The 41,267-nt window shown below is 71.1% G+C and carries 33 protein-coding genes, 1 tRNA gene, 1 pseudogene and 1 riboswitch; of the genes and pseudogenes, 16 read left to right on the forward strand and 19 right to left on the reverse strand.

The features are described from left to right. Positions 1-81 precede the first annotated feature (81 nt). The 3 genes from AB0K65_RS02120 (at position 82) to AB0K65_RS02130 (ending at position 1,921) form a co-directional block, all read left to right on the forward strand. Complete coding sequence (locus AB0K65_RS02120; RefSeq protein WP_365713348.1) at positions 82-300, forward strand: DUF5326 family protein; 219 nt, start codon at positions 82-84, stop codon at positions 298-300. A 277-nt stretch (positions 301-577) separates the two neighbouring features. Beyond that, positions 578-1,348, forward strand: a complete 771-nt coding sequence (locus AB0K65_RS02125; RefSeq protein WP_365713350.1) for a helix-turn-helix domain-containing protein — start codon at positions 578-580, stop codon at positions 1,346-1,348. A 138-nt stretch (positions 1,349-1,486) separates the two neighbouring features. Further along, a complete protein-coding gene (locus AB0K65_RS02130; RefSeq protein WP_365713648.1) occupies positions 1,487-1,921 on the forward strand; it encodes an SsgA family sporulation/cell division regulator in 435 nt (144 codons plus the stop codon). A gap of 111 nt (positions 1,922-2,032) precedes the next feature. Here AB0K65_RS02130 and AB0K65_RS02135 read toward each other — a convergent pair whose 3' ends face one another. Beyond that, a complete protein-coding gene (locus AB0K65_RS02135) occupies positions 2,033-3,376 on the reverse strand; it encodes a YibE/F family protein (protein WP_365713650.1) in 1,344 nt (447 codons plus the stop codon). A gap of 185 nt (positions 3,377-3,561) precedes the next feature. Continuing rightward, a riboswitch (TPP riboswitch) is annotated at positions 3,562-3,707 on the forward strand. Between AB0K65_RS02135 and thiC the strand changes: the two genes are divergently transcribed. Next, positions 3,701-5,476, forward strand: coding sequence for a phosphomethylpyrimidine synthase ThiC (thiC, locus tag AB0K65_RS02140; RefSeq protein ID WP_365713351.1), 1,776 nt, complete (start codon positions 3,701-3,703; stop codon positions 5,474-5,476). It overlaps the preceding riboswitch by 7 nt. Before the next feature lie 222 nt (positions 5,477-5,698). Here thiC and AB0K65_RS02145 read toward each other — a convergent pair whose 3' ends face one another. The 3 genes from AB0K65_RS02145 to AB0K65_RS02155 form a co-directional block, all read right to left on the reverse strand. Next, positions 5,699-6,520, reverse strand: a complete 822-nt coding sequence (locus AB0K65_RS02145; RefSeq protein WP_365713353.1) for a hypothetical protein — start codon at positions 6,518-6,520, stop codon at positions 5,699-5,701. A gap of 159 nt (positions 6,521-6,679) precedes the next feature. After that, positions 6,680-8,053 carry a metallophosphoesterase gene (locus AB0K65_RS02150; protein ID WP_365713652.1) on the reverse strand — a complete coding sequence of 458 codons (1,374 nt, stop codon included), beginning with the start codon at positions 8,051-8,053 and terminating at the stop codon, positions 6,680-6,682. A gap of 330 nt (positions 8,054-8,383) precedes the next feature. After that, the gene (locus AB0K65_RS02155; RefSeq protein WP_365713355.1) at positions 8,384-9,499 is read right to left on the reverse strand and encodes a LacI family DNA-binding transcriptional regulator; all 1,116 of its coding nucleotides are present in this window, start codon (positions 9,497-9,499) and stop codon (positions 8,384-8,386) included. 378 nt (positions 9,500-9,877) lie between these two features. Here AB0K65_RS02155 and hisC point away from each other — a divergent pair, with 378 nt between their 5' ends. Further along, positions 9,878-10,978: a histidinol-phosphate transaminase gene (hisC, locus tag AB0K65_RS02160; protein WP_365713657.1), complete on the forward strand. Its 1,101-nt coding sequence runs from the start codon at positions 9,878-9,880 to the stop codon at positions 10,976-10,978. Positions 10,979-10,982: 4 nt separating this feature from the next. Here hisC and AB0K65_RS02165 read toward each other — a convergent pair whose 3' ends face one another. Then, on the reverse strand, positions 10,983-11,372 hold the full coding sequence (locus tag AB0K65_RS02165) for a cyclophilin-like fold protein (RefSeq protein ID WP_365713357.1): 390 nt from the start codon (positions 11,370-11,372) through the stop codon (positions 10,983-10,985). A 203-nt stretch (positions 11,373-11,575) separates the two neighbouring features. Between AB0K65_RS02165 and AB0K65_RS02170 the strand changes: the two genes are divergently transcribed. From AB0K65_RS02170 to AB0K65_RS02185, 4 genes are all read left to right on the forward strand, one after another. Beyond that, a complete protein-coding gene (locus tag AB0K65_RS02170; RefSeq protein ID WP_365713359.1) occupies positions 11,576-13,084 on the forward strand; it encodes a cytochrome ubiquinol oxidase subunit I in 1,509 nt (502 codons plus the stop codon). A gap of 18 nt (positions 13,085-13,102) precedes the next feature. Further along, positions 13,103-14,107 (forward strand): cytochrome d ubiquinol oxidase subunit II, encoded by a 1,005-nt coding sequence (gene cydB, locus AB0K65_RS02175; protein ID WP_365713361.1) that lies wholly within the window; start codon positions 13,103-13,105, stop codon positions 14,105-14,107. A gap of 19 nt (positions 14,108-14,126) precedes the next feature. After that, a complete protein-coding gene (gene cydD / locus AB0K65_RS02180; RefSeq protein ID WP_365713363.1) occupies positions 14,127-17,750 on the forward strand; it encodes a thiol reductant ABC exporter subunit CydD in 3,624 nt (1,207 codons plus the stop codon). A gap of 155 nt (positions 17,751-17,905) precedes the next feature. After that, a complete protein-coding gene (locus AB0K65_RS02185) occupies positions 17,906-19,714 on the forward strand; it encodes a GAF domain-containing protein (protein WP_365713365.1) in 1,809 nt (602 codons plus the stop codon). A 237-nt stretch (positions 19,715-19,951) separates the two neighbouring features. Here AB0K65_RS02185 and AB0K65_RS02190 read toward each other — a convergent pair whose 3' ends face one another. From AB0K65_RS02190 to AB0K65_RS02220, 7 genes are all read right to left on the reverse strand, one after another. Continuing rightward, positions 19,952-20,809 (reverse strand): Cof-type HAD-IIB family hydrolase, encoded by an 858-nt coding sequence (locus AB0K65_RS02190; RefSeq protein WP_365713367.1) that lies wholly within the window; start codon positions 20,807-20,809, stop codon positions 19,952-19,954. Positions 20,810-20,935: 126 nt separating this feature from the next. After that, positions 20,936-21,838 carry an LLM class flavin-dependent oxidoreductase gene (locus tag AB0K65_RS02195; protein WP_365713369.1) on the reverse strand — a complete coding sequence of 301 codons (903 nt, stop codon included), beginning with the start codon at positions 21,836-21,838 and terminating at the stop codon, positions 20,936-20,938. A gap of 138 nt (positions 21,839-21,976) precedes the next feature. After that, positions 21,977-22,429, reverse strand: coding sequence for a hypothetical protein (locus AB0K65_RS02200; protein ID WP_365713371.1), 453 nt, complete (start codon positions 22,427-22,429; stop codon positions 21,977-21,979). A 113-nt stretch (positions 22,430-22,542) separates the two neighbouring features. Next, positions 22,543-23,097, reverse strand: coding sequence for an RNA 2'-phosphotransferase (locus AB0K65_RS02205; RefSeq protein WP_365713373.1), 555 nt, complete (start codon positions 23,095-23,097; stop codon positions 22,543-22,545). Positions 23,098-23,238: 141 nt separating this feature from the next. Continuing rightward, on the reverse strand, positions 23,239-24,195 hold the full coding sequence (locus AB0K65_RS02210; protein WP_365713374.1) for a MerR family transcriptional regulator: 957 nt from the start codon (positions 24,193-24,195) through the stop codon (positions 23,239-23,241). Between the two features lie 84 nt (positions 24,196-24,279). Further along, a complete protein-coding gene (locus AB0K65_RS02215) occupies positions 24,280-26,061 on the reverse strand; it encodes an SDR family oxidoreductase (RefSeq protein WP_365713376.1) in 1,782 nt (593 codons plus the stop codon). After that, positions 26,058-26,906, reverse strand: coding sequence for a M24 family metallopeptidase (locus AB0K65_RS02220; protein WP_365713378.1), 849 nt, complete (start codon positions 26,904-26,906; stop codon positions 26,058-26,060). The genes AB0K65_RS02215 and AB0K65_RS02220 overlap by 4 nt, the downstream gene beginning before the upstream one ends. Before the next feature lie 250 nt (positions 26,907-27,156). Between AB0K65_RS02220 and AB0K65_RS02225 the strand changes: the two genes are divergently transcribed. The 4 genes from AB0K65_RS02225 to AB0K65_RS02240 are packed head-to-tail and all read left to right on the forward strand — an operon-like array spanning position 27,157 to position 30,719. Further along, positions 27,157-28,125, forward strand: coding sequence for an ABC transporter ATP-binding protein (locus AB0K65_RS02225; RefSeq protein ID WP_365713659.1), 969 nt, complete (start codon positions 27,157-27,159; stop codon positions 28,123-28,125). After that, on the forward strand, positions 28,122-29,024 hold the full coding sequence (locus AB0K65_RS02230; RefSeq protein WP_365713380.1) for an ABC transporter permease: 903 nt from the start codon (positions 28,122-28,124) through the stop codon (positions 29,022-29,024). Before AB0K65_RS02225 ends, AB0K65_RS02230 begins: the two co-directional genes overlap by 4 nt. 49 nt (positions 29,025-29,073) lie before the next feature. Further along, on the forward strand, positions 29,074-29,985 hold the full coding sequence (locus AB0K65_RS02235) for an ABC transporter ATP-binding protein (RefSeq protein WP_365713382.1): 912 nt from the start codon (positions 29,074-29,076) through the stop codon (positions 29,983-29,985). Between the two features lie 14 nt (positions 29,986-29,999). Then, positions 30,000-30,719 (forward strand): ABC transporter permease, encoded by a 720-nt coding sequence (locus AB0K65_RS02240; protein ID WP_365713384.1) that lies wholly within the window; start codon positions 30,000-30,002, stop codon positions 30,717-30,719. A 76-nt stretch (positions 30,720-30,795) separates the two neighbouring features. Here AB0K65_RS02240 and AB0K65_RS02245 read toward each other — a convergent pair whose 3' ends face one another. Both AB0K65_RS02245 and AB0K65_RS02250 read right to left on the reverse strand, forming a co-directional pair. Beyond that, positions 30,796-32,127 (reverse strand): MFS transporter, encoded by a 1,332-nt coding sequence (locus AB0K65_RS02245; RefSeq protein ID WP_365713386.1) that lies wholly within the window; start codon positions 32,125-32,127, stop codon positions 30,796-30,798. Between the two features lie 132 nt (positions 32,128-32,259). Next, positions 32,260-32,937 (reverse strand): FCD domain-containing protein, encoded by a 678-nt coding sequence (locus AB0K65_RS02250; protein ID WP_365713388.1) that lies wholly within the window; start codon positions 32,935-32,937, stop codon positions 32,260-32,262. Positions 32,938-33,054: 117 nt separating this feature from the next. On the opposite strand from AB0K65_RS02250, the gene lpdA reads away from it, so the two are divergent. The 3 genes from lpdA (at position 33,055) to AB0K65_RS02265 (ending at position 35,346) form a co-directional block, all read left to right on the forward strand. Continuing rightward, the gene (gene lpdA, locus AB0K65_RS02255; RefSeq protein WP_365713390.1) at positions 33,055-34,458 is read left to right on the forward strand and encodes a dihydrolipoyl dehydrogenase; all 1,404 of its coding nucleotides are present in this window, start codon (positions 33,055-33,057) and stop codon (positions 34,456-34,458) included. Between the two features lie 128 nt (positions 34,459-34,586). Next, positions 34,587-35,192, forward strand: coding sequence for a rhomboid-like protein (locus AB0K65_RS02260; RefSeq protein WP_365713392.1), 606 nt, complete (start codon positions 34,587-34,589; stop codon positions 35,190-35,192). 69 nt (positions 35,193-35,261) lie between these two features. Further along, positions 35,262-35,346: transfer RNA gene (locus AB0K65_RS02265), tRNA-Ser, on the forward strand. A gap of 203 nt (positions 35,347-35,549) precedes the next feature. Here the strand turns inward: AB0K65_RS02265 and AB0K65_RS02270 are convergent. The 5 genes and pseudogenes from AB0K65_RS02270 to AB0K65_RS02290 all read right to left on the reverse strand — a co-directional run. Then, entirely contained in the window at positions 35,550-36,356 is an 807-nt protein-coding gene (locus tag AB0K65_RS02270) for an HAD family hydrolase (RefSeq protein ID WP_365713394.1), read from the reverse strand. Beyond that, the gene (serS, locus tag AB0K65_RS02275) at positions 36,353-37,642 is read right to left on the reverse strand and encodes a serine--tRNA ligase (protein ID WP_365713396.1); all 1,290 of its coding nucleotides are present in this window, start codon (positions 37,640-37,642) and stop codon (positions 36,353-36,355) included. The genes AB0K65_RS02270 and serS overlap by 4 nt, the downstream gene beginning before the upstream one ends. A 575-nt stretch (positions 37,643-38,217) precedes the next feature. Then, positions 38,218-39,153, reverse strand: coding sequence for a prephenate dehydratase (pheA, locus tag AB0K65_RS02280; protein ID WP_365713398.1), 936 nt, complete (start codon positions 39,151-39,153; stop codon positions 38,218-38,220). A gap of 55 nt (positions 39,154-39,208) precedes the next feature. Further along, on the reverse strand, positions 39,209-40,468 hold the full coding sequence (gene efeB / locus AB0K65_RS02285) for an iron uptake transporter deferrochelatase/peroxidase subunit (protein WP_365713661.1): 1,260 nt from the start codon (positions 40,466-40,468) through the stop codon (positions 39,209-39,211). Positions 40,469-40,511: 43 nt separating this feature from the next. Then, positions 40,512-41,267: pseudogene (locus AB0K65_RS02290) on the reverse strand (hypothetical protein); the annotation flags it as partial.

A 41,267-nucleotide genomic window follows, 5' to 3' on the forward strand; every position in this document is an offset into this window, starting at 1 on the left:
GAGCACCCCGGCCGCCCCTAGCATCGGAAGCGTCCGGTGCAGAGCGCGCGGAACGGACTCTTCGGAGATGAGGTAAGGACAATGGCCGTACGGGAGATTCTCGCGGGGATGCCCTGGTGGGTGAAGTGGGTGGCCATACCCGTCATCGCGCTGTTCGTCTTCGGCGGTCTGATCACCAGCGTCGCGGTGTTCGTCATCGGTCTGCTCTTCAAGGTGCTGGTCTTCGTCGCCCTGGTCGCCGGACTGGTGTACGTGGTGCGGAAGTTCATGTCCTCCTCGACCTCGCGCGAGGACTGGTAGCACCAGCTACCCACGGCTTCGAACCGGCCGTCGGGCATTAGCCCGGCCGAGGGAACCCCCTGGTTGAAACCGCGACGGTGCCCGAAGGCTGCTATTAGAGTGGAATTCCTCTGCCGCCCCGGGAAAACAGGCGTAGGCCTCCAGCTGTGACCAGCGAGTTCTCTGTCCCGGACGGGTCCGCCAGCGGGCCCTACCGGATCCCGGGCCGCGGCGGGCGCGCGGGGGCGGCCCCCGCGGGCGGGTGCAGCGTGCCCGTCGACTCGCCTGGGGGTGACCTTTGGCCACGGCTTCGCAGACCGCTGTTCCTACCCTGATCGGCTCGGTGCAGCGGGCGCTGAGACTTCTGGAGGCCGTCGGCTCCCACGAGGACGGGGCGCCCGCCAAACAGCTCGCGCGCGAGGCGGGGCTTCCCCTTCCCACCGCGTACCACCTGCTCCGCACCCTGACGCACGAGGGCTATCTGCGCCGCGAGAAGGGTGTGTTCGTCTTCGGTGACGCCGCCGGCCGCCTGGCCGGCGGCGGAGTTCTGCAGAATCGTCGCACCAAGATCGAAGACTCCCTCGCGCACTGGCGCGACGAGATCGGCGTCCCGGTCTACTTCGCCGTCTACCGCGAAGGGGAGATCGAACTGGTCGCCGTGGCCGACACTCCCACGGCCCCCGCCGTCGCTGAGTGGGCCGACTTCCGGGAGACCGGTCACGCCCATGCGATCGGTCAGTGTCTGCTCAGTCAACTCGATCTGAAAAGTCGTCAAGACCACCTTCTGCGCCACCCGGTGGAAACCATCACTCCGTATACGGTGCGTAACGACCGGGTGCTTTTGGAGCGTTTGGGCGGTATGGGGCGAATGGAGCCCCTGGTGGAGCGTCAGGAATATGCGCTCGGCACGGTCTGCGCCGCCATCCCCATCACGGCGGGCTCGACGGCGGCCGCCATGGCCATTTCTCTCCCCCTTCACCAGGAGGAACGGTTGCTGCCCGCAGTCGACCGACTACGCAACGAGATCGGAAGGCTCTTCAGTTCCTTTGCGTTCTCTATCAGTATCTGAAAAATCACTCCTTGTGATCTGCTAGCGCGTACAGCACGATGGCGTCAAGAGGGCCATGGGGGATCAATCCTGGCCGTTTTGCTCCCACCTTTCAGCAGCTGTCTCCACCCAACTGCTTCATCTACTGCGGGGTACATGATGCGAGAGTCGGTTCAGGCCGAAGTCCTGATGAGCTTCCTCGTCTCCGAGGAGCTCTCCTTCAGAATCCCGGTGGAACTGCGCTACGAGACCCGGGATCCCTATGCGGTGCGGATGACCTTCCACCTGCCCGGGGACGCCCCCGTGACCTGGGCATTCGGACGGGAGCTGCTGCTCGACGGCATCAACAGCCCCAGCGGGGACGGCGATGTCCGCATCGCGCCCACCGGTCCCGAGGCGCTGTCGGACGTCAGCATCCGGCTCCAGGTCGGGGGCGACCGCGCCCTGTTCCGCGCCAGCGCTCCGCCGCTGGTCGCCTTCCTCGACCGCACGGACAAGCTCGTCCCCCTCGGTCAGGAACGCTCCCTCGGCGACTTCGATGACAACCTCGAGGCGGCACTCGGCCGGATTCTCGCGGAGGAGAACGCCGGCTGAGACGGAACGGCGGCGTCCGGGACCCCGCCCCGCAAGGCGGCCGCCTCACGCTCGGTCGCACCGCGATCGGTCCGTCGTGTTCTCGGCCCCCCGGCCGGTCCGTTCTCGGGGTCACTTCGCCCGGCGGCGGCGACCCCCCTTGGCCGGTCGCCCCGCCGGCGCGCCAGCTGCGCCCGGTCCGCCCGGTGAACCGGGTGCGCCCGGGCGGTCGGCGGAGACCACCAGCGCCGCGAGGGCGGTGGTCAGCGGCACCGACGCGACCAGGCCGATCGACCCCACCAGCGTCCGGACGATCTCCACGGCGACCAACTCGCTGTTGGCCACGGTGCCCACGCTGCTCTGGGCGATGGAGAACAGCAGCAGCAGGGGCAGCGCCGCACCGGCGTACGCGAGCACCAGCGTGTTCACCACCGAGGCGATGTGGTCCCGGCCGATCCGGATACCGGCCCGGTACAGCGCGCGCGGACCCATGCGCGGGTCCGCCTGGTGGAGCTCCCACACCGCCGACGTCTGCGTCACCGTCACGTCGTCGAGCACGCCGAGCGATCCGATGATGACGCCGGCGAGCAGCAGACCCGACATGTCGATGTCCGGGTAGAGGCCGTGGATCAGACCGGTGTTGTCGTCCGTGTTGCCGGACAGCGAGGCCCAGCCGATGAAGAGCGAGCCCAGCAGCCCGATCAGCAGCAGGGAGATGAGGGTGCCGAGCACCGCGACCGAGGTGCGGGCCGAAAGGCCGTGGCACATGTAGAGCGCGATGAGCATGATCGCGCTCGCGCCGACCACGGCCACCACCAGCGGGTTCGAGCCCTGCAGGATCGCCGGCAGGATGAAGAGGGTGAGCACCAGGAAGCTCACGGCGAGCGCGATCAGGGCCATCAGCCCGCGCAGTCGGCCCACGAGCACGACCGCCAGCGCGAAGATGCCGGCGAGCAGCATCATCGGGAACTTGCGGTCCACGTCGGTCACCGAATACTGCAGGTCGCGTGGGGCGTCGGGGGCGTACGCCACGATCACGCCCTGTCCCTCGCTCAGTTGCCGGGGCGCGTCCGGCTGCACGATCTCGACGAAGGTGCGTCCCCGGTCGGCGCCGCTGGTGACCTCGATCGTGGCCTTCGCGCATTGCCCCTGCCGGGCGTTGACCGCCTCGCGCCCCTGCGGGGTGGAGGTGTCGCCGGTCGGCGGCACCTGGGCGGCGTTCACGTCCTTGCAGTCGACGCGCTCGACCGAGACGACCTTGCCCTGCTCGGTCTGCCGGTCGAAGCCGACGCCGGTGCGCTCGTGCGCCGGGGCCCCGCCCGGCCACAGGACCGCGAGTCCGACGACGACGGCGGTGGCGAACGGGATCAGGACGGCGGCGATGACCTTGCGCAGGTGCCGGGAGACGGGAGCGGCGGGTCCATGGGCGTGCGCATGCGCATGGGCGTGTCCGGCAGCGTCGTGCCCGGGCTCCACGAGCCCGCGCTCCGCGTGCCCGTGCCTGCCGCGGCCGTCGCTCCGCCCGTCGCCGGCACCGCCGTTTCCGTCGCCGTTGCCAGGGGGTCCGGGGGTCTGCTGCGAGGAAGTCACCGACCGATCATCGCAAGAACGGCGGGGGCCCACTGTTCAGCACGCCCGGGTTGACGCTAGCGTGGTGGCACCTTTGCACACGCGGGAGCTCGGAGCACCGGGCTGAGAGGGCGCTGATCACCGTACGCGCGCATGACGTACGTACGGGAAGAGGCTGCGCCGACCGCCGAACCTGTTACCGGGTAATGCCGGCGTAGGGAGATCGGTCTCATGACCATTCAGGATGCACGCACGCCTGCCACCAGCCAGGACGAGCGCAAGCCCGGCTGGCACAAGGGGTACGTGGAGGGATCGCGCCCCGACCTCCGCGTACCGGTCCGCCAGGTGCACCTCACCAACGGCACGGACGTCACGCTGTACGACACGTCCGGGCCGTACACCGACCCCGCCATCGACACCGACGTACGGCGGGGCCTTGCGCCGCTGCGCGAGAACTGGATCATCGGACGGGGCGACACCGAGGAGTACGCGGGCCGCCCGGCCCGCCCCGAGGACGACGGGATCAAGCACACCTCGCCGCGCGGGGGAGGACTCAAGAACCTCGACGCGGTCTTCCCCGGCCGCCCGCGCCTGCCCCGGCGGGGCCGCGACGGCCAGGCGGTGACGCAGCTCGCGTACGCCCGCCGGGGTGAGATCACCCCGGAGATGGAGTATGTCGCCATCCGCGAGAACGTCTCCCCCGAGGTCGTCCGCGAGGAGATCGCGGCAGGTCGGGCCGTACTCCCGGCGAACGTGAACCACCCGGAGATCGAGCCGATGATCATCGGCAAGCGGTTCCTGGTGAAGGTCAACGCCAACATCGGCAACTCCGCCGTCACCTCCTCGATCGAGGAGGAGGTGGAGAAGATGACGTGGGCCACCAGGTGGGGCGCGGACACGGTCATGGACCTGTCCACCGGCCGCAACATCCACACCACCCGCGAGTGGGTGCTGCGCAACTCCCCCGTGCCGATCGGCACCGTGCCGCTCTACCAGGCCCTGGAGAAGGTCGACGGCCGGGCCGAGGAGCTGACCTGGGAGATCTACAAGGACACGGTCATCGAGCAGGCCGAGCAGGGCGTCGACTACATGACGGTCCACGCCGGCGTGCTGCTGCCGTACGTGCCGCTCACCGCCCGCCGCAAGACCGGCATCGTCTCGCGCGGCGGGTCGATCATGGCCGCCTGGTGCCTGGCGCACCACAAGGAGAACTTCCTCTACACGAACTTCGAGGAACTCTGCGACATCCTGGCGACGTACGACGTCACCTACTCGCTGGGTGACGGGCTGCGCCCCGGCTCGATCGCGGACGCCAACGACGAGGCGCAGTTCGCCGAGCTGCGGACCCTCGGCGAGCTGAACACGATCGCCAAGCGGCACAACGTCCAGACGATGATCGAGGGCCCGGGCCACGTCCCGATGCACAAGATCAAGGAGAACATCGACCTCCAGCAGGAGATCTGCGAGGAGGCGCCGTTCTACACCCTCGGCCCTCTGACCACGGACGTCGCGCCCGCCTACGACCACATCACCTCCGGCATCGGCGCCGCCATGATCGCCTGGTGGGGTACGGCGATGCTCTGCTACGTCACCCCGAAGGAGCACCTGGGCCTGCCGAACCGCGACGACGTGAAGACCGGTGTCATCACGTACAAGATCGCGGCGCACGCGGCGGACCTGGCGAAGGGGCACCCGGGGGCGCAGGAGTGGGACGACGCGCTGTCGGACGCGCGGTTCGAGTTCCGCTGGGAGGACCAGTTCAACCTGGCGCTCGACCCGGACACGGCCCGCGAGTTCCACGACGAGACGCTGCCCGCGGAGCCGGCGAAGACCGCGCACTTCTGTTCCATGTGCGGTCCGAAGTTCTGCTCGATGAAGATCTCGCAGGACATCCGGCGCGAGCACGGGGGCGACCTGAAGTCGCAGGAGATCGAGGCCGGCATGGCGGAGAAGTCGGCGGAGTTCGCCGCGGCCGGCAACCGGGTGTACCTCCCGCTGGCGGATTAGCCACGGGACGCCGCCCCGTCGTCTCCGGGGCGGGTGGGGGCCCGGGTACGGACCGCATGGCCGCGGGGGGCCGTGCGGCCCGTACCCGATCGGGCCGCTTCTTCGGACGCCCCCGCTGGTCAGACCGGTAAGCGCGCGGGCAGGGGCCGGTGCGGCACATGCGCGGACAGCGTCGGTCCGGGATGTGCGCGGGTGGTCGGTCCGGCACGTTCTCGGGCGGTGTCAGTCCGGCACGCTCTCGGGCGGCCCGAAGTCCGGGCTGGAGAAGTCGGGACTGCTGTATGACGGGCGGTTGCCCGACGCGCCCTCGCCTGGGCTGGAGAAGTCCGGGCCGCTGTACCCGACCTTCGGGATCCGGGAGACCGGGCGGGGTCTGGGGGTGGGGGTGGGCCGCGCGGCGCCGGGGTCGGCCAGCGCCTCTCGCAGGAACGGCACGATCCCGCGTTCGAGCAGTGCGTGGCGCCAGGCGTCCCTCGCGAGGGACAGCTCGTCCCCCGCGGCGGCCCCGGAATCCGCCGCCACCTCGGTGGCTCTGTTGCGCAGCGCCGTGACGAGCAGTCCGGCGGCCGCGCAGAGCAGCCCGGCCGCGGCGACGGCGCCGAAGAACCAGCCGGCCGTCAGCAGCGTGTCGGCGAACTGCAGTGCCGGGGCCAGGACTTTCAGCACGGCCCCGACCAGCAGGAAGATCAGTGCCGCGGTGCCCGCGAGCACGGGTGCCAGGACCGTGACGATCGCGATGACGCCCGCGCCGGGACCGCCGCTCGCCCCGTCGCCGTCCGCCGCGAGGACGGCGCCCATGACACTCGTACCGCTTGAGCGTCCCTGTTCACGGATCTTCACGAAGTGGTCGTACTCGGGCGCGGCCGCGGCCGTGATCAGGGCCGTCGCGCTCAGCGCCATCGCGCGCAGTTGCGCGGCCGTGAGTCTGGTCCCGACCTCGGCGAGGTCCGGACGGTCGTGCGCGTGACGCAGTGCGTCGTCGAGGACGCGCTCGAACTCGGAGCGGTCCTCGGTCAGCAGGTGCGGAGCCACGTTCATGTGCATCCCCCGATGCTCCGTAGGGCCTGACAGCCCGCGGACGTGCGGGCGGTTGGCGGAAACGGAGGAGAGCCTGCTACGGATGTGCCGATGGTATTCCGGTTACGCCACAGGGTGACAGGGGGTTTCCCGAAATCGCCTAGGCCGGATGCGCAGGGTTATCCATCAGCCGTTCAGGGGGAGTTGGACGACCAGAAGCTTTCCGGCCATGGTCACACCGCCGTCCATGGCGATCGCCAGGCCGTCCGCGTACACATGCGGTCCGTCGACGACCGGGTCCGAGCCGCTCTCGCCGTCCTCCGTGCCGACCTGGCCCAGGAGGTACGGGATGGGGCTGTGGCCGTGGACGACGCGGCGGCCGCCGTAGGTGTCGAGCAGCTCCCGCACCGCTTCGGGGCCGCCGTCGTCACGGAAGGCGAAGCGCTTGGTGAACTTGCGGAACAGGTCCCAGACCTCGTCCGCGTCGTTGCGGTTGATGATCTCGTGGACCGTCTCGTTGACGTCTTCGATGGTGCTGCCGTAGTCGAGGTACGCGGTGGTGTCGGAGTGCAGGAGGAGGTGCCCGTCCTCCTCGACGACGGCGTCCAGCCGGGACATCCACTGCAGGTGGACGTCCTGGAGGCGGTCCATGTCGTACTTCTGTCCGCCGTTGAGCAGCCAGGCCGCCTGGAACGTGGCGGTGCCGGCACCGGAGTTCACCGGCGTGTCGGCGAAGCGCTTGGCGCCGATCAGGAGCAGTTCGTGATTGCCCATCAGGGCCTTGCAGTAGCCGCCCGCCGCGGCGGCCTCGGCCGACAGGCGCATGACGAGGTCGATGACGCCGATGCCGTCGGGCCCGCGGTCGGTGAAGTCGCCGAGGAACCAGAGGCGGGCGTTGCCCGCGGCCCAGCCGCCGTTCTCGTCGATGAGGCCCTGGGCACGCAGGGCCGCGATGAGTTCGTCGAGGTAGCCGTGGACGTCGCCGACGACGTAGAGCGGGCCGGGGCCGTCACCCGTCACCGGTGCCTGCGCCGGGGCGGGGCCCGGGTCGACCTGGACCTGGACCGTGTCGCCCCGGTTGATGACCGGCAGGTCGCGCTCGGTCGGGGTGTAGCCCTCGGGGATGTCGCCCTCCGGGAAGGCGTTGCCGGGGTGGCCCGCCGGATCGGCCGGGACGGAGGCGGTGGGGACGGAGGCGGCGGGGCTCTCGGTCCGGGTGGCCATGACATGGCCGAGGTGGAGCGTGCGGTCGGGCGCGGCGCCGGACGCGCCGACTCCCGGTGCTCCCATGCCCGGTGCTCCCGGTGCTCCCGGTGCTCCCGGTGCGGCTGAGGCGGCACGTGCCGCGTGCGCCACCGGCGCCGTGGGAACGCCCGTGGCGGGTTCGCCCGGGCGTCGGTCCGCCGGCGCTCCGGGGAGACCCGGAGCCTCGGCGGGCGGCTCGGTGGCATGGCCCTGCACGGGCACCCGGGCGTACGGCGGTACGCGGAAGTCACGCAATGTCGCCGTGCGCACCACGGGTTCCTGCCCGGCCCCCTGAGTCATCGACCCCTCCACCACCGTCGCGATGCCCTGCACATCGCGGACCCTGCCTGGTCGGGGTGGTCCGCGGTGTCGTGCGCCCATCATAGGAATGAGGGTCCTCCTGTGTGACGCACCAGGGGTGGTGAATCCGGGTCCACTCCGGGTTCACCGGTTGTTTCGCCCGAATTGAGAAGGTCTAGGCCAGGGTTCGAGCCGGGAGGGCCCTCGGTTTGGGCCGGACATCGGCGCGTACGAGACCCTCGGGTGCTTCGTTCGCGTGGTCCTTCCGGCCCCTTCCGGGCTCTTTCCGGGCCTTCCGGACCCTTCGGGTCCCTCCCGGTTCCTCCGGGTCCTTCCGAACCCTTCTCAGTCCTTCTCGTCCTTCGAGGGGGAGCGCGGCGGGCTGACGGTCGTCCGGGGTGAACGCCTCTGGGAGGAGGTCCGGACGATGAGTTCGGTCGGTATCACCCGCTCGACCGGTCCGTCGGCGTCGATCCCCTCGATGGCGTCGATGAGGAGCTGGACGACGGCCGTGCCGATCCGCCGCGGCTTGAGCGAAAGGGTCGTGATGGGCGGTTCGGTGGTGGCGTAGACGGTCGACTCGCTGCAGCAGACCAGCAGCAGGTCGTCCGGTACCCGCAGCCCGTAACGGCGTGCGGCCGCCAGGAGGTCGGTTCCGTTGGGATCGAAGAGCCCGTACACGGCGTCGGGGCGATCGGGGCGGGCGAGCAGCCGGTCGGCCGCGACGGCGCCCGCGCACGGATCGTGCGCCGGATAGGCCTCGTAGACGGGATCCTGTCCGACCCGCTCGCACCAGTTGAGGTACGCGGTGGTGGACAGGCGGGTGTAGGTGTCGGTGGTGGTGCCGGTGAGCAGCCCGATCCTGCGGGCGCCCGCGGCGGCGAGGTGGTCGAGGAGGTCGAGGACGGCGGCTTCGTGGTCGTTGTCGACCCAGGCGGTCACCGGAAGGGTGCCGGCGGGTCGGCCGTCGGAGACGACGGGCAGGCCCTGGCGGACCAGCTCGGTGACGACCGGGTCGTGGTCGGAGGGATCGATGACGACGGTCCCGTCGAGGGCGACGTTCGACCAGACGTCATGGCGGGAGGTGGCGGGGAGGATGACCAGGGCATAGCCGCGGGCGAGCGCGGCCGAGGTCGCGGCTCTGGCCATCTCCGCGAAGTACGCGAATTCGGTGAAGGTGAAAGGTTCATCCCCGTAGGTCGTCACGGTCAGGCCGATGAGGCCCGACTTGCCGGTACGGAGCGTGCGGGCCGCCGCGGATGGGCGGTAGCCCAGCCGGTCTGCGACTTCGCGAACGTGGCGGCGGGTGGCGTCCGGGAGCCGGCCCTTACCGTTGAGAGCGTCGGAGACAGTCGTGATGGAGACCCCGGCGGCGGCGGCTACGTCCCGGATGCCCGCTCTGCCCTGCCGGCTTCCCCGGGTCTGTGCCCGGCTCACCTGGTGCTTCCCTGCTGCTGTCATGGCGAGCCGATAGTAGGGCGAGGGAGGGTGGGTGAGCCGGTCGCATATTCACTCGTTGACAGGCACGTTTCTGCATGATCCAGATAGGTCAATTGCCTTGGAAATAAAGGTAGTTACATCGCCGCGCGGTGGATCTAGGGTCGCCGACGGGCATGAGCCTGCCACGGGAGCGATGTCTCGAAGAGGTCTCAACTCACCTCTACGGGGGATGCGCGCCACGGCGCCCGCCACCGGCGCGCGCCACCCGGGCTCGCGCTCCCTCTGTTTTCCACAGCTCGGGGATGAGGTTGTCCACAGCCCATTCGCAGCGGACGGGAATCCTCATAAGGTGAGGAGTATTGGTGGTACGGACGGTCGAGGAGGACCACAGTGAGCTCAGTGAGCGAGACCGGCGGGGCGAGCGGCGCGGGCGGCCCGAAGCTGCGCGCGGTGCTGGACGGCATTCCGACGTACAAGCCGGGCAAGCCGGCCGCCGCGGGGGGCCCGATCGCCTTCAAGCTGTCCTCCAACGAGAACCCGTACCCGCCGCTGCCCGGGGTGATGGAGAGCGCGCTGGCCGCGGCCGCGAACTTCAACCGCTACCCCGACATGGCCTGCACCGGCCTGATGCAGGAGCTCGCCGACCGCTTCGGCGTCCCTGTCTCGCACCTGGCCACGGGCACGGGCTCGGTGGGTATCGCCCAGTCGCTCATTCAGGCGACGGCCGGCCCGGGTGACGAGGTCATGTACGCCTGGCGCTCCTTCGAGGCGTACCCGATCATCACGCGGATCAGCGGGGCGACGCCGGTGCAGGTGCCGCTGACCGAGGGCGAGGTCCACGATCTCGACGCGATGGCCGAGGCGATCACCGACCGGACCAGGCTGATCTTCGTCTGCAACCCGAACAACCCCACGGGCACCGCGGTGCGCCGGGCCGAGCTGGAGCGCTTCCTGGACCGGGTGCCCTCCGACGTCCTCGTGGTGATCGACGAGGCGTACCGGGAGTTCGTCCGCGACACCGACGTGCCGGACGGCATCGAGCTCTACCGCGACCGCCCGAACGTGGCGGTGCTGCGGACGTTCTCCAAGGCGTACGGTCTCGCGGGGCTGCGGGTCGGCTTCGCGATCGCCCACGAGCCGGTGGCGGCGGCGCTGCGCAAGACGGCGGTGCCGTTCGGAGTGAGCCAGGTCGCCCAGGACGCGGCGGTCGCCTCGCTGCGGGCCGAGGACGAGCTGATCGGACGGGTCGGCTCGCTGGTGTGCGAGCGGGAGCGGGTCCACGCCGGGCTCGTGGCCCAGGGCTGGACCGTGCCGGACACCCAGGCGAACTTCGTCTGGCTGCGGCTCGGCGAGCGGACGGTGGACTTCGCGGCGGAGTGCGAGCGGCACGGAGTGGTGGTGCGGCCGTTCGCGGGCGAGGGCGTGCGCGTCACGATCGGTGAGGGCGAGGCGAACGACCTGTTCCTCAAGGCGGCGGAGGGCTTCCGCAAGGAGGGCTAGTCGGTCACCAGGACTGGTCGGCCACCAGCTCTACCCGGATCGGGTCGCCGTCCCTGACGGTGGCCAGGACGCGCGGGTCGCCGTCGAGAGAGCCCAGCACGTTGCACGGGGAGGCGAGCCGGCACTCGGAGCCCCGGGAGATCGGCGTGGGTCCGTAGGGGAGGGCGAGTGCGTCTCCCTCCGTCCAGAACGCGACCGTGCCCGGCTCCACCACCTGCCGCGCGTCGGCTTCGACGGCGGCCGAGACGGGTGTGTCGAAATACACTTCCTCGCCCCAGGTCCGGGCGGTGGAGGAGATCGGGAGAACCCCCACGAGCGCCTTGCTCGTGGGGGTTTCGTCGATGGTGGCCGTGGTGTGTCCGGCGGGCCAGGAGAGACGGATACGAAGGGTCATGGCCCGATTCAACAATATGTTGAAGGCTGGGGGAAGGGGTGACCTTCGAGTAGGGACCCCCGGTACTCATACGGATTTCGTATGAGTCATAATGCTTGTGAATGTGAACGCGTTCACAAGCGTGTCACGGTTCATCCCGGGATGGGTGGGATTAAAGGGGCAGGTCGCCCCCTGTGACCACGGCGATGTAAGGAGAAGACGACGTGGACCTCGCTCTGGCGCCAGAGACTCTGGCGCGATGGCAGTTCGGCATCACCACCGTCTACCACTTTCTCTTCGTCCCCCTGACGATCTCCCTCGCCGCGCTCACCGCCGGTCTCCAGACGGCTTGGGTACGCACGGGGAAGGAGAAGTACCTCAGGGCCACGAAGTTCTGGGGCAAGCTTTTTCTGATCAACATCGCGATGGGTGTCGTCACCGGCATCGTGCAGGAGTTCCAGTTCGGCATGAACTGGTCCGACTACTCGCGCTTCGTCGGGGACGTCTTCGGTGCGCCTCTCGCCTTCGAGGCCCTGATCGCCTTCTTCTTCGAGTCGACCTTCATCGGCCTGTGGATCTTCGGATGGGACAAGCTGCCCAAGAAGATCCACCTCGGCTGCATGTGGATGGTGTCGATCGGCACGATCCTCTCCGCGTACTTCATCCTGGCGGCGAACTCCTGGATGCAGCACCCGGTCGGCTACCGCATCAACGAGGAGCGGGGCCGGGCCGAACTCACCGACTTCTGGCTGGTGCTCACCCAGAACACCGCCCTCACCCAGTTCTTCCACACGATGACGGCCGCCTTCCTGGTCGGCGGCGCCTTCATGGTCGGCATATCCGCCTTCCACCTGGCGCGCAAGAAGCACATCCCGGTGATGCGGACCTCGCTGCGGCTCGGACTGATCACGCTGATCATCGCCGGTCTCGGCACGGCGATCAGCGGTGACCTGCTCGGCAAGGTGATGTTCAAGCAGCAGCCGATGAAGATGGCCGCCGCCGAGGCGCTCTGGGACGGCGAGGCGCCGGCCCCCTTCTCGATCTTCGCGTACGGCGATGTCGAGAAGGGCCACAACACGGTGGCCATCGAGGTCCCCGGCCTGCTGTCGTTCCTCGCGAACGACGACTTCACCTCGTACGTCCCGGGCATCAACGACGTCAACAAGGCCGAGCAGGAGAAGTTCGGCCCCGGTGACTACCGGCCCAACATCCCCGTGGCCTACTGGGGCTTCCGCTGGATGATCGGCTTCGGCATGGCCTCGCTGTCCATCGGCATGCTGGGCCTCTGGCTGACCCGCAAGAGGTTCCTGCTCCCGCCGGCGATGCGGACCGGTGAGGACGAGGTGCCGAACCTGGTCCTGTTCCAGCGGAAGGCGCTCAGCCCGAGGCTCACCCGCTGGTACTGGCTCGTCGCCCTCTGGACCATGACCTTCCCGCTGATCGCCAGCTCCTGGGGCTGGATCTTCACCGAGATGGGCCGTCAGCCGTGGGTGGTGTACGGGGTGCTGCGCACCAGGGACGCGGTCTCCCCCGGGGTATCGCAGGGTGAGGTGCTCACCTCCATGATCGTCTTCACGCTGCTGTACGCCGTGCTCGCCGTGATCGAGGTCAGGCTGCTCGTGAAGTACGTCAAGGCCGGACCGCCCGAACTCACGGAGTCCGACCTCAACCCGCCCACCAAGATCGGCGGGGACGAGCACGACCCCGACCGGCCCATGGCCTTCTCGTACTGAGGCTCAGGAGATCGAGGCATGGAACTCCACAACGTCTGGTTCGTACTCATCGCCGTCCTCTGGATCGGCTACTTCTTCCTCGAAGGCTTCGACTTCGGCGTCGGCGTCCTCACCAAGCTCCTCGCCCGTGACCGTGCCGAGAAGCGGGTGCTGATCAACACCATCGGCCCCGTCTGGGACGGCAACGAGGTATGGCTGCTGACCGCGGGCGGCGCGACCTTCGCCGCGTTCCCCGAGTGGTACGCGACGCTCTTCTCCGGGTTCTACCTGCCGCTGCTGCTCATCCTGGTCTGTCTGATCGTGCGCGGTGTCGCCTTCGAGTACCGGGTGAAGCGACCTGAGGAGAACTGGCAGCGCAACTGGGAGCACGCCATCTTCTGGACCTCCCTCATTCCCGCCGTACTGTGGGGCGTCGCCTTCGGCAACATCGTGCGCGGAGTGAAGATCGACGCTCAGAAGGAGTACGTCGGCACCCTCGGGGACCTGCTCAACCCGTACGCGCTTCTCGGCGGCCTGGTGACGCTCGGCCTCTTCACCTTCCACGGCGCGGTTTTCGCCGCGCTCAAGACGGTCGGGGACATCCGCGTCCGGGCGCGTGCGCTCGCCCTGAAGCTGGGCCTCGCCACGGCCGTCCTGGCGGTCTCCTTCCTGGCCTGGACGCAGGCCGACAAGGGGGACACCGGAAGCCTGGCCGCCATGATCGTCGCCGTGGTGGCGCTGGTCGGCGCCATAGGCGCCATCAAGGCAGGGCGTGAGGGCTGGTCGTTCGCGCTCTCGGGCGTCACGATCGCGGCCGCGGTCGCGATGCTCTTCCTGACGCTCTTCCCGAACGTCATGCCGTCCTCGCTCGATCCCGCGTGGAGCCTTACGGTGACGAACGCGTCGTCGAGCCCGTACACCCTGAAGATCATGACGTGGTGTGCGGCGGTGGCGACTCCGTTGGTGATGCTGTACCAGGGCTGGACCTACTGGGTGTTCCGCAAGCGGATCGGCACGCAGCACATCGCCGACACCGCTCACTGACGCCACTCATGAGTGGGAGATGTTTCACGTGAAACCGATCGATCCGCGTCTGCTCCGGTACGCCCGGGCCACCCGCCTCTTCCTGGCGGCGGTGGTGGTGCTCGGCCTCGCCGGGGCGGCGCTGGTCGTCGCCCAGGCGATGCTGATCGCCGACGTCGTGGTCGGGGCCTTCCAGGAAGACCGGTCGGTCTCCGATCTGACCACTCCGCTGTTGCTGCTCGCCGGAGTGGCGACCGGCCGGGCGCTGATCTCCTGGCTCACCGAACTGGCCGCCCACCGGGCCGGTGCGGCGGTCAAGTCCGAGCTACGAAGCCGACTGCTCCAGCGGGCGGCCGAGCTGGGGCCGGGGTGGCTGAGCGGCCGGCGGGCGGGTTCGCTCGCCACCCTGGCGACCCGGGGTGTGGACGCCCTCGACGACTACTTCTCCCGCTATCTGCCGCAGCTGGGGCTCGCGGTGGTGGTCCCCGTGGCGGTGCTGGCGAGGATCGTCACCGAGGACTGGGTGTCGGCGGCCGTCATCGTCGTCACCCTGCCCCTCATCCCTCTGTTCATGATCCTCATCGGCTGGTACACCCAGGCGAGGATGGACCGGCAGTGGAAGCTGCTGTCACGGCTCTCGGGGCACTTCCTGGACGTGGTGGCCGGGCTGCCGACGCTCAAGGTCTTCGGACGCGCCAAGGCGCAGGCCGAGTCGATCCGAGCCATCACGTCGGAGTACCGGCAGGCCACGATGAAGACGCTGCGGATCGCCTTCCTGTCGTCCTTCGCCCTGGAACTGCTGTCGACGCTCTCGGTGGCGCTGGTCGCGGTCGGGATCGGCATGCGGCTGGTCCACGGCGATCTCGACCTCTACACGGGCCTGGTCATCCTGATCCTCGCGCCCGAGGCCTACCTTCCGATCCGGCAGGTGGGGGCGCAGTACCACGCGGCGGCGGAGGGACTGGCGGCTGCGGAGGAGATCTTCGAGGTCCTCCAGGCCCCGGTGCGGGAGACCGGCACCACGGCCGTACCGCCGACGTCCCCGCGCCTGGAGCTGGAGAACGTGACCGTCCGTCACCCGGGCCGCGCCGAGCCCTCGCTGGACGGAGCCTCGCTGGTCGTCGAGCCGGGTGAGACCGTCGCCCTGGTGGGGCCGAGCGGGATCGGCAAGTCCACGCTGCTCGATGTCGTGCTGGGGTTCGCGGCGCCCGAGACAGGAGGCGCCGTACGGGTCGGGGGTGCCGAACTCGGCACGTTGGACCTGGAGCAGTGGCGGTCCCGGATCGCCTGGGTTCCGCAGCGGCCGTACTTCTTCGCGGGCACGATCGCGGAGAACGTCCGGCTGGCCCGTCCCGACGCCACCGACCAGGCGGTCCGGGAGGCCCTGCGGGACGCGGGAGCGGACGGCTTCGTCGACGGGCTGCCGACGGGCATGGACAGCGTTCTCGGCGAGGACGGGGCGGGCCTCTCCGCGGGGCAGCGCCAGCGCCTCGCGCTGGCCCGGGCGTTCCTGGCCGACCGTCCGCTGCTGCTTCTGGACGAACCCACGGCCGCGCTGGACGGCGAGACGGAGGCCGCCGTGGTCGACGCGGTGCGCCGGCTCGCGGCCGGCCGGACGGTGCTCCTGGTCGTTCACCGACCGGCACTGCTCGCGGTCGCCGACCGGGTGGTCACGCTGGGCCCGACGACCGCGCAGGGGGCGCCGGACGACGGCCGCCCCGCCTTGCCGGCGCCGCTCCGGACCGGAGGGGTGGACGGTGCCGAGTCGGCGGGGGCCGTGGAGCCCCCGGACCGTACCGGGGAGACGGGCCGGGGTGAACTCGCACCGGTGCCGGCCGGTACCGGGCCGGCCGCCATCGGATCCGCCGCTACCGACAGCCAGGGCGACGGCCGGGGTGGGCCCGGCCGGGCCCGTCTCCTCCGGCGGGTCCGTGACATGGCCGGAGAGCTCAAGGGCCGCATGGCGCTCGCACTGCTGCTCGGCAGCCTGGCCCTGGGATCGGCCGTCGGGCTCATGGCGGTGTCCGGATGGCTGATCTCCCGCGCCTCCGAACAGCCCCCGGTTCTCTATCTGATGATGGCCGTCACCGCCACGCGCGCCTTCGGCATCGGCCGGGCCGTGTTCCGGTACGCCGAGCGGCTCGTGTCCCACGACGCCGTGCTGCGGATGCTCGCGGAGCTGCGGGTCTCCGTCTACCGGCGCCTGGAGCGCATCGCCCCCGCCGGACTGCGCCGCACCCGGCGCGGCGATCTCCTCTCCCGGCTCGTCCAGGACGTCGACGCCCTCCAGGACTACTGGCTGCGCTGGCTGCTCCCGGTGGGAGCCGCCCTCGTCGTCGGGGCCGGCTCGGTCGGCTTCACCAGCTGGCTCCTGCCCGAGGCCGGAGCCGTCCTCGCCGTCGGCCTGCTGGCCGCCGGGCTGGCGGTCCCGCTGCTGAGCGGGGTCCTCGCCCGACGCGCGGAGCGGCAGCTCGCCCCCGCCCGCGGCGTTCTCGCCACCGCCGTCGTCGACCTGCTGCGCGGCTGCGCCGAACTGACGGTCGCGGGGGCGTTGCGGGACCGGGTCGGCAAGGCCCGGTCCGCCGACCGCACGCTCACCTCCATCGCCTCCCGGCAGTCCGCCGCCACCGCTCTGGGCGCCGGGCTCTCCGCGCTGGCGTGCGGGCTGACGGTCGCCGCCGCCGCGGTCGTCGGAGTCCAGGCCGTTCGCGACGGGCGTCTGGACGGCGTCAACCTCGCGGTGGTCGTCCTGACTCCGCTGGCCGCGTTCGAGGCCGTCACCGGCCTTCCGCTGGCCGTCCAGTACCGCCACCGCGTCAAGCGGAGCGCCCAGCGGGTGTACGAGGTGCTCGACGCGCCCCTTCCCGTGCACGAGCCGGAGCACGCCGTCGAGCCGCCGCCGAGCCCCTTCCCGCTGGAGATCGCCGGCCTGCGCGCCCGTCACGCCGGGCAGGAACGGGACGCCCTGGACGGCTTCGGTCTCACGCTGGAGGCGGGGCGACGGGTCGCCGTCGTCGGCGCCTCGGGCTCCGGGAAGACCACCCTCGCCCAGGTGCTGCTGCGCTTCCTGGACGCCGGCGCGGGGACGTACCGGCTCGGCGGGGTGGACGCGGCTTCGCTCGACGGCGACGACGTCCGCCGCCTCGTCGGGCTCTGCGCCCAGGACGCTCACACCTTCGACAGCTCCCTGCGCGAGAACCTGCGCCTGGCCCGTACCGACGCGACCGACGACGAGCTGCGGGCCGCGCTGCGCAGGGCACGGCTCCTGGAGTGGGTGGACGGGCTGCCCGAGGGCCTCGACACCATGGTGGGCGAGCACGGATCGAAGCTCTCCGGTGGCCAGCGGCAGCGCCTCGCGCTGGCGCGGGCGCTCCTCGCCGACTTCCCCGTCCTCGTCCTCGACGAGCCGGCCGAGCACCTCGACCTCGCCACGGCGGACGCGCTCACGGACGATCTCCTCGTGGCCACCGAGGGCCGCACCACCGTCCTGATCACCCACCGGCTGCGCGGCCTCGACGCCGTCGACGAGGTGGTGGTCCTGGACGAGGGCCGCACCGTGCAGCGCGGCGCGTTCGCGGAGCTGGCCGCCGCGGCGGGGCCGCTGCGACGGATGCTGGAGCGCGAACGCGAGAGCGACCTGTCGCTCAGCGGGGGCGCCGCCTGACCTGGGCGGCGGTCGGGTGCGCCGCCTGACCTGGGCGGCGGTCGGGGGCGCCGGCTGACCTGAGCGGCGGTCGGGGGCGCCGGCTGACCTGAGCGTAGCTCGGGGGGCGCCGGCCCGACTTTTCTCGCCAAATGGGACTTACTAGGCTCAAGGTCATGACCGCCGCCGTGCCCGACCCTCCGGACGCCCGGGACTCCCAGGCTCCGCACGCCCCTGTGGACCGCGTGGTCCCCGTGGGCCCCGCGGATCCCGGGACGTCCGACCCCCTCGACGCAGCGACCCGGGCCGCCCGCGGCCTGCACGGCCTGTCCACGGAACTCACCGCCCGGGTGCCCCAGCTCCTGGAGGCGATGCGCTCCGTCGGTACCGGCCTGGAACTCCACTCCACCCTCGACCGCATCTGCGAGACGGCCGCCGAGCTCGCCGACGCCCGCTACGCCGCCATCGGGGTCGTCGACGAGGAGGGCGACGGCCTCTCCGACTTCGTCACCCACGGCGTGGACGAGGACGAGGCGCACCGCATCGGACGGCGGCCCGACGGCCGAGCCGGGCTCCTCGGCGCCCTGATCCGGGAACCCCGGACGATCCGGCTCGCCGATCTCTCCTCCGATCCGCGTTCGGAGGGGTTCCCGCCCGGCCACCCTCCGATGAGGAGCTTCCTCGGTGTCCCGATCCGGGTGCAGGGCGAGGTCTTCGGAAATCTGTACCTCTCCGAGAAACGCGACGGGAGCGAGTTCAACGACTACGACGTCCACATGGTCCGCGTCCTCGCCACCGAGGCCGGGATCGCCGTCGGCAACGCCCGGCTGTACGAGGCCGCCCGCCAGCGGGAACGCTGGATCGACGGCTCGGTCGCCGTCACCACCGCGCTGCTCTCCGGGGGAGACGCCGACGACGCCCTGACGGTCGTGGCCGAACAGGCCCGCCGGCTCGCCGACGCGGCGGCCGGGATCATGCTGCTGCCCGCCGAGGACGGCGGGCTGGAGATCGTCGCCGTCTCCTCCGACACGCCCTCGGAGTCCCTGGGCGTGGTCATCCCGCCGGAGAGCGCGGTGGTGGCACGGCTCCTCGACGGAGAGGCGGTGTTCCTGGACGACGCCTCCACCGACCCGCGGATGATCAGCCGGCTGGCCGCCCGGTTCGGGCCCAGCATGCTCCTTCCGCTGCACAGCGGGGGCAGGGTGCTCGGAGCGCTGGCGACGCCGCGCGCCAGGGGGGCGCGGCCGTTCACGGAGGCGGAGCGGACGCTGGCGACCCAGTTCGCCTCCCAGGCGGCGCTCGCCCTGATGATGGCCGACGCCCAGCGCGACCGTGAGCGCCTCGCCGTCTACGAGGACCGCGACCGGATCGCCCGGGACCTGCACGACCTGGTCATCCAGCGGCTCTTCGCCACCGGGATGATGCTGGAGAGCGCCCAGCGCAAGTCGCTCGTGCCCGCCGTGCGCGACGGGGTGGGCAAGGCGGTGGACGAGCTCGACGTGACGATCCAGGAGATCCGAACCGCCATCTTCGCGTTGCAGCAAGGGCCGGCCGAGGCTCCCTCGGGCCTGCGGACCCGGGTGCTGCGCGAGATCAACATGGCCGCCGTCCCCCTCGGTTTCACCCCCGTGCACCGCTTCCTCGGCGCGATCGACTCCACGGTCGGCGACCTCACCGGCAAGAACCTCGTCGCGGCTCTCCGCGAAGCGCTCTCCAACGCCTTCCGGCATGCCCACGCGACCCGCATCGAGGTCGTCGTGGACGCGGGCGCCGCGCTGCCCGACGGCAGCGCCGGTGTCCGGCTGTCGGTCGCCGACGACGGCATCGGCCTCCCCGAGGGCGGCCGGCGCAGCGGGCTGCGCAACCTGGCGCGGCGCGCCGAGTCGCTCGGCGGGTCGAGCTGGTGCGGCCCCGGTATCGGCGAGGACGGCGGCGGCACCACGGTCGTCTGGCAGGCCCCGCTGCAGCCGGCCGTGTCCCCTTAGGGCGTGTTGCGAAAGTCCCGCCTGCCCCGCGACGCCTGGCACGCACGTTCGCCGCGTTGTCGGGATCGTCCATGTACGTCCGGTACGAGGGTGGCCCTCCGCCTTGCGATCGCACGCACCGGACGCCGCGGGGGCCCGCCCTCCGGGCGGACGGCGCTCCTTTCGAAACACGCCCTAGCCCGCTTCCTCCGCCTCTCCGCCGGTGGGGGCCGGTCGAAGGAGGACGGGTGGGGCCGGTCAGTCGTCGAGGCTGCCCGCGAGGAGCCGCTCGATGACCACGGCCACTCCGTCCTCGTTGTTGGCGACCGTGTGGCCGGAGGCGGCGGCCAGCACGTCGGGGTGGGCGTTGCCCATGGCGTACGACCGGCCCGCCCAGCTGAGCATCTCGATGTCGTTGGGCATGTCACCGAAGGCGACCACCTCGTCCGCCGAGATGCCGCGCTCGGCGCAGCACAGGGCCAGGGTGGAGGCCTTGGAGACGCCGAGGCCGCTGATCTCGATCAGGGCGGTGGGGCTGGAACGGGTGATCGAGGCCATGTCTCCGGCCGCGACACGGGCCACGGTGAGGAAGCCGTCCGGGTCGAGCTCGGGGTGCTGGGCGAGCAGCTTCAGTACGGGGGCGGCGGCGCCCGGCTCCTCCTCGAAGAGGAGCTTCTCGGCGGTGGCGATGGTGGCCCCCGGGTCGAGGAAGAAGGGCGGGTACCCCGGCTCGTAGTGGATGCCGGTGGTCAGCTCGACCGCGAAGGTGGTGCCGGGGGCGGCGTCCCGCAGGGTCCGTACGACCTCCAGGGCGACCGACCGGTCCAGGGGCCGTACCTCGATGAACGTGCCGCCGGCGTGCAGGTCCACGACGGCCGCGCCGTTGGCGCAGATCGCCAGGCCGTGGCCGTGGACGTGGTCGGCGACCACGTCCATCCAGCGAGCCGGGCGGCCGGTGACGAAGAAGACCTCGACGCCGGCCCGCTCCGCGGCGGCGAGCGCCGCGACCGTGCGCTCCGAGACGGACTTGTCGTCGCGCAGCAGGGTGCCGTCGAGGTCGGTGGCGATGAGCCGGGGGGCCGGGGCGGCGGGAAGCGGAGGCTGGGGTGAGGTCACCGATCCATTCTTCCGTACACCGTGCACGGGCGTGCGGGTGGGCGCACATCTGAGTGGTCGGCGCCCGCCGCCCCCCGGTACCGGCTCCCCGGAGGCGCCGCTCCGGTACCGGCTCCCGGCCGTCGTTCAGCCGAGCTGGGCCACGGCCTCCGTGGCGATCCGCTCGAAGACCCGCTGGTCGGCGGCGAAGTCCGAGTCGGGGATGGGCCAGTGGATCACCAGTTCGGTGAAGCCCAGCTCCTGGTGGCGTCCGGCGAAGTCGACGAAGGCGTCCAGCGACTCCAGCGGACGCCCGCGGTCCGGGGTGAAACCGGTGAGCAGCACCTTCTCCAGCTCGGCCGTGTCCCGGCCGATCTCGGCGCAGGCCTTGCCGAGCTTCTCGATCTGGCCGCGCAGGGCTTCGACCGACTCCTCGGGGGTGCCTTCCTCGAAGAGCTTGGGGTCGCCGGTGGTCACCCACGCCTGCCCGTGCCGCGCGGCGAGCTTCAGCCCGCGGGGGCCGGTCGCCGCGACCGCGAAGGGGAGCCGGGGACGCTGGACGCAGCCGGGGAGGTTCCGGGCTTCCTCGGCGGAGTAGTGGGTGCCGCGCGAGGTGACCGCGCCTTCGGTGAGGAGGCGGTCGAGAAGCGGCAGGAACTCGCCGAACCGGTCCGCCCGCTCGCGCGGCGTCCAGGGTTCCTGGCCGAGCGCGGTGGCGTCGAAGCCGTTTCCGCCCGCGCCGATGCCGAGGGTGACGCGGCCGTCCGAGATGTCGTCCAGGGAGATCAGCTCCTTGGCGAGGGTCACCGGGTGGCGGAAGTTCGGCGAGGTCACCAGCGTGCCCAGGCGCAGCCGCCGGGTGACGGTCGCGGCGGCCGTGAGCGTCGGCAGGGCGCCGAACCACGGGCCGTCGCGGAAGGTCCGCCAGGACAGGTGGTCGTAGGTGTAGGCGGCGTGGAAGCCCAGCTCCTCGGCGCGCAGCCAGCGGTCACGGCCGCCGTCGTTCCAGCGGTGGACGGGCAGGATCACGGTGCTCAGGCGCAAGGTCATACCCACGAGCGTACGGCCGTCCCGGTGATCCTCCGGGGCGTGGTGCGCGGACGCCGGCGACCGGGACCGGTGGCCGCTCGGCACCGGAAGGGCGGCCGCTCGGTGGCCGGGGCGGGTGAGCGCCCCGGTCGGCGAGGCTCAGCGGACCCGCGTGCTGAGCCAGGGGCTGAGCGTTCCGGCGGGGACGAGTTCCTTGTACGTCTCGTCGCCGGGCAGGGGGACGACCAGCCACCATCCCGGCGGGAAGAACCTGCCCTTCACCGAGGCGAGACCTCCGTGGACGGAGCGGAGGAAGGCGGGGACGGAGTCCCGGGGTACGTCGTCGAACTCCACGTCGTCGACGGTGATCCTGGCGTCGTCCTCGGGGAAGAGCCGTACGGTCACGGACGGGGAGCCGCCGAGCTCGATGAAGGCCTCGTGGGGCAGGGAACCGTCGGGGTCGAGGACGGTGAAGGCGTCGGCGGAGGTCCGGCGGGAGGTCCGGTCGGCGCCAATGTCGTCGGTGACGCTGATGGCGAGGCCGTACTCCCGGGCGATCTCGCGGATCGCGGTGACGGCGGACTGGGTGGACGGCAGATGCGGGTGTCCCATAGGGCGATCATGCCGCAGGAGCGGCGCGGGCCCGGCGGCTTCCTCGGAGCCGGAAGGACCGGGGTGGGCCTCGGCAGGGCGTGGTGGGCCGGGGCGTGGTGGCCGGCGGCCCGTTACTCGGGGAGGCGGAGGAACTCCGGCGGCACCGCGTCGGTCAGCCAGACGCCGTTGGCGCTGACGTGGAACACATGACCGGCCCGGTGCATCGCGCCGGCGTCCACGCTCAGCACCAGGGGCCGGCCGCGTCGCGCGCCGACGCGGGTCGCCGTCTCCCGGTCAGGGGAGAGGTGGACGTGGTGGCGGGCCATCGGGCGCAGGCCCTCGGCTCGGATCGCGTCCAGGCGGGCGGCGACCGTACCGTGGAAGAGGTACGCGGGCGGTTCGGCGACCGGGAGGTCGAGGTCCACCTCGACGGTGTGTCCCTGGCTGGCGCGGATCCGGGTGCCCTCGACCGCGAAGCGCTTCTTGTCGTTACTCGCGACGACGTGGTCCAGCTCGGCGCGGGTGATCGGGAAGCCGTGCTCCGCCGCGGCCCGCAGGAGGGCGTCGATCTCGGTCCAGCCGTGCGCGTCGAGGACCAGGCCGATTCGTTCCGGTTGGTGGCGGAGGTGCTTGGAGAGGTACTTCGACACCTTCACGGTGCGTCTCTCGTCGAGGGGTCCGTTCATGGCGTCAGGATGCCGGAGAGTGGCCGACGTCACCATCGAATTCCGCGGCCCAGGTTTGATCCACAATGAACTCGGTTTATCCACAGGGGAATTGGCAGTTCTGTGGACAACGGCTCCAACTTATATGGGTACTTGCCCTATTCAAGTTTTTTCGAGCTTATTTGAGGCAAGGGAGTCCAACGACCGCTTCTGTACCTCGCGTTCGGCCGCCGTCGCGATGAAGGCGGACACGTTCTCCGCGCCAACAAGCTCCTGGACGGCCCGTATCGTCCCGGCCGGCAGCGCCACCTGCCGTGGCTCGTCGTCCCGTACCGGTGCGGGCTCGGCCGACAGGTGGTGCCGGAGATGGCGGGTGGCGAAGATCCGCATGGCACGCGCCAGTTCGGCGTCGACCGTCTGCTGAGCCAGCGGCCGAAGCCGACGCACCATCGTCGCGGCTTCCGCCGCGTCCGCGTCCGTCGGAGGGCGGTGCTCCAGATAACGAGCGAAGACATGCTCGGTCGTGAACTCCAGGAAACGCGAGGCGATGTGCTCGACCTGCACCCGAAGTTCCCTGAGATGCCCGGAGATAGCGGTGAGCGGCACTCCGGCCGCGTGCAACTCCGCCGCCACCGCCAGCTCTTGGGGACTGGGAACGAGGAACTCGTCGTCGCGTCCCGGAATCCGCTCCAGCACTCCCAGCTCGATCGCCTCCCGCACCGCCTCCTCGTCCGGCTCGCCGCCGAACGTGGCGTCCAGGTCCGCTCGGGTGATCCGGTCGGCCTCCTCGTCCGTCCACGGCCCGTCGACCTCCGCGACCAGGCCGAGGACCCCGCCGAGCCCCCGCCCCGCGTCCCAGGCCTCCAGCAGTTCCTTGATGGAGGCCAGGGTGTAGCCGCGGTCCAGCAGGTCGGCGATCTGCCGCAGCCGGGCGAGATGGGCGTCGCCGTAGACGTTCGACCGGCCGCGTCGCTCGGGGCGGGGCAGCAGGCCGCGGTCCTGATAGGCGCGGATCGTCCGGACCGTGGCGCCGCTGTGGTGGGCCAGGTCCTCGATCCGGTACTCGGCAGGGGACGGCCGCCCGCCCCCTCTCCCCGCTTGTGCCGACTGCTCCGCCACGACCGCTCCCACCGTCTTCCCGCCTGCCGCCCATCCCCTCGGGGGACCCTCCTGCGAGGGATGGTACGGTCCGTCGCCCATTGCTCAGGACGGCGGCTCCAGCCGGGCTATCACCCGCAGGGCTCCGGGGGCGAAACGGGACAAGAAGTGCGACCCGCGCGCCTCGGGAGTGACCGGGACGACAGCCTGGTCGCGCACCACCGCGCGCAGGATCGCGTCCGCGACCTTCTCCGGGGGGTAGTTGCGCAGCCCGTACAGCCGCTGGGCCTTCTGCCGCCGACGCCGCTGCTCCTCCTCGCCGGCGCCGGCGAACCGTGCCGTCGCGGTGATGTTGGTGTTCACGATGCCGGGGCAGATCGCCGAGACCCCGATGCCCCGGTCCGCCAGCTCGGCCCGCAGGCACTCGCTCAGCATCAGGACGGCCGCCTTGGACGTGCTGTAAGCGGGCAGGGCGCGCGAGGGCTGGAAGGCGGCGGCGGACGCGGTGTTGACGATGTGGCCGCCCTGACCCCGCTCGGCCATCTGCCCGCCGAAGACCCGGCAGCCGTGGATGACGCCCCACAGATTGACGTCGAGGACCTTCCTCCACTCCTCGGAGGTGGTCTCGAAGAACGAACCGGTCAGACCGATCCCGGCGTTGTTGACCAGGACGTCGACGATGCCGTACTCACTCGCCACCTTGGCGCCGAGCTTCTCCATGGCCTGCTCGTCACCGACGTCCACCGTCTCGGCCCATGCGGCGGGAGCGCCGATCAGCCGGGACATCTCGGCCGTCCGGGCGGCGCCCTCGGCGTCCCGGTCGACGGCGACGACCCGCGCCCCCGCCTCGGCGAACGCGAAGGCGGTGGCCCGGCCGATGCCGCTGGCCGCGCCGGTCACCAGGACCAGCTGTCCGCCGAACCGCTCGGCGTACTCCGGCCGTGTGCCGCTCGCCGCGGCGTTCCTCGGCGCCTTGGTCGCCGGGTCCTCGTTCGCCTCGACGAACTCGGTGATCCAGGCGGTCAGCTGGTCGGGCCGGGTGCGGGGCACCCAGTGCTTGGCGGTCAGGGAGCGCCGGGTCAGGTCCGGCACCCAGGGCGCCAGGTCGTCGTAGAGCCGCTCGGAGAGGAACGCGTCCCCGGTCGGGGTGATCAGCTGCACGGGCGCGTGGGCGTACGCGTCGGCGCGCGGCCGGCGCAGCCGCGAGCGGACGTTGTCGCGGTAGAGCCAGGCGCCGTGGGCCGCGTCCTCGGGGAGGGAAGACGTCGGATAGTCGCCCGTCGGGACCTTCTCGACGCGCTGGAGGAGACCCGGCCACCGCTTGCCGAGCGGTCCGCGCCAGGCCAGCTCCGGCAGCGCGGGCGTGTGCAGCAGGTAGACGTACCAGGACTTGGCTCCCTGGCCGAGGAGCTGGCCCACCCGGCGCGGAGTGGGCCGGGTCATCCGCCGCTTGATCCAGTGGCCGAAGTGGTCGAGGGACGGGCCGGACATCGAGGTGAAGGAGGCGATCCGGCCCTCCGTGCGCGAGACGGTCACGAACTCCCAGGACTGCACCGAGCCCCAGTCGTGCCCGACCAGGTGGACGGGCCGGTCCGGGCTCACCGCGTCGGCGACGGCCAGGAAGTCGTCCGTCAGCTTCTCCAGGGTGAACCCGCCGCGCAGCGGGGCCGGTGCCGTGGAGCGGCCGTGTCCCCGGACGTCGTACAGCACCACGTGGAAGCGCTCGGCGAGGCGGTGGGCCACCTCCGACCACACCTCCTTCGAGTCCGGGTATCCGTGCACCAGCAGCACGGTCGGCCGGCTCGTGTCGCCCAGCTCGGCGACACACAGCTCGATCCCGCCCGTACGGACCCGGCGCTCGCGCGCCCCTTCGAGACTCGCCTTCACTCCGCCCCCTCCTCAGCCCAGCGCCGCACGTGCGGCAGATCGTCGTCCAGCCAGAACGCGCTCTGCTCGGGGTCCCGGGAGTCGGTGACGACCAGGATCTCCTCGAACTTCGCGCCCGTCCCCCGGAAACCGAGGTGCGGCTCGACCGCCCACAGCCCCGGGCGGGGCGGGTGGTCGGAGAACGTGTACGGCGACCAGAGCGGCGACCAGCCGTCCCGGTGCCCGTGGACCGCGTCGCTCGCGAGACCCCTGAGCGACTGGGTGCCGAAGCCGAAGAGCGTCGGGGACCAGCGGCGCTCCCTCACCCGGTCGATCTTGTGGGCGATGACGCCGAAGGGATACGCGCGGTGCCGGTTGGCGTAGCCCTGGCGGACCATGAGCCGGTCCACGTCCTCATAGATCTCCCGCAGCGTGCGGCGCTCCCTGACCTCGCTCAGGATCAGCTCGCGGTGCGCCTCCAGATCGGCGAGCAGCTTGTCGTGCAGCGGATTGAGCCCCAGGCAGCCGGAATAGCCGACGTCGGCGGTGTAGCCCTTGTGGACCGGGGCCATGTCGAGGATGAAGGGCATCCCCGCCTCCAGCCGCCGGTCGGTGGGAAAGAACTGCAGGGGGATCCGGAATCCGACGAAGGCCGTGCGATCGCCGAACCAGGCGAACGGGCGGTGGAACCAGTCCCGCACCCCCCGCTCGCGCAGCCAGTCCCGCTGCATCCGCGCCGCCTCGCGCTCGGTCACCCCCGGCCGGAGCTGCGCCGCGACGGCTTCCGCACAGGCGTAGGAGAGGCGCTGCACCTCCCTGAACCCCCGCAGTTCCGCGGTCAGTTCACCTGTCACTGCTGAGGTCATGCCATACGTCCGTCCCGTGTGAGCGTATGCGTGCACTACGCGGCCGTAACTTGACACTGATGAATGTGACAATGCCCGGCGGCTGCGTCAAGGGGCCTGCGTCAGCCTGTGGAAAACCCGCCGCGGCGGGAGGCGCGAACGACTTTGGTCGCGGCTCCCTTACGGGTTCGTACTCCTGGAGTCGGATACGGACCGAGCCGTTGGGCTGACGACTGCCTGTGGTGTCCGCCACTACCGTCGAAGCGTGACTGTGATCGCTACCGAAAGCCTCAGCAAGCGGTTCCCCCGGGTGACCGCTCTCGACCGGCTCTCCCTGGACATCGGGCCCGGTGTGACCGGACTGGTGGGTGCCAACGGAGCCGGCAAGTCCACGATGATCAAAATCCTGCTCGGCCTCTCCCCCGCCACGGAGGGCACGGCCGCCGTGCTCGGCATGGACGTCTCCACCTCCGGCGCCCAGATCCGCGAGCGCGTGGGGTACATGCCCGAGCACGACTGCCTCCCGCCCGACGTCTCGGCCACGGAGTTCGTCGTCCACATGGCGCGGATGTCGGGGCTGCCGCCCACCGCCGCCCGTGAGCGGACGGCCGACACCCTGCGCCACGTCGGCCTGTACGAGGAGCGGTACCGCCCCATCGGCGGCTACTCGACGGGTATGAAGCAGCGGGTGAAGCTCGCCCAGGCGCTGGTCCACGACCCACAGCTGGTCCTCCTCGACGAGCCCACCAACGGCCTCGACCCCGTCGGCCGTGACGAGATGCTCGGCCTGATCCGCCGGGTCTGGACCGACTTCGGCATCTCGGTCCTCGTCACCTCGCACCTCCTGGGCGAGCTGGAGCGCACCTGCGACCACGTCGTCGTCATCGACGGCGGGCGGCTGCTGCGCTCCAGCTCGACCAGCGACTTCACCCAGACCACCACGACCCTCGCGGTCGAGGTCACCGACTCCGACACCCACCCGGACGGCACCCACGCCCTGCGGGCGGCCCTCGCCGCCGCGGGCGTCACCCTCCACGAGGGAGTCGAGGACGGGCTGCCCGGCGCCGGGCACATCCTCCTCGTCGAGGCCGCAGGCGAGGAGACCTACGACCTGGTCCGCGACACCGTCGCCGACCTGGGACTCGGTCTCGTCCGCATGGAGCAGCGCCGGCATCACATCGCCGAGGTCTTCCGTCCGCAGGGCTCCCCGGAGAAGCAGGAGGAGGTGCCGGCGCGATGAGCACCCACGCCCAGACCCCCGAGACCACCCAGATCCACAACATCGGCTACCGCTCCTACGACGGGCCGCGCCTCGGCCGGGCCTACGCCCGCCGCGCGCTGTTCTCGCAGTCGCTCCGCGGGGCGTACGGACTGGGCCGCAGCGCCAAGTCCAAGGTGCTCCCGATGATCCTCTTCGCCGTGATGTGCGTTCCCGCGCTGATCATCGTGGCGGTCGCGGTGGTCACCAAGGCGAACAAGCTGCCGCTCGACTACACGGCCTACGCGATCTACCTCCAGCTCGTCATCTGCATCTACCTCGCCGCCCAGGCCCCCCAGTCCGTCTCCCGGGACCTGCGGTTCAGAACGGTGCCGCTCTACTTCTCGCGCCCGATCGAGCGCACGGACTACGTCCTCGCCAAGTACGGGGCCATGGCCTCGGCGCTCTTCGTCCTGACGGCCGCGCCGCTGGTGATCCTCTTCGTCGGGGCGCTGCTCGCGAAGCTGGACTTCTCCGACCAGGCCGCGGGCTTCGGCCAGGGGCTGGTCTCCGTGGCGCTGCTCTCGCTGCTGTTCGGCGGGATCGGCCTGGTCATGGCCGCGCTCACCCCCCGCCGCGGCTTCGGCGTCGCCGCCGTCATCGCCACCATGGTGATCTCCTACGGCGCGGTCTCCACGCTCCAGGGCATCGCCTACGGCACGGACAACCTCGACGCCATCAAGTGGATCGGCCTGTTCTCGCCGGTCACGCTCATCGGCGGAGTGCAGAGCGCCTTCCTCGGCGCCAACACCTCCTTCCCCGGCGGGGAGGGCGTCGGCCCGGGCGCCGGAGTCGGCGCCGTGTACCTGCTGGTCGTCCTCGCGCTCATCGCCGGCTCGTACGGAGTCCTGATGCGCCGCTACCGAAAGGTGGGGCTGTGACCGCCCTCCCGTCGCCCACCACCACCCTTCCAAGGAATGGGCTGCGCCCATGAGCACTCTTCACATCGACCACGCCTCACGCTGGTTCGGCAACGTCGTGGCCGTCAACGACGTCACCATGACGATCGGCCCGGGCGTCACCGGCCTGCTCGGCCCCAACGGGGCCGGGAAGTCCACCCTCATCAACATGATGGGCGGCTTCCTCGCTCCCTCCACGGGCACGGTCACCCTCGACGGCGCGACGATCTGGCGCAACGAGTCCGTCTACCGCCAGATCGGCGTCGTGCCCGAGCGGGAGGCGATGTACGACTTCCTCACCGGACGCGAGTTCGTCGTCGCCAACGCCGAGTTGCACGGCCTGGGCGACAAGGAGGCCCATCGGGCGCTCGCCACGGTCGAGATGGAGTACGCGCAGGACCGCAAGATCGCGACCTACAGCAAGGGCATGCGGCAGCGCGTGAAGATGGCCTCCGCCCTCGTGCACGACCCGTCCGTGCTCCTGCTGGACGAGCCGTTCAACGGCATGGACCCGCGCCAGCGCATGCAGCTGATGGACCTGCTGCGCCAGATGGGCTCCGAGGGCCGCACGGTGCTCTTCTCCTCGCACATCCTGGAGGAGGTCGAGCAGCTCGCCTCGCACATCGAGGTGATCGTGGCCGGACGGCACGCCGCTTCCGGCGACTTCCGCAAGATCCGCCGACTGATGACGGACCGGCCGCACCGCTATCTCGTACGGTCCAGCGACGACCGGGCGCTCGCGGCCGCGCTCATCGCCGACCCGTCCACGGCCGGCATCGAGGTCGACCTCGCCGAGGGCGCCCTGCGCGTCCAGGCGGTGGACTTCGGCCGCTTCACGGAGCTGCTGCCCCGCGTCGCCCGGGCGCAGGGGATCCGGCTGCTGACGGTCTCGCCCTCGGACGAGTCCCTCGAATCGGTCTTCTCTTACCTCGTAGCGGCCTGAAAGGAGCCTGACCGATGTACAACCCCACAGTCGCCCGGCTCACCTACCGGGCCCTTCTCGGCCGCCGGCGGGCGCTGATCCTCTTCCTGCTGCCCGCCTTCCTGCTGCTGATCGCCGCAGCGGTACGGATGTTCAACGGTGCGGACGACCAGGTCGCGGCCGATGTCCTCGGCGGTTTCGCGCTCGCCACGATGGTGCCGCTGATCGGCGTCATCGCCGGAACGGGCGCGATCGGCCCGGAGATCGACGACGGTTCGATCGTCTATCTGCTGTCCAAGCCGGTGAAGCGGCCGTCGATCATCTTCACCAAGCTGATCGTCGCGATCGCCGTGACGATGGTCTTCTCCGCCGTGCCGACCTTCCTCGCCGGCATGATCCTCAACGGCAACGGCCAGCAGGTGGCGGTGGCGTACACCGTCGCGGCACTGGTCGCCTCCATCGCCTACAGCGCGCTCTTCCTGCTGCTCGGCACGGTCAGCCGGCACGCGGTCGTCATCGGCCTGGTCTACGCCCTGGTCTGGGAGGCCCTGTTCGGCTCGCTGATCTCCGGGGCGAAGACGCTCAGCGTGCAGCAGTGGGCGCTGGCGGTGGCCCAGAAGGTCAGCGGCGAGGGCCTGGTCTCCTCCGAGGTCGGTCTGCCGGCCGCGGTGGCGCTGCTCGTCGGCGTGACGGTCCTGGCGACCTGGTACGCGGGCCAGAAGCTGCGGACGCTGAAGCTGGCGGGCGAGGAGTAGACGCAACGCGACGCGGTCGGCGCGGTGTCGGCCCCCGTCCCCCTCACAGGCCGCGGGGGACGGGGGACCGGCGGGCTCAGACCTTCCGGTCCCTCGCCGCCAGCAGCCCGATGCCCAGAGCGGCCGCGCAGACGCACAGCACCAGGGCGATCGGCACCGTCCAGGAGCCGGTCGCCTGGTGCATCGCCCCCGCGGCCAACGGCCCGGCCGCGGCCAGCAGATAGCCGACGGTCTGGGCCATCCCGGAGAGCCGGGAGGCGGTCACCGCGTCCCCCGACCGCAGCACGATCAGCGTGAGGGCCAGGCCCACCGCCCCGCCCTGCCCGACACCGAGGACGGCGGACCACAGCCACGCCCCCTGCACCGGGGCGACCAGCAGCCCCGTGTACCCCGCCGCGACCAGGGTCGTGACGAGGACGACCAGCGGGCGCTGGCCGCGCATGTGCCCCGCGAGAAGCGGCACGGCGAAGGCGCCCGCCACCTGGATCAGGTTGTTGAAGGCGAAGACGACGCCCGCCGTCCCCGGGCTCATTCCGTGGTCGGTGAAGATGGTCGGCATCCAGGCGATCAGCACGTACGACCACAGGGACTGCAGGCCCATGAAGAGGGTGACCTGCCAGGCCAGGGCCGAGCGCCAGACGCTCCCGGCCCGCGCCGCGGGACCACCCGCCGGCCCGGCTCCCGCCCGTGACCCGCCCGCCGGCCCGGCTCCCGCCCGTGTTCCGGCCCCTGGACCCGCCGCCCGGGCCTGGTGACCCGTACGGCCCCGGGCGATCAGGACCTGGGGCAGCCAGGCCACCGCCGCGAGGGCCGCGAGGAGCGACCAGAAGGCCAGCGAGGCCTCCCACCGTCCGCCGAGAGCCCGCTCCAGAGGCACCGAGGCCGCCGCGACCACCGTGGCGCCCGCGATCATCGCGCCCGTGTAGACCGAGGTCATCGACGCCGCCCGGTCCGGGAAGTCCCGCTTGATCAGGCCCGGCATCAGCACGTTGAGCAGGGCGATCGCCGTGCCGACCAGGACACCGCCGCCGTACAGCGCGTACACGGACGGCAGGACGCGCACGAGGATGCCGACGCCGAGCAGGACCAGCGCGGCGAGCAGGACCGGTTCGGCGCCGAAGCGCCGCCCCAGCCACGGAGCCACCAGCGCGCCGGCCCCCAGGAAGAGCACCGGCACGGACGTCACCAGCGAACTCGCCGTGGAGGAGAGCCCGAAGGCCGCCGATATCTCCCCCACCAGCGGCGACACGCTCGCCAGCGCCGCCCGCATGTTGAGCGAGGCGAGCACGATCCCGACCATCAGCAGGGCGGGGTGCGCGAGCAACGCCCGGCGCCCGGCGGCCGCCTGGGGGGAGGGCCGGACGTCCGCCTCGGCGTCGACGAGCAGGGGTGTTTCGGGGCGTGACACGAGCGTTCCTTCTTCGTACGTACGGCGGTGAGGTGGCCGGCCGGGGCCGTGGCCGGGATGCGGCGGTCCCGCGGGCCACCGGGGCGGGCCCGCCGCCGGGGTGCGCAGGACCCGCGGGCCATCGGCCGGTGGTCAGCGGGCGGTGGTCAGCGCGGCGACCGTCTCCATCGGCACCCGCAGCAGCTCCCGGGCCTCCGCCTCGGCCGCCGCCGGGTCCCCCGCCTCGATCGCCGCGACCAGGGCCTCGTGCGCGTCGATGTCGACGGGCGGCATCTCCCGGTCACCCAGCGCCTCCACCAGCACCTCGTGCACCTGGGCGGAGAAGAAGCGGTACACCTCGACGAAGGCGGCGTTGTGCGTGGCCTCCACGACGGCCTGGTGGAAGGCCATGTCGGCGTCCGCGTCGCGGTCGCCCTCCTCGCGCAGCGTCCTCAGGGCCGCCCGGAGCCGCAGCAGGTCGTGGGTGTCCCTCCGCCCCGCCGCGAGCCGCGCGGCCTCCGCCTCCAGGGCGACCCGCAGTTCCAGGACATCCCGCGCACCCGCATGGCGCATTCCGCGCAGCACGGCCGCCGGGTCGGCGGTCGACCTGACGAACGTGCCGTTGCCCTGCCGGGACTCCAGGAGGCCGGCGTGGACGAGGACCCGTACCGCCTCGCGGACGGTGTTGCGACCGACGGCCAGCTGGGCCGCCAGCTCGTGTTCGGTGGGAATGCGGTCGCCGACGGCCCATTCGCCCTCCGCGAGCTGGGCCCGCAACTGCTCCACCACGGAGTCCACCAGCGAGGTCCGGCCCGCCGTCCTGAGCGCCATCATCACTCCTGTTCACCCGGTTGCCCAGTCATCCTACAAGTGTGCCCGTTCGGCCCCCGGGATTACTGTGGGCTCGTACGCGGACACGAACATCCTCACCACCTTCGGGAGTCAGTCATGTCAGACCGCTTCGACGTCGTCGTACTCGGAGCTGGCCCCGGCGGCTACGTCGCCGCCATCCGCGCCGCTCAGCTCGGCAAGCGGGTCGCGGTCGTCGAAGAGAAGTACTGGGGCGGTGTCTGCCTGAACGTCGGCTGCATCCCGACCAAGGCTCTGCTGCGCAACGCCGAGCTCGCCCACATCTTCCAGCACGAGGCCAAGACCTTCGGCATCAAGGTGGACGGCACCGTCTCCTTCGACTACGGCGAGGCGTTCCGCCGCAGCCGCTCGGTCGCGGACGGCCGGGTCAAGGGCGTCCACTTCCTGATGAAGAAGAACGGGATCACCGAGTTCGACGGCCGGGGCACCTTCCTCGACGCGAACACCCTCCAGGTGGCCACGTCCGACGGCGCCACGCAGACGATCACCTTCGACAACTGCATCATCGCCACCGGCGCGACCCCGCGTCTGCTGCCCGGGACCGCCCGCAGCGAGCGCGTGGTGACGTACGAGGAGCAGATCGTCGCCGCGGACCTGCCGCGGTCGATCGTCATCGCCGGCGCGGGTGCGATCGGCATCGAGTTCGCGTACGTCCTGCACAACTACGGCGTGAAGGTCACCATCGTCGAGTTCCTGGACCGGATCGCCCCGCTCGAGGACGAGGACGTCTCGAAGGAACTGGCCAAGCAGTACCGCAAGCTCGGCATCGACGTCCTGACCTCCACCCGCGTCGAGACGATCGACGAGTCGGGTCCCCAGGTCCGGGTCACCGTCACCGGCAAGGACGGCGCCCAGAAGGTGCTGGAGGCCGACAAGGTCCTGCAGGCCATCGGGTTCGCCCCGAACGTCACCGGCTACGGCCTGGAGAAGACCGGCGTGGCGCTCACCGAGCGCGGCGCGATCGACGTCGACGGCCGCTGCCGCACCAGCGTCCCGCACATCTACGCCATCGGAGACGTGACCGCGAAGCTCATGCTCGCGCACACCGCCGAGGCCATGGGCGTCATCGCCTCGGAGACCATCGCGGACGCCGAGACCATGGAGCTCGACTACCCCATGATCCCGCGCGCCACCTACTGCCAGCCGCAGATCGCCAGCTTCGGCTGGACCGAGGCGCAGGCGCGGGAGAAGGGCTTCGACGTCAAGGTCGCGAAGTTCCCCTTCACCGCGAACGGCAAGGCGCACGGCCTCGGCGACTTCACCGGCTTCGTCAAGATCATCAGCGACGCGAAGTACGGCGAGATCATCGGCGCTCACCTGATCGGCCCCGACGTCACCGAGCTGCTGCCCGAGCTGACGCTGGCACAGCAGTGGGACCTGACCGTCCACGAGGTGGCGCGCAACGTGCACGCGCACCCCACGCTGGGCGAGGCCGTCAAGGAAGCGATCCACGGCCTGGCCGGCCACATGATCAACTTCTGAGTCCCGGACGGCGACGGCGTCTCACGGCCTCGCGGGCGCTCCGGTTCTCAGAAATCCCCCACGTCGCGGTGGTAGGTACGTGCGAGATCCTCCCGGGTGGCGAACCTTCGCGACCGATCAGGTCGTGGGTGCGTTCGTCACCCGGTACGCATGTCTGGCTGCTGATCATCGCGATCACCGGCGTCGTCATCGCGCTGTCCTCCGACGGCCGGGGGCGCTATCTCCTCCACCGCAACAGCAGCAACCTGCACCAGCTCGCGCACCATCCCCTTCAGGCCCTGCTCGGCAGCGCGTTCTGGATCGAGAACCCCGCGGCCCTCCCGCTGTACGCGCTGCTTTTCGAGGTCTTCCACGCGCCCGTCGAGAGGTGGCTCGGCACCCCTCGATGGCTCTTCACGGTCGCCGCCGCGCACATCGCGGCCACTCTCGTCAGCCAGCAGGTCGTCCTGGAGGCGATCCGGGACCACGACGTGCCGCGCAGCATGGCCCATGCGGTCGACATCGGGGTGAGCTACGGCCTCGCCGCGTCGGCGGGCATCCTGACCTATCGCCTGGCGCGTCCGTGGCGGTGGTTCCACCTCGCGGGGGCGGTCACGTTCTTCGCCGTACCGCTGGCCACGCACCCCACCTGCACCGATCTGGGGCACGCGATCTCCCTGCTGATCGGCCTCGCCTGCCGGCCGCTGACGCGCGGAAAACCGGTGGCCGTCGCGCGGCGGCCTCCCGCAGACTGAGGGCGCGGGGGACGCTCCGCCGGGGCGGTCGCTTCGAGCGCGCGGTGCGTCCGCGCGGACCGCCCCTCCGGAGGATTGGCCGAGTGGTAAGGCAGCGGCTTGCTAAGCCGTCGTCGGGGTCGCCCCCGCGCGCGTTCGATCCGCGCATCCTCCGCGCGTCCGCGTATCCAGCGCACGGCCCCGGTCGTCGCCCAAGCGTCTGCTACGAAGCCTCGAGCGTGGCGCTCGCGTGCGGAAACGGGTCGCGCGTGGGAACAAAGGCCCCCGTGCGGAAACACCCCCGCACGTGGCCGCAGCCCTAGCACGCAGCCCCCCGCGTGGCTCAGGCCGCGCGGGCGCGGGGCCGGCGCTCCGGCGTCAGCGCGACAGCAGGCGCTCCAGGACGACCGCGATGCCGTCGTCCTCGTTCGACGACGTCACCTCGTCCGCCACCGCCTTCAGCTCGTCGTGCGCGTTCGCCATGGCCACCCCGCGGGCCGCCCAGGCGAACATCGGGATGTCGTTCGGCATGTCCCCGAACGCGATGGTCTCCGCCGCCTTCACGCCCAGCCGGCGTGCCGCGAGCGAGAGACCGGTCGCCTTGCTCAGGCCGAGCGGAAGGATCTCCACGATGCCCGCACCCGCCATGACGACGTCCACGAGGCTGCCGACCGTCTCGCGCGTGACCCGCGCCAGCTCGTCGTCCGACAGGGTGGGGTGCTGGATGTACACCTTGTTCAGCGGGGCCGCCCACAGCTCCGACGGGTCCTCGTACGGCACCGACGGAAGCGCGCCTTCCAGGACGCGGTAGCCCGGGCCCACGAGGACCTGGCCGTCCAGGCCGTCGCGGCTCGCCGCGAGCGCCAGCGGGCCCACCTCCGCCTCGACCTTCGACAGCGCCAGACCGGCGAGCTGCCGGTCCAGCGTCAGCGAGGTCAGCAGCCGGTGTTCACCCGCGTGATAGACCTGGGCGCCCTGTCCGCACACCGCCAGACCGTCGTAGCCGAGATCGTCGAGGACGTGCCGCGTCCACGGCACCGACCGGCCCGTGACCACGATGTGCGCCGCTCCCGCCGCCACCACGGCGGCGAGGGCGTCGCGCGTGCGTTCCGAGACGGACTCGTCGCCACGCAGCAGCGTGCCGTCCAGGTCCGTCGCGACGAGCCGGTAGGGGAAGGGGCTCACTTGGAGATCGGCTCCAGGACCTCACGGCCGCCGAGGTACGGACGCAGCGCCTCGGGCACGCGCACCGAGCCGTCGGCCAGCTGGTGGTTCTCCAGGATCGCCACGATGGTGCGCGGGACGGCGCACAGCGTGCCGTTCAGCGTCGCCAGCGGCTGGACGACCTTCTTGCCGTCGCGCTCGTCGCGCATCCGGACGGAGAGCCGCCGCGCCTGGAAGCCGTCGCAGTTGGACGCCGAGGTCAGCTCGCGGTACTTGCCCTGGGTGGGGATCCACGCCTCGCAGTCGAACTTCCGCGAGGCGGAGGAGCCGAGGTCGCCGGTGGCCACGTCGATGACCTGGAAGGGAAGCTCGAGGCTGGTCAGCCACTGCTTCTCCCAGTCGAGGAGGCGCTTGTGCTCGTTCTCGGCGTCCTCCGGAGCGACGTACGAGAACATCTCGACCTTGTCGAACTGGTGGACACGGAAGATGCCCCGGGTGTCCTTGCCGTACGTACCCGCCTCGCGGCGGAAGCACGGCGAGAAGCCGGCGTACCGCAGCGGCAGCTTGTCCGCGTCGATGATCTCGTCCATGTGGTACGCGGCGAGGGGAACCTCGGACGTACCGACGAGGTAGTAGTCGTCCTTCTCCAGGTGGTAGACGTTCTCCGCGGCCTGGCCGAGGAAGCCCGTGCCCTCCATGGCGCGCGGGCGGACCAGCGCCGGCGTCAGCATCGGGATGAACCCGGCCTCCGTCGCCTGCGCGATCGCGGCGTTGACGAGCGCGAGCTCCAGGAGCGCGCCGACGCCCGTCAGGTAGTAGAAGCGCGAGCCGGAGACCTTGGCACCCCGCTCGACGTCGATGGCGCCCAGGGCCTCGCCCAGCTCCAGGTGGTCCTTGGGCTCGAAGCCCTCGGCCGCGAAGTCGCGGATGGTTCCGTGGGTCTCGAGGACGACGAAGTCCTCCTCGCCGCCGACCGGCACGTCCTCGTGGACGATGTTGCCGAGCTTGAGGAGGAGGGCGCGCGCGGTCTCGTCGGCCTCGTTCTGCTCCGCTTCGGCGGCCTTGACGTCGGTCTTGAGCTGGTCGGCCTTCTGCAGGAGCGCGGCGCGCTCCTCGGGGGTGGCCTTGGGGATCAGCTTGCCGAGCGCCTTCTGCTCGGAGCGGAGCTCGTCGAAGCGGACGCCGGACGACCTGCGCCGCTCATCGGCGGAGAGCAGGGCGTCGACGAGTTCGACGTCCTCTCCACGGGCGCGCTGGGAGGCGCGAACACGGTCGGGGTCCTCACGGAGCAGGCGAAGGTCAATCACCCCACCAGGCTACCGGTGCGGGCTCGCGGCACCCCACCCGATATCGCCGTGCGTGTCGGTTTGCCCTAATTGCGAGGATGGGGAAACGCTCTCCCTATTCGTCAATAAAGGGGGTCCGAGCCGCCGAAAAGGGGCGGATCGCCGGGCTGCGCTTGACCGAACAGCCTTGAACTCTGTCTGACTTCTCCACAGGAGTGGGGGCCTCCGGCGAGTTATCCACAGCCTGTGTGGTGGATCTGTGGATTGCTGGCAAGATCCTTCCGAAACGGACAGGCGGGATCTGGAATTCCTCGATCAAACCCCACTCACACACTCATTCGGGTGGGAATTCCTCGCCCTAAAGAGTTGATCAAGGGAATAGGGGTGACACGGGCGACATGGAGCGCTGTGGATGGGTGTGGAGTGGCTAGGGTGATTTGTCGACCATGTCCGTGGGTCATGTCGACTTGTCCCCAGGTCGAGAACGAAGCCTGTGGATAACTTCTGTGGGTAACTGAAAAGTATGCAGGTAGGACTAATGGTCCACACCTGTGGACGACCGCCTCCGGCCCGGGAGGCGCTCGGGCACCATCGAGTCAGGCCCGACCGTCCTGGGCCCTCGCCAGCCAATCGGAGGCCGCCATGAACTCCGCGTCCGACGTCCCGGGCCGCAATACCCGGACGTCCTTCACCGCGACGCCCGCCCTCGGGTACGAACCGAGGAACCGCACCTTCGGACACATCCGCTTCAGGCCCATGAGAGCCTCGCCGACGCGGCGGTCCGAGATATGGCCCTCGGCGTCCACGGCGAAGCAGTAGTTGCCGATGCCGGCGCCCGTCGGGCGGGACTGGATCAACATCAGGTTGACCCCGCGCACCGCGAACTCCTGCAGCAGTTCGAGGAGGGCACCGGGATGGTCCTCGCCGAGCCACAGCACGACCGAGGTCTTGTCCGCGCCGGTCGGCGCCGCGGGCCGGGCCGGCCTGCCCACCAGGACGAACCGGGTCTCGGCGTTCTCGGCGTCGTGGATCTCGGTGACCAAGGGCTCCAGGCCGTAGGTCGCCGCGGCGAACTCGCCCGCGAAGGCCGCGTCGAAGCGGCCTTCCTGGACGAGCCGGGCGCCGTCCGCGTTGGACGCGGCGGACTCCCACAGCGCGTCGGGCAGGTGAGCGCCCAGCCACTTCCGTACCTGCGGCTGGGCCACGGGGTGGCCGGTGACGGTCTTGATCTCGGACAGCTGGGTGCCCGGCCGTACGAGCAGCGCGAAGGCGATGGGGAGGACGACCTCGCGGTAGATCATCAGCGGCTCGCCGGAAGCCAGCTCGTCCAGGGTGGCGGTGACCCCGCCCTCCACCGAGTTCTCGATCGGTACGAGAGCGGCAGCGGCCTGTCCGTTGCGCACGGCGTCCAGGGCGGCCGGGACCGAGACCATCGGAACGAGTTCTCGGGTCGCGGCCTCGGGCAGCGTACGCAGCGCGGCCTCCGTGAAGGTGCCTTCGGGACCGAGATACGTATACCGGGTGGCTGACATACGGTCACCCTAATGGGCCCCGGAGGCGGCCGCCGCGCCCCGGCACAGGCGCCTCCTACGACTCCAGGAGGCGCTGACCCACGTACTCGCCCTCGGCCGCCCCGCCCGGCACGGCGAAGAGGCCGCTCGCCTCGTGCCGGATGAAGGGGGACAGGGCGTCGCCCCGGTCCAGCTTGCGCTGGACGGGCACGAAACCCCGCAGCGGATCGGCCTGCCAGCAGATGAAGAGCAGACCGGCGTCGGGCGCACCGTCCGGACCGATGCCGTCGTGGAAGGAGAACGGCCGACGCAGCATGGCCGCTCCGCCGTTCTGTTCGGGGGCGGAGATCCGGGCGTGGGCGTTGTCCGGGATCACCGGCTTTCCGTCCGGGCCGAACTTCGTCAGGTCGAGTTCGGTGGTCTCGGTGCCGCCGGTCAGCGGGGCGCCGTCCGACTTACGCCGTCCGATGACCTTCTCCTGCTTGGCCAGGGGCAGCTTCTCCCAGTCGTCGAGCAGCATCCGGATCCGGCGGACGACGGCGTACGAGCCACCGGACATCCACTCCTGAACGACCGCGCCGCCCGTTTCCGACCCGCCACCCGCGCCCGCGCCCTGTGCCGGGACGAAGATCCGCCGGTCGAAGTCCGGCTCGGAGGGCTTCGGGTTGCCGGTGCCGTCCACCTGGCCCATGAGGTTGCGGGCGGTCATCGGCCGGGCGGTGGCGCCCGCCGAGCGGTTGAAGCCGTTCATCTGCCAGCGCACCTTCGCCGCCGCACCCGCGTCCTTCTGCAGCGCGCGCAGGGCGTGGAAGGCGACCAGGGCGTCGTCCGCGCCGATCTGCACCCACAGGTCGCCTTCCGAACGCTTCGGGTCGAGGGCGTCGGCCGAGAAGGCGGGCAGCGGGTCGAGCTGCACGGGCCGACGGGCGTCGAGCCCCGTGCGGCCGAAGAAGGAGTGGCCGAAGCCGAAGGTGACGGTGAGGGACGAGGGCCCCGCGTCGAGGGCGACGCCGGTGTCGTCGGTGGACGGCTTGCCTTCCATCAGCGCCTTGGCCGTCGCCGACCATCGTCGGAGCAGGGCGGCGGCCTCCTTGCGGCCCGCGCCGGCAGCGAGGTCGAAGGCGACGAGATGGCCCCGGGACTGGAGCGGAGTGGTGATCCCCGCTTGATGTTTCCCGTGAAACATCACGGCCGTCGTTCCGACGCTGGTCAGCGCGGGGGAGGTGCTCGTGCCGGAGCCCGAGCCGTCGCCCGAGGCTGCCGCGTACACCCCGGCGCCGCCGGCGGCGCCGAGAGCGAGCCCGGCGGCACCCGCCGCACCGACCGTGCCGAGCATCCGACGCCGGGAGAGTTCGAGGTTGTCCTGGTCGCTCACTGGCTCAGCCGATCTTCACGTTCTTGTCGATGGTGGTCTGGTCGATGTCGGAGGTACGGACCGTCACCTGGATCTGCCATTCGCCGGGCATCGGGATCTGGACGCCGTTGGCGCTCCAGTGCCCGGTCTGGATGCGGTCGGGCAGGACGGGCAGCGGGCCGACGTTCTTCTCCTTGAGGGTGAAGGCGACCTTGATCTCGGGGACGTCGAGCGGGCGCCCGTTGGGCCGGTCCACGTAGATGTGCAGCGCGTTGGCGCCGGTCCGGCCGGGGTCGAGGCTGAGCCGTACCGTCCCCTTGCCGTCCACGCCGCCGGTGTCGAAGGGCAGCCTGATGTCGACGGGGCGGTCGGGGACGGCGAGGGAGCCCGAGGCCGCAGAGGTCCGGCCGGCCTCCTCCTCGGTGCGCCCGGGCTCGGTCGAGGTCAGGACGGTCGTCACGGCGAGGAGCACCACGGCTACGGCCGCCTCGGTGAGGACCGAGCGTCGCAGCCCGGCGCGCTCGGGGTCGGCGTCCCGGTCCCGCTTGCGGCGGGCGGTGGCGACGGCGGCACGCTGCCGGGCGAGCTGGGCGGCCCGCTCGGGGCCGACGTCACCCGCCCCGACGTCACCCGCCCCGGCCTGCTCCGTACCGGCCTGCCCGGCGCCCTCTTCCGTACCGGCTTCCCCGGTCGCCTCCCGCGCCCCGGCTTGCTCGGTGGCCTGCTCCGTACCGGCTTCCCCGGTCGCCTCCCGCGCCCCGGCTTGCTCGGTGGCCTGCTC

The sequence above is a fragment of the Streptomyces sp. NPDC053755 genome (assembly GCF_040677675.1).
Lineage (GTDB): Bacteria > Actinomycetota > Actinomycetes > Streptomycetales > Streptomycetaceae > Streptomyces.

Excerpts from the sequence above, each read along its gene's own strand:
- AB0K65_RS02120 (WP_365713348.1), top strand. The coding sequence starts at position 82 with ATGGCCGTACGGGAGATTCTCGCGGGGATGCCCTGGTGGGTGAAGTGG.
- AB0K65_RS02130 (WP_365713648.1), top strand. The coding sequence starts at position 1,487 with ATGCGAGAGTCGGTTCAGGCCGAAGTCCTGATGAGCTTCCTCGTCTCC.
- thiC (WP_365713351.1), top strand. The coding sequence starts at position 3,701 with ATGACCATTCAGGATGCACGCACGCCTGCCACCAGCCAGGACGAGCGC.
- AB0K65_RS02145 (WP_365713353.1), bottom strand. The coding sequence starts at position 6,520 with ATGCACATGAACGTGGCTCCGCACCTGCTGACCGAGGACCGCTCCGAG.
- AB0K65_RS02155 (WP_365713355.1), bottom strand. The coding sequence starts at position 9,499 with ATGACAGCAGCAGGGAAGCACCAGGTGAGCCGGGCACAGACCCGGGGA.
- AB0K65_RS02165 (WP_365713357.1), bottom strand. The coding sequence starts at position 11,372 with ATGACCCTTCGTATCCGTCTCTCCTGGCCCGCCGGACACACCACGGCC.
- cydB (WP_365713361.1), top strand. The coding sequence starts at position 13,103 with ATGGAACTCCACAACGTCTGGTTCGTACTCATCGCCGTCCTCTGGATC.
- cydD (WP_365713363.1), top strand. The coding sequence starts at position 14,127 with ATGTTTCACGTGAAACCGATCGATCCGCGTCTGCTCCGGTACGCCCGG.
- AB0K65_RS02185 (WP_365713365.1), top strand. The coding sequence starts at position 17,906 with ATGACCGCCGCCGTGCCCGACCCTCCGGACGCCCGGGACTCCCAGGCT.
- AB0K65_RS02195 (WP_365713369.1), bottom strand. The coding sequence starts at position 21,838 with ATGACCTTGCGCCTGAGCACCGTGATCCTGCCCGTCCACCGCTGGAAC.
- AB0K65_RS02200 (WP_365713371.1), bottom strand. The coding sequence starts at position 22,429 with ATGGGACACCCGCATCTGCCGTCCACCCAGTCCGCCGTCACCGCGATC.
- AB0K65_RS02205 (WP_365713373.1), bottom strand. The coding sequence starts at position 23,097 with ATGAACGGACCCCTCGACGAGAGACGCACCGTGAAGGTGTCGAAGTAC.
- AB0K65_RS02220 (WP_365713378.1), bottom strand. The coding sequence starts at position 26,906 with ATGACCTCAGCAGTGACAGGTGAACTGACCGCGGAACTGCGGGGGTTC.
- AB0K65_RS02230 (WP_365713380.1), top strand. The coding sequence starts at position 28,122 with ATGAGCACCCACGCCCAGACCCCCGAGACCACCCAGATCCACAACATC.
- AB0K65_RS02235 (WP_365713382.1), top strand. The coding sequence starts at position 29,074 with ATGAGCACTCTTCACATCGACCACGCCTCACGCTGGTTCGGCAACGTC.
- AB0K65_RS02240 (WP_365713384.1), top strand. The coding sequence starts at position 30,000 with ATGTACAACCCCACAGTCGCCCGGCTCACCTACCGGGCCCTTCTCGGC.
- AB0K65_RS02250 (WP_365713388.1), bottom strand. The coding sequence starts at position 32,937 with ATGGCGCTCAGGACGGCGGGCCGGACCTCGCTGGTGGACTCCGTGGTG.
- lpdA (WP_365713390.1), top strand. The coding sequence starts at position 33,055 with ATGTCAGACCGCTTCGACGTCGTCGTACTCGGAGCTGGCCCCGGCGGC.
- pheA (WP_365713398.1), bottom strand. The coding sequence starts at position 39,153 with ATGTCAGCCACCCGGTATACGTATCTCGGTCCCGAAGGCACCTTCACG.
- efeB (WP_365713661.1), bottom strand. The coding sequence starts at position 40,468 with ATGCTCGGCACGGTCGGTGCGGCGGGTGCCGCCGGGCTCGCTCTCGGC.